This is a genomic window from Adhaeribacter swui (assembly GCF_014217805.1).
Taxonomy (GTDB): domain Bacteria; phylum Bacteroidota; class Bacteroidia; order Cytophagales; family Hymenobacteraceae; genus Adhaeribacter; species Adhaeribacter swui.
The window spans coordinates 2,883,570-2,941,240 of sequence record NZ_CP055156.1 but is presented as its reverse complement, the minus strand read 5'-3'; the positions used below and the strand labels follow the sequence as shown (position 1 = coordinate 2,941,240).

Below are 57,671 nucleotides of genomic sequence, written 5' to 3'. Positions count from 1 at the left end.
ATAGTTGCGGCCCTTATCGCGGTTCTGTTGCTCTCCTATCAACCTCCCGGCGACAGCACGGTTAAGGGTTATTTATGGATGGTTTTAACGGCTATACCCTTGCTGGCCTGGGGAGTTCAGGGTTACGTTTTGCGCTTTGCCAACGAAACCATGAAAGCCGAGAGCATTTTCTTTTATATGGCCCTGGGCTCGGTTTTACTTATTCCGTTTGCCTTATACATGACTGATTTCTCGCAGCATATTAATCTGGGAATAAAGGGACCTTACCTGGCAGCGGTAGTTCAGATATTAAATGCTTTTGGTGCTCTTTGCCTGGTGTATGCCTTTAGGTTTGGCAAGGCAATAATTGTAGCCCCCATGACTACTGCCCTTTCCCCAGTACTGACAGTGATCCTCTCATTAACTATTTATGCCTTTATACCCCATCCGGTAATTATTACCGGCATGGTACTGGCCATAATCTCGGCACTTTTAATGGCTGCGGAAGAGACTAAAGTGGAAGAGACTAAAGAGTCAAAAGCAATAAAATTGAAAGAAGTATAAAGCCGATTCTACCTCTCAGCTACTAAAACGCTAAATAAAATTGGTAAAATTTTAAATTTCTCTACTTTACAATGACCTTAAAGCAAAAAATGCAAGTACTTACCGACCAAAAAAAAGGCTTACTTGCTACTAATTTTTACAACCTGGAAACGCTTCATGGCGTATTGCGGGCGGCTGCGTCCTTGCAACAACCATTAATTTTACAACTAACCAGAAGTTCCATCGAATACATGGGCCTGCAAACAGCCGTTAATATGGGTAGGAGCGCCTTGGAAGCATTTGGCGTTGAAGGATGGCTGCATCTGGACCACGGCGACTCCCTGGAACTTGTTCGCAAATGCCTGGACGCCGGCTTTGATTCCGTTATGTTTGATGGCAGTGAATTGCCTATTAAAGACAACATAAAATTAACGGCAGAAGCCGTGAAAATTGCAGGCGAATACGGTGCTACCGTTGAAGGAGAGCTTGGTTATGTTGCTAAATTAGGCCAGTCTCATGTTCAACAAATGTTCACCAGCCCGGAGGAAGCCAGCTTATTTGTGGAAGAGACCGGTGTAGATGCCCTGGCAGTTGCTATTGGGTCTGCCCACGGATTTTACAAAGAAGTGCCGAAACTTCAATTACCACTGTTATCAGAGATTCACGCAAAAACTGATGCTATTCTGGTTTTGCACGGCAGTTCCGGTATCCCCGAAGATCAAGTACAGGCCGCCATTTCCAGAGGCATCTGCAAGGTTAATTTGGCTACCGAAATAAAAAATATGTTTATGAAAAGCCTGCAGGCCCTCCTGAGAGATACGGATGAAATAGATTTAAGAAAAGTATTTCCAAAGGCAACAGAGAAAGTAACCGAGTTAGTTATGGAAAAACTAATTTCGGTTCAGAACCTGAAAGAATATGTTTAAATCTTGAATGTTATTTCTCTATAGAACATATGAGGTAAACAAGAATAAAAATACCATTATCCTTTATTGCCAACAATCCGGAAGAATTTAATCAATCGATAAAATTCTTCCGGATTGTTTCTTTTTGGTGGGATTAGATCAGGAAGCTGTTTAAAATTTAAAATTTTAAAAAAAGGACGCCCTTGCCGATGCCTTCATCTCAAAACTTATTTACAGGTACTTATAATTAAAAAATTTAAAAATGCGAAACAGCTAACTTAAAACTAACCAGTAACCTACACCTTAAAAAGTATAGTCAAAAGAAGATTTCGCGATTTCTTTTACCTTACTCATATTCTCAAATGCCATCGTCCCCCCCGAACTGGTTGTATTTATAGCTCCCATTAGGGCACCAAACTCCATACATTCCTTTAAAGTCCTTCCCTGCAGAAACGCATGAATAAAGCCCGCATTAAAACTATCCCCCGCCCCAATACTATCTACGACTGAGTTATTAAAAAATGCCGGCTGATGAATTAAATTATTATCTGTCCAAAGAATAGCCCCTTCTCTGCCATTTTTTACCACCAGTATATTAGAAAAATCTTTAAGTACATCAATTGCCGCCGGAATTGTTGTGGTATTTGTTATAGCGTTAAGTTCGGCCTGGTTTGGCATAAAAATATCAACGTAGCCTAAAAGTTTTTCCCAGTCAATATCCCATTTTTCCGCCGGATCCCATTGCGGATCAAGTGAAGTAGTAAGCCCCAATTGCTTTGCTTTTTTAAAAAGTAACACGATATCTTTTTTCAGGCTTTCTTGCAGAAAAACAGAACTTAAATGAAGGTGCCTGGCCTGTTCTAATACATTATCCGGAATATCCCCGAGGTTAAATGCTGCCATCGCCCCCTGATACGTTACCATTGCCCGGTCTTCATCATAATTAAGAACTATGGTAACACCAGTATCTGGTTTACCGGTGCGAACAATATTATTTACATCTACCCTTCTCGCCTTTAAAGCGGCAACGATAAAATCACCGTAATTGTCATTTCCAACTTTACCTGTAAAGGTTACCTTCGTTCCAAAAGCACTCAAATTACTGGCGAAAATGGCGGAACTACTACCTAAGGTGGTAACAAATTGATTCGCAATAATTTCTTTTCCGACCTCCGGAAATTTGGAGAGTCCATTGGCAATTAGATCCACATTCAGCTCACCAACAACTACGACATCATATTTTTTTTTAAGAATCATACAGGAAGCTATAGTATTAAAATTGCCATTTTACTGAATCCGTAAAGCACATTGTTAGAGCTAAATAAATTAAATTTTTAAAAAATTGCGTTGCGACTTTTAAGTAGCGACAATAAAACTAATTAACGTGAGTTCGACGTAAGCTTTTAGCGGAACAAATAGCAGTATATTTTACTTTACTTACTATCAAATACAGTCATTCTGGAAGAATCTAACCAGTAAGTAACCGGTTAGATTCTTCGAATTCTACAGAATGACGGAGATGAAGAAGAATGGCTTAGCTCGAAATTACGTTAATTAAGCCTTCAATTATATGGAAAAACCAACTTTTTAAATTCTGCTACGAATAGCCCCAAACCGAACCTTATTAATCTGCCAATATCCGAATCCTTCTTACTCCGTCAGATTCATCGTTAAAATATAGAACGCCTGCGGAGGAAGTTTGGAAAGTGCCTTTGTTTTTGTTGTTTATAATAAGCTTTACTTTTTTATTGGGCGCTAATTCAGCTAGTACATGGTTTACCGGTGTTTTTGCCTTTACCTTATATTTCAGAGGAAAATTTACTGTTTGCTGCTCATGGCCTTTGGCATCGAGACTGCTGCTAAACATGACCAAATAAGGATTTTGTTCTGACCGGAACAACGCTCCTTCCAGTTTGCCATCCGGTGTCCGCAGGTATTCAGTAGCGATCATCTCTTTTTTACTAGAATCCGAGATTTGAAAAGCATGCAAAAACGCTGTACTGGTTCCGGGTTTTACCGGGCTTACTTCCATGCGCCAATTACCCGACTCCCGATTTTGGAGGAATGGCTTTTCGGGTGGAAAATTCTTCTTTGCAAAACGGTTATAATATTCATAGCCCGGCCCGCCAATTATAGAAATGGCTCTTTTGGTGGGCATCAAGGTTTTAACAAATAAACTACCGGAATAAGGCACAGACTGGCCTTCCAGTGCTAACGTTCCGGAGCGTTGCGAATGAACTATGGAGGCATTTTGGTAATCTTTTACGCCTGTTTCCGGTATTTTCCCGTCGATGGTAGGTCGTTCTTCAAAGTGCAATAACCAATAATTATCCAGCGGCCGGGGTGTGATCACGCGGTCTTTCACCACCAGAAAGTCGGCTTGGGGCAGATAAAGCAATTGCCGGTCCATCCACGTTACCTTTTCGCCATACGCGTTTGTCAGGTTGCTTTTCACATAATTATAACGGTTCAATTCCGTATCGGCATCAAAGGCCAGTACACTCGCCGTATGCAGCCCGAGCGCATCAGCCTTCTCATTAAATTCTTTCCAGCTTGTAAGGGCTTGCGCGCCCCGGATTATTCGCTGTCCACCATCGAGATAAATTTCCGTTTTGTTTACTTCCTTGCCGGGAATCTCCTTAGGATCATAAACCAGAACATTGTTGTGCGCCAAGGTCCGAATAGAGTAATTAGACCAGCTATCACTATACATCTTGGAATAACCGCCGCCATCCACCACTAATGCGCCTTTTTTATAAATGAGAAAATGTCCTTTATCGAAGTGCTGATGGTCGGTATAATGATCACCGCTTAAAAAGGAAATTAAAGTACCATTTTCGCTCCAATCGCTTCTGAACATAATATGCTCATAGGAATTCTCTCCCAGGCGCATCGCAGTTGGTAAAGTAGTATAGGCCGGCTTGTCAGGAATTTCAGCATTGTAATTAACTAACATCATCCAATAATACGGTTCCGCCACCAAATCTGGCCCGTAATAAGCCGACAATTGCTTTGAGAAGGAATGTATTTGCCCTTGCAGCGTCTGATCGTTGATTTTCAGGGCCATTAAATCTATAAACGGGCGCAGGAAGGATTTGTGCGGAACAACCCGCGTCGTTACATCGCCAATCCGCTCCAGGGTAAGATCCGGCCGGAAGTTGGCGATAATGAATTTTGACATCGGAACCAGAAAATCATTGTAGTTTTCTTGTATTATTTTAAAATAATCCCGGCTGGTAGCGGTTGTTAATCCGTTCAAGGTCATCAGCAACGGGTAAAATACTACAAACGGAGTATAATGATTGCCCTCTCCCCAGGTTCCCTGTTTAGCTTTTATGGTTTCGAATAGCATGTGTTCATCCAACAGCAGATGGTTTAACAGGCCTAGGTATTCTGCGGCTTGCTTATTATATGCTTCGCTTTCCCCATGAATGGCCATCGCTGCCATAGCCACCCCGTACATGGATACAAAGGTATAGTTATGGTTGATGGAGGGAGTTACTACTCCACCTTTAAGATGTTCCGCCCCTTCGACCAACCGGGCACATATCTTTAATGCCATCTCCTTCGGCAAGGCCATTCTGACCCAGTCAAACGCAATGGCACTATTATAAACCATGGCGGCAGCAGAAGTATGCTCCCCAAAATTATAAGGAGTATTGGCGATGTATTCCCCTACTAATTGCGCCATCTTTTTATCCCCGTTCAGTAAATACTGCATCGCCATTGCGGGCAAACTTTCCCAGCCGCTAATTCCTCCGGTATAATTAATCCAATTTTGATAGGCTGGATCTTTGATTTTTAACCGCAATGCCGATAAAGTGAGTCCGCTCCCAACCTGGTCTTCATCAGCCCGCACGAACAGCCGCGGCCGAAGGTTGGATATTTTTATGGTTTCCTCCGAATCTGCAAAAGAGCTATTAGCAAGGATTGTTTTAGCAGAAGAAGTGAGAGCAACATTTACACTGAAATCCCTGGAATTTAGTTGCCCCAAAATAGCCTCTGGTAATATTTGTGCTTGCGATAACTCAGTCCATAAGAGTAAGAAAGCAAAACAACCGTAGATTTTTTTTAGCATACAAATTATATTCTATTTTATATAACACCAGGCATAAACAAATTCCTGTTCCATGAACTATTTTGTAGCCTTTTAAAGGACATTATTAAGGTGCCGAACTCACCTAGAGATCTTCGGAGAGTGCTTCAGAAAAGGCTTTTTTTTAAATTTAATATCCTATTCTTTCTGGTACCGGTTCGAAAAGATTTACTGTTATTACCTCCACCTGCCGCAAAAGCTGACTTTGTAATTTTAACACGTTTTCTTTTGTTTCTTCAATAATAATAAGCGCACGTAGTCGCTCACCACCGTTCAATCTGCTGGTTTGAAAATCCAGGACAGGAATCCGGCGGCGCGAAAAAATATTGTAAAGCCTCATGGAAATGTGCAGCGAATACGCACTTTCGATAACAAAAATGTACTGGTTATTTTTGTCAGGAATTGTAAGCAGGTCATTTTTCTGACTTTCTGTACTCATATGTCGCACTTTCAATCTGCACTTTGTATCATTCCGCTATCGTTGATGCTCCGGTTTCCAATCCGGCTTAGATATGATTATCTGTTAGTTCATAGATCGGAAACTCTTCCACTACCCGCGAAATAGCACCTGTTTCCGAGGGCGAATCTGGCCGGAGCCCCAATTGAACAGATTTAAAAAAGGCAATTAATTGGGCAGGCAGCACGCTGCACACCGACAGAAATTCTTTAGGTACGCCCAGGTTTTCTTCAGAATAGCAGAAAGTATAATCCAGATGAAGCTCTGGGATTTGCTTTTCCATAATTCCAATCTCCAGCAGTGGCTGGTTTCCTTTTTTCATGGAGGCCACCATGTCAATTTCATATTTTAAAACATAGCTGTCGCTTGAAAAAATATATACTACCAAGGTGGTATTATCTACAACCGCTTTCGGACCATGTCGGAAACCGAGAAAAGAATCATCTTTACATATAATTTTGCCGTCCGTCAGCTCCTGAAGTTTTAAATGCGATTCAGTGGCTGTACCCTGTAAAGGCCCGGAACCCAGAAAAACGGCGCGCTTAAAGTCTTTTTCCGCAATCAGACGAAAATCTGCACTGTAATCATTAATAATTTTGCTACCGTAACTACTTAAAATATCAACCATAGCCCGGTTAGCTTCAATGTTTTGCATTTGTGAAATAAGAATGCCGGCCAATAACATTCCAGTATAACTGCTGGTCATGGCAAGGCTCTTATCATTCGCTTCACTGGGTAAGGTTATCACGAATCGGCGCTCTTCATCAGCCCTGCCATACCCAGCAAGTTCGCCATCGCTATTGCAGGTAATAATCAAATGAAAGCAGGTATCGCAAAGGGTATCTGCCAGCACAACCGCGGCTATACTTTCCGGACTGTTTCCCGATCGGGCAAAGGAAATCATCAGTAAAGGCGTTTCCGGGTCCAGGTAATCTTTCGGATCAGATACTAAGTCAGTGGTGGATATGGCATCTGTTATGATTTTAGTATTTCGCTGGAATACCCCTGACAAGGAACGGCCAATAAATGCACTGGTGCCGGCGCCTGTTAATATAATCCGCTTTGTTTTTGGTAAGACTTTATCCAGAAATTTATTGATTTCTGATCTGTTTTTATGAATCATCTCCCAAACGCTTAACCATATCTCTGGTTGCTGCGCTATCTCTTTTGCCGTGTGGAATGCACCTTTTTCATTTAAAGTCCGAAAATCCAGCCCGAGGTGTTGCATATTTTATTACTTTAACCTTTGTGTGTACTAAACAAAACTAATAAAAATAAAACCAAAAACATTCGTTTCGTTATTTTTATTAAGCAATTTCCTTTCCTTTTATATAAATAAGTATTTTAACCTGAAATTACTTTCAAGCCTTTTATATCCAGAAAACATCTATAATTTATCTACAAACATCAATTTTAAGCCCAAAAAACCAGATTCTACTCAATTATTCCTTCCAAGCTATCAGATTTCACCTGTTTCGCAAAATGTATCAACATATTTCAATTCATTTACTTTTATTTTTAACTTAAACTTAATTTTAAAATTATTTAATCTTAAATTAACATAGAATCTTAAAATTCCTTTGTTTTAGTTACAATCTACATTTATTCTCAATTAATTAACGCAAAAGGCATACACGAATGATTGTTAATTCATTTTTTTGTGATTTTTAGTATGAGCAAAAGAATAAGAGCAACTGTGCTTCCGGAATAGAATCTATTATTAGCAGGTAGGTCCTGCCTGTACTTACGGATAGTGCTTTTTTATAGGCAAACCTTTACCGAGTTATTATATTCATCTAAATCACTAATGAGCTTAATCAATGCTCCCGACAAGACATTGCTAAAAAGTCTTCTCCTTGCCCCTGATCATTATTATTTTAAAAATTAAGGAATACCCAGTTTATAGCGGTCAGATAGGGAAATAATAAAAATTAACAAGGCTTGCCTGGGCCTATACATTGGACGGCGCAGAATGGAAGTAAAATGAGATTACATTATTGATTAAAATAAACCCACCATAACCTAAAACCCGGCTTTTTAAAAAATATGATGTATTTATACCTTTATTAATTTTTAATTCTTGCTTTGAAAGCGCCTGATAAAGAGGCAATACCATCGAGCTTCATTTCAAAAGATGAATGATTTAAATTATCCTTTTGGGAACAGCAGCTTTTTAAAAACAAGAAACTTTAATCATAAAAAGCCCTTTTTTATAGCCAGTAAGAGCGCTACTGCTTTAAATTATTATTTAAATTTTAGGAATTAATAAGGTACAAAAAAGGCGGTAAATCGTTGCGGGGTTTCGTCCACATCAATAATTTACCGCCCAATAGTTTTTCTATAGATAACAATATCCTTTTTAACTTGAATGTAGTGGGTTAGTCTTCCAGGCGTTTTTCAGCCAGTCCTTTCACCGGAACTTTGTTTGCCTCCGCGTACTGTTTTATTCTCTCGTTCAGCTTATTCTGCCAGCCCGGCAAATTTGTCCGTTGAAAAGGGGCAATCATATAATCCAGGCCTTTCCGGCGGTCAGCAAAATGATCTTTTACATCGTCCTGCACATGCACAAATTTACGTCCGTTTACGTCACGGTTTTTTTCATAACGGCTTTTTTCCCATACCTCCGTAACGTTTTCCCACATCCCCTTACCCCAACTGTCGAGAGCGCCGATCTTGTTGCTGACTTCTATCAGGAGCCCAACTGCTTCTTCGTGTTTTCCGGCCGCCGAAGCCGACTGAGCACGCCCAAAGGTGCGCTCGGCATCGCGAAACGCAAGTACGGTTTTAATAAAGTAACGCTCCAGGTAAGCAATTGATAGGTACACCTCCAGACTATAACGGTTGCGGTCAACCTGTGTCATGTACCGGGCAAGCTTGTTGATTAACTCGTCATTTTTTAATTCTAATTCTTCGGCCTGCGCAATAATCTTGCTGTGGTCGGTGGTATATTTAGTATTGGATTTTAAATTTTTATCTAGCGGTATTTCCGGGAGCCGGAGAAAATCATCCATTCGTTCGGTGCCAATTCCTTTGCCGAAACTGTTGCCGTAACTGGAAGGGCGCTCAGTGCTGGTTACCTCATCCCATCCTCTTCTAAAAAATTGAGCGCCTTCATTCAGGAGTGCATAGGCAGAGGCTATATCCGGACTATTAGCCCCGTAGAACACATCTAAAAAATCGGCCATGGTTTGTTCATAAGCCGGTCCGTAAGGGTTCCAGGCATATTGCGTAATAGTAGCCCAACCCAAATGAAAAACTTCTTCGTGCAACCCGCTGTCGTCCCAGGCGGCAGCAAAACTTCCGATGGGGTTAGCGCCCGCCTTAATGCCGTCGCGAACGGTGCTTACATAATTTGGATACCTGGAATAATCGGAGAAAAGCGGTTCGCCCCCTTGGATAGAACTGTAGGCAAGTTGCCGCATTCCTATTTTTCGCTGATTGTCCAAAAATTCCTTGTCTTCGCCCATTATGCCATTAATTATATCCGATGGCAGGCGCGAAATATCCTGCGGCAGCAAGGGATACTCCACCCAGGCAATCATCCGGCGATTACGTTTTGCTAGCCAATCGTGGGCTTTTACGGCAAACTCAGCCCAGGCCAAACTGCGGTTTTCCGGATTATAAGGCCGCTTACATTTGGCACAGATACCGGCATAATAAACTTCATCCGTAGAAGCCAGAAAATAGTCGACACCGGGTGTGGCATCAATCATATCCTGGTACATATCGAAGATCAGGTTAATAGCTTCGTCGTCGCACATGCAGGCCTGGTAATTAGATTCAGGCTCAGCCTTTAAATGCTCAAATTCTTTATGTTTCAGGACGTGTGCCATGTGGGCTGGCGCCTGAATATTGGGAACAATCTGAATGTGTCGCTCCAGCGCGTAACGGGTTAGCTCCTGTAACTCTGCTTTGGTGTAGGCGCCAGGAGCACCAATAATCGGATGCCGTGGGAATTCGTATTTATCTTCAATCTCCAGGGCAACCATGTTTACCTTAAAGAAGGCGTGCCAGTCGATCAGTCGCTTCATGGTTTCCATGCGTTTCTGGTGATGTTTCGTATCCCAATGCACAAACCGCAATTGCACCGCTGGCCAGTCGCGAATCACCGCTTCCGGAGCAATGAGCCGACCGGCCTGATCCCGCCGGAGTAATTGCAATAAGCTTTGAACCCCGTAAAAAAGTCCGGTTGGGCTGTTACCAGTAATTTCGATCTTATTGGCGGTGATCGCCAGCAAATAAGCTTGTTCGTTGAGCGCCGGATCATTCGTGGCTTTTACCGTTCCGGGTTTAACGGCAAGCGTAATCTTTTTTCCTCCTTTTTTCGCGAAATCCAATCCATGAAGCTCCGAGGCACCTTCCAATAATCTCCGCACGGCAATATCTTCTTTGCCTATTTTTGAATCTATTACCCACGACCCATCTACCACAATATTCTTAGCGCCCAATTCTACTTGTTGCGGAGCTGGCAACAGGCTAAAACCCCGGAGACGGAGCGGGGAAATAAAACTTAAAGAGTCATTGCCCTGCACAACCGAGCCTATGTTTTTATTTATTGCAGCAAACGCACGCTGTCCATTATAAGAAAGAATAATAGCACAAAACAACGTGAACCAAATGTTTCTATTTCGGTTTAGGAGCATAGCAAAGCATGTTTTTTATTTATTCTTAAAAGAACCTTTTTTTTTAAAATAAAACAAGCTTTTAAAACTTTTTAATAAAAAAAATAAGCTTTTGAAAACGATTAAAACAGAAGTGAAGCATTTAGTTTTTAATACCATTGCCTAGGTAATGCAACATTTGTTAAAACATCTTTTGATTTTACAATTTTTTAAAAATTAGGAGGGATAAAGGAGCGGTGAAATTGAATCTTAAATTTAGACCTGCGCTAACTACATGTAGATACCAATCTTTTTCCGCCAGGAAGCTCCAAGGAGTACTTTCATTTTTTCAAAAATTTAAAAATTATTCTGTGTTTGTTCAAAAACTCTGCTTTATTTAAAAAAGGTATAAAGCCAAAAACCCGCAGGTATAAGCCTGCGGGTTCCAGTAAAATAAACTCCTTTTCAGTAAGTCTTTAAGCCGCTATAACAATGCGCTGCTTTCTTTATCAATAAATAAAATAGCTTCCGGGTGTTTTCTCAGTATGGTTGACGGGTATAATTCCTGAATATCACTTTGCAGGGTATGGTAAATGGCCTGCGCTTTAGTTGGTCCAGGAACCATACAAAATGCGTATTTGGCGCGCATTAAAGCAGGCACTGTTAACGTTAAAGCATAGATTGGCACTTCATTTAATGCAGTAAAACATCCATCGTTTACTTGCTGCTGCCGGCAAGCTTCGTCTAAATCCACTATTTTTACTAGCTGCGGATCGTTAAAATAGGCCACGTGCGGATCGTTAAAGGCTATATGGGTATTCTCACCAATCCCCATGCACACAATATCCGTTGGATGAGATTCTAATAAGGCAGTATATCGGGCGCACTCTTCTTTTAAATTTTCGGCTAATCCATTCAGGTAATTTACAGAACGGAATGGGACTTTACCGAATAAACGATTTTTTAAAAAATTACCAAAACGCTGGGGCGCATCTTCCGGCAGACCTACATATTCATCCATATGAAAGGCATTGATGCGTTCCCAGGCAATTGCATCATTTTTAGATAGCTCTTCTAAAAATTCGTTTTGAGAGGGGGCCGCGGCAAAAATGATATTCACGAATTGCTGCTGGTCTAATAATTCTATTATTTTGCTGGCAACCAATTTTACCGCCTTTAAACCCAACTCACTACGAGTAGCAGAAATATCTACTTTTAAAGCTTCCGTTATGCTTTCGTTATTCATGAAGAATTTTTAAATTAATTTAGTCATACATCAAACACCGTTTACACCTTTGTTAAAGTAGTAGCAGTTCGCATAACCTCCGCCTTTTAATTTAATAACAAGCTAGAAATTCGCTAAACATCACCATTTATTTTGTCAGCATTTCTCTTTCTAAGAGATCCCGCACAAAAGCATCATCCACCAGATGCGGATAAGCAGCACACACGCGGTCAATTTCCTCCATTTGCCCGGGCGATAATTCCTCTTCCGGATTGAGGCACCAACGTCCTTCTAATAAACCCTGGCGGCGCAGAACTTCGTGAATGCCCGGAATACAGCCATGAAAACCATGAGCCGGATCAAAAATAGCAGCGTTCATATCCGTAACTTCGATATTGCGGGTCAGCAATTCTGAGAAACCAAATGCGTTTCCTACCTGTTTCATACTTTTTACCTCAGCTAGTAATTCAACTGCTTTCTTTGTCCAAACGGCCCAATGGCCTAACAAACCGCCGACAAATTCCTTTTGTCTTACAATTCCGTCAACTTCAAATCTATAAGTTGTTAGTAAATCGGCAATAATATTATCATCGTTCCCGGTATATAAAGCAATTTCATCCCGACGAGGCGAGGCGCACACTGCCCGCACCACATCTAGGGTTTGGTAGCGGTTAAAAGCGGCCACTTTAATAGCTTGTACATTGGGTATCTGCGCAAACTTAAACCAGAAGTCATAAGTAAAGATGCGGCCACCTACGCTGGGCTGCAGGTAAAAGCCAAAAACAGGAATAATGTCAGCTACGGCTTTTACCCGGTCCAATATTTCATCTTCGGTCCAGCTTTGTAAGCCACCCATGCTTAATAAGCCCAAATCATAACCGTACTTCAAAGCTATCTCGGCTTCTTCCGTAGCTTGCGCGGTAGGGCCAACAATACCGGCAACTTTTATAAACGGACGAGTTAACTGCGCTTCTTCTATTTCTTCGGCGGCCAGTTTTAATACGGTTTCATACAAATTAACTTCCGGGTTCCGGATTTCAAATTGAGTTGAATGCACGCCAACTGCTACTCCTCCGGCACCAGCCGCCATATAGTACCGGGTTAAGCCGCGCTGGCGCTGCTCATCTAACTGCCGGGCTGCATTTAAGGCCAAAGGATGCGCGGGAATAACCGTTCCTTCGTGCAGTAAAGCTTTAATTTCGGGTTTTAAGGTGTTTGATTTCATGTATTAAAACTTGCCGTTTCGTTCCTGGAAATGAGTTGGTTTGTTGGATATTTTACCGCCGCCCTGTAACCAGGTAACCGTAATATCCATTATTTGCCGTAAGGTTACTCTGGGGTAACCAAATAAGCGATGCGCCTCCGAAGCGTTGCTTAACAAAGCAGTTTGCTGCACTTCCCCCATAAAGTTTGGCTCTTTGCCCAATAATAAACCAAATTGTTCAGCCAGCCACTTCACGGAAACAGTTTCAGGCCCGGTAACATTTAAAATTTTAGCCGGTACGTCGCAGTGTTTTAAAGCCCGAATAGCTATTTCATTGGCATCTCCCTGCCAGATAACGTTTACATTTCCGGTAGTCAAATCTATTGGTCGGCCTTCGTTCACTGATTTCGCTATTTCCAGCAACACGCCATATTTAAAATCAACGGCATAATTTAGACGATAGATTAAAGTCGGAATCTGATATTTATCGGAGAAGTATTGAAAAATACGCTCCCGGCCTAAACATGATTGACCATACTCTCCCACCGGTGCCGCTGCCTGGTCTTCGGATGGGCCACCAGAAGTTACCGGTACAAACGGATAAACATTACCGGTAGAGAAAGCTACAATCCGGGAGTTTTTATACCGTTCGGCAACACGGCCCGGCAAATACGCATTCATGGCCCAGGTAAAAGCTTCTTTACCCGTAGTACCAAATTTAGTACCTGCCAAATAAATTACATTGGCTGCATCTGGTAGGGCAGCTAAATGGCTTTCGTTTAACAAATCCGCCGCAAAAGTTTCGATGCCCTCTGCTTCTAATTCGGCCTGGGTTTCCGGATCAGAAAAGCGGGAAACACCGATAATTCGCTTTTTTAATCCGGCCTGGTCAACGGCTTGCTTGGCTAAACGAGCCATACTCGGCCCCATTTTTCCACCTACCCCCAGCAATATAATATCGCCTTCTATATCATATAAATCAGAAATTAAAGCCTCTGAAGGTTTTAATAACTCTTGCTCTAATAATTCTAATTCACTCATATCTAAATTTCAATTATTTTAAAAATAACTCATTTACATTACTTGCAGCCAAAACAAATAAAATCAGCAAGCCAAAAGCACCCATTATTTTCACGGGAGTGGAGTTTACATGGGAACCCATAATTTTAACATCATTCCCGATCACATACATGGCTAATCCAATAAAAGGCACTAAAAAAATGGTAACACTTTGGGCAAATACAATTAACTCCAGAGGCAATTTACCGAAAGCAATGGCGATGCAGGCTCCAATAATCATTACTAAAGCAATTAAAAAGCGCACCATTTTGGAAGTTAACTGGCTTCCATAGCCCAAGGCATCGCCTAATAAAGTACCTCCTAAAGAGGCATTTCCTACTAAGGAAGAGAAGGCAGCCCCAAATAATCCGGTTAAAAATAAAGTAGAAGCATAGCTTCCAAATAGAGGTTCCAGCGCCTTTGCCATATCGGAGGCACTGGTAACTTTAATGCCTTGGGGATTTAAAACTGCTGCCGCACAAATCAATACAATAGCACTCATGAGGCCGAGAATAAAAATGCCGGTTATACTGTTGCGGCTGGTTTCTTTAATTTCCGGATTTTGCTTGATGCGCTCCTGCACCAGGTACGATTGGTATAAAGCGCCTACAATGGAAAAAGCAGAAGCCGTAAAGGCTATCACTAAACCCAAGGATCCTTCCGGAATGGATGGTACAAAACCAACAGCTACCGCACTCCAGTCCGGATCAGCTAAAAACAAGGTGGTGATAAAAGAAAAAAGCATCAATCCAATCAGGAAGATCATCAGTTTTTCTAATACTTTGTAGAAGGACTGGAAAAATAGTAAGGCAATGCCAATAACATTAAAAACAATAATCCAAATAACCGGTGAAGTACCATTAGCTTCTGCAATAGCAATACCTACGCCTATGGAGTTTCCGGCTTGAAAAGAGGTGGCTACTAAAAATATCCCGAAACCAATAAAAATGGCCGCTGCTTTTCCCCATTTTAACCGGATAGTAGCCAATAAGGATTGCTTAGCCGCAACGCCAATGCGCGCTCCCATAACCGTAAAAACCGTCATGAAAAATATAGCTACGGCAATTATCCAAAGCAACGAATAGCCATAAACCGCCCCTAATTTAGAAGTAATGGTCATTTTACTTGGCCCAAAAACCAAAGCCGCCGTAATTATACCCGGACCTAAGGATAATAAGACTTTTTTAAGGGAGGTAAAAACTCCGGACTCTCCTGTTTGGGGCGAAACCGTAACTGGTTCCTGCGTAACTCTGTTATCCATTAATTTATCAGATTATAAATTCGTAGCTTTTCAGTAATAACAATGAATCCGGAAATTTTAAAATTTAAAAATTTTCGTTTAGTATTCTAATTTGCTTTTCCCAACCTGGCTTTTTCTACCTCTTCTCTAGAGATGGAACTGGCTCCTTTGCCAAATTCAGCCCGGACGTAGGTAAGTACATCGGCAATCTCGGGATCGCTTAAGAAATGGAAAGCCGGCATCTGCTGGTTGTATTCTTTGCCTTTAACTATTATCGGGCCGGCTAAACCCTGTAATACAATAGAAATTAACCTCTGTTTATCTCCCGTAACTTGCTCCGCTTCCGTTAAAGGCGGAAAGGTGCCGGCAACCCCATTGCCATCTTCTTTGTGGCAGGAAACACAGTATTTGGTATAAACCTGTGCCCCGGCATTGGGCAATATTTCATTGGGTTTAGTTTCAGTAGATGCTATATCTTTAAAATTTGATGCATACGTATCGTTTTCTTTTATTTTGAATAAGCGAATAATCCGGTCATCATTTTCCTGCGGGAAACCTTTAGCCGGGTTCCAGTCCCGGTTGCTGGTAGAAATATAAATATCCCCGTTAGGGGCTACGCATACATCACGTAAGCGCCCAAATTCTTTATCCAGGTAAATTTGTTCTGAAACTATGGTGTTGCCGGCTTTATTCAATTTCAGTACCCGAAAATCGGTTTCTTTTAGCGTAGTAAGCAATAGAGAATTCTGCCACTCCGGAATTGCAGTAGCGTTGTAATAATCAATACCTGCCGGGGCGATAGTGGGCGTCCAGGCCATTAGAGGTTCAATTACGGCATGCTGGTCACAAAAAGTTTTTTCGTGAGGGAGGTTGCATTTACCTGCCACGTTCGGGTAGCCATAGTTACCGCTTTTAGTAATTAGGTTAATTTCATCATCCGTGGCATCGCCATGCTCGGCGGTGTATAAATTTCCGTTAGCCGCATATACCATACCCTGGGGAACCCGGAAGCCTTTCGCCCAAACCGGATTGCCCGGAATAGGGTTATCTCGGGGCACGGTTCCATCTATGTTAATCCGCAATATTTTACCGCTTAACACATTATCTTTCTGTGCATTACCTCCATTTTGCTCATTATTGTTCACATCGGCATCGCCGGTAGCCAGCATTAATTTGCCATCGGGGGCAAAAGCCATGCGCGAACCATTATGCCCCACATCGGCAGGTACTTCCATTAAAATCAACGGGTTGCTTAGTATATCGTTGCTATAGGTGTACCGCACCCACCGGGAGGTTAATTTTGTATCTTGCTTAAAAGTGTAATTCAAGAAAACAAAAGGTTGTTTTTTAAAATTAGGATGCAAAGCCATACACAACAAGCCCAGCGTGCGGTAGCGATATACTTCCGGAATAGTTAATAGTAGCTTTTTTTCGCCGGTAGTTGGGTTTACTTTACTAACGGTGCCACTTTGTTCGGTATACCAAATCCAGTTATCGGGTCCCCAGGTTATTTCCCAAGGCACATTAAGTTTATCTATAATGGTACTTACCCCTACCTTGGTGGAATCCAGAATAAATTGCTGCTCAATGGGTGTTTTTATAGCCGATAAATTGGAATGTATTGAACCCGGGCCAGTAGTTATTGTGGAACAGGAAAGAATAAACAGGAAAATGAAAAATGATGAGAAACGAACTATTCGCCTGTTTTTTAAATAAAGCATAAATATAAATTAGTAAGCATAATGCGCTCGGAACAAGACATTATTAAATCGATTTACTTCAGGAAATATTCGAGAAATAAGTAGGCCTTTTCGTTAGAATCGGCATTAGGTGAGTGCGCCGGCCGGTTAGTCATCGCCACCCGGCTATCTTGACCCAATAATTTATTAACCTTAACCGTATGATTTAGGGGCACCCACCGTTCCACAGGGTCTTCGGACCCACCCGATACCAGGAACGGGCGCGGAGCCATTAAAGCATGTAGTTCGTGTAAATCAAATCCTTCTCTGACCATTTGCGGGTACAAACCTTTGGCCGGATTATCCACCGAAATAACTCCGCTTTTCCGCCAAGGTTTAGGATGGTAACCTAAATACCAGGGTTCCCAGTAATTAACATTTTCCCTCTTTTCATCAAACACAATTCCCGGATCGGACCAGACGGCACAGGCAAATTTGTCGAACAGGCAGGAAGCGAACATGGCCCACTTACCCCCAAACGAATGCCCCATAATACCAATGCGCTTGGCATCTACTTCGGGCAGCGCGGCTACTACATACCAGGCATTGGCCGCCGCATAGCCCAGCATCGAAAGTGGCTGAACAGTTGCATTTTCAATGGAAGGATAATAAATGGAATAAGTTTGAGCTTTGGTAGCATCCGTAGTACCGATAGAAAGCGTTACAAAGCCTCTTCGGGTTAATTGTAAGGCAAAGTCCCGAAAGGGCGCACCACCTACGCCAATAGCGGTTTCCGGTTCGTAAAATACGGTAATAACGGCCGGCTTTTTCCCTTTGCCATCGGGCACTGACAGGTAACCCGTTGTTTTTTCGGTGGGGGTCCAGTTGAAGCGGATGCGGTGCTGGGTATAGCCTTCCTTGCGGATGGTTTCCAGTATTTCTATTTTCTGGTTTTCAATGAAGGCCGGCCACTCCCCCATTAATCCGTGCCATTTTTTTAAAATTTCTTGCCGGCGCGTAGTCCAATCCTGCTTGGTTTTTACGGGGCTACCATCATAAAAATTTAATGGGGAACGGTAGCCCCCAAAATCATTTTTATAAAGATCAGGTGGTGAAAAATAAGGCGCTATTTGCTCCCAAATAGCCTGCCGTTCAGCCTTCTTTAGAGTCTGCCCATTCAGGTCAGGAGCCAGAAATATTATTAGAAGCGGGATAATGTTTTTTAAATAATACTGCACCTTATATAACTTTAACTTTCGTTTCGCCTCTATTTTTAAAAATTTTACTTTCACCACTACCCTGTTTCCCATATTAGAAAACTAAATTTTCGCTAAATACTCCAGCGTCTGATTTTATGCCCGTACATCGCATAAAACACCAGATAGAGATAGCATGGAAATAGCACCCAGTAAGCGGCGCGTTCATTTAAAAGATCGGCGAAATAACCGTAGAAAAGCGGCATAATCGCGTTTCCGCATAAGCCCATAATCATGATGGAAGCTCCCAGCTTCGTAAACTTGCCTAAGCCATCTAATGCCAGGGGCCAGATACCCGCCCATACCAGCGAGTTTGCCAAACCCAGCAAAACCATAAACCAGATAGAAATATCTGCCTGGTGCCCCAGAAAAGAAACCTGGCCTTTTGCGAAAATAACGAGCAGCGTTAAAATGGTACCCAGCAAGGTGCAAACCCGAAAAGCATTTACCTGGCTGATAAACCGCGGTATACAAATAATGCCCAGAATGTACCCGCAAATGGTAGCAAACAAGGTATAAGACGGAAATACCTTTGCTTCCATTAACGGGATGTTCATGGTGCCAGCATACCCGATGATGGTATCTATGGCGATAACCTGAGTGCCTACGTGCAAAAAGATACTGATTGCCCCTAATATTAAGTGCGGGAACTGAAAAATACTAGTCTTTCCGGAGTTGGCGGTAGCTACCTCGGCCGTTTCTTCTTCGGTATTAATTTCAGGCAACGGCGAAAAACGCACCATTAAACCCAGAGCCAGTAACACACAGCCTAATACACTATACGGAAGAATTACCCGGCTAATTAACTCATCTAAAGCAGCATCTTTCTGACTTTCGCTCATGGTGCCCAACTGCGCAAAAAGGTCTGTATCGGTAGCTTTTAAAATAACAGCAGCAAAAATAATAGGCGCTAAAATGCCAGCCGCCTTATTACAAATACCCATAATACTGATACGCTGGGCAGCGCGTTCTTTCGGGCCAAGAATGGTAATGTACGGGTTTGCCGCCGTTTGCAGAATAGCTAAACCGGCTCCCAAGGTAAATAAACCCAATAAAAATATTTCGTACGTTCGGGTAGAGGCGGCTGGTATAAAAATAAAGGCTCCGGTAGCCATAGTCCAGAAGCCGGCCATCATGCCTTTTTTAAAACCCAATCGTTTGAGCAAAAAAGACGCCGGCACCGACATAACAAAATAGGAAATATAAAAGGCGAACGTTACTAAATAAGACTGGAAGTTTGTCAGCTCGCAGGCAATCTTAAAGTAAGGAATCAGGATGGCATTTACCCAGGAGACAAATCCAAAAATAAAGAACAGCAACCCGATAATCAAAATCGAAATAGTGGTATTGCGCTTTGATAAAGAACTTACCCCAACTGAACTGCTTTCATCTTTTATTGTAACCGTATTGTTCATACCTATATCTTTTGATTACTTGCGTATTATTGATTTTCCTTACAAATACGATTGGGCAATCAATAATTGAATTATCAATTACTTGTTACCAGAAGTTTAAAGCATCGGGCTTAAAAGCTTATTTACCTTTAAACCTTAATGCACTAGTGATTTTTTATTTTTTTAAATTTAAACTTTGGGTTCCCAGCCTTTCTGATATTCGCGGCTCCAGTATTTCAGGGCATCGTTATCATTTAGGATATGGCCATTGGTTGGGTCTATGTTTAAAGTTCTGCCTGTTCGTTGCGAGATGTTACCTAATTGCACCAGCAAGGTACTTTGGTGGCCACTTACAATATCAGAATTTAATTTCCCTCCTACCCGGATAGCATCAAAAAAATTCTGGATATGCAAGGCATCTAAAGCCTGCGAAGGATTGGTTAAATTACGCGGGTCAATTGCCGCATTATCGCTCTTCACATCTTTTACCACCTCATTTTTTAAATTATAAATGGTATAGGCATTGCCACCGCCAATAAATAAAGAACCGTTTTCGCCATAAAATATAACCCCTACCGAAGAACCTTCAATAGGCTTGCCATTGCAGCTGCGGCCTTCCCAGGAGATAGCCGTATTATTCTTAAACTCTAAATTGATTACCTGCGTATCCGGCGTTTCCCAATCATCCCGGAAGTGGTACCTTCCTCCGGATGAGGTAACCCGGGTGGGATATTCAACGCCTAAGCCCCAGCGGGCTAAATCCACCATGTGCGTGCCATTATTCAAAGCTTCGCCGGTTCCCCAATTCCAGAACCAATGCCAGTTGTAATGCACCACGTTATCTTTATAAGTCCGGCGAGGTGCCGGACCCTGCCATAAATCATAGTTTAACCATTCGGGTACCGCAGTAGGTTTACCAATGCCAATAGATTCGCGGTTATTGGTGTACCAGGTTTTGGCAAAATAAGGGCGGCCAATAGCGCCAGCTTTTATTTCATTGATGCCGGCAATTACATTGGGCCAGGAACGGCGTTGGTTCCCCATCTGCAATATTTTATTATATTTTTTAGCTGCTGCCATTACCAGTTCGCCTTCGTTCGGGTTATGGCTGGCTGGCTTTTCTAAGTAAACGTGTTTACCGGCTTTACAGGCCAGAATAGCTGCCGGGGCATGCCAATGATCAGGAGCCGTTACAATTAAAGCATCCAAATCTTTATCTTCTAAAGCTTTGCGAAAATCACCCTGCTCTTTTGGTCTTTTTTTGGTGAGTTTCTCTATGACGGCACTAAACTTTTGCGAAGCCCGCGAATCTACGTCGCAGCAATACAACATCTCACAGTTGGGCTGACTGGCAAAATTAGTACCTACCGCCATTCCGCGGGAATTTACGCCCATAATGGCTACCATAATCCGGTCGTTGGCTCCTAATATCCGGCCATAGCTTTTCGGACTAAAGCCAGGTAATATACCCCCGATTGATAATGCCGCCGTACCCAGGGCCGCTTTCTTGATAAATTCTCTTCTGGTATTTTCCATTTAATGAGCTAGATTTTATCTAAATTAATTTTTTTAAAATTTAAACTTTTGCCTTCTCCATCACACTTGCCAGAGTAATAGATTTGCCGCCCTGGCGTTTACTTTCATCAGAAGCCTCCATAAAAGCGTATATTTCCAGGGTATCCTCCGGATCAACTGGGGTTTGACCTGTTTCAAAAAATTTAATTATTTGCTCTAACAAAGGATTATAGCCGCCAAATTGGCCTAAAGTAATATTTCCTTTTTCCGCATAAGCAGTTCCGCCATAGTCCGCCTTGCCATTGCGGGTTCCCCGAAAGGTACCTATGCGGCCATCTTCCCATACCCCCACGACCAGTTCCGTATTTTCGGTTTGCGTGCGGGTTACACTTTGGCATCCTTTGCCCATAATGGTAAACAGCGTTTCAACCCCATGAATACCATACCAGAATAAATCCGGGTGAGATGGCTCCAGGGAAGCCGGTCCGTAGGTATCGGCGCCTAAAATTTTTCCTTCCTTGCCTTGCGCCGCCTCTTGGGCACTGGGCATATAACGGAGCGAGGAACTGGAGAATAGGGGTACTTTTCTTTTCTTTGCTTCCTCGTAGATAGTCATTACATCGCGTAAAGATGCAGCAACCGGCTTATCAATAAACATGGGTTTACCGGCTTTTAAAACTTCCATGGCTTGTTCCAGACGCGGGTGACCATCGTTGGTCTCGAGCAATACCACATCTACTTCTTTCAATAAATCTTTAATAGAACCGGAAATTTTAACTCCGTGCTTTTTGACTTCTTCAATATATCCGGGTATCCGCTTCGTACTGGATTCTATTTTTTCACTGCCCTTCGGATAAGCCGCTACTATTTTGTAGCCACCGTATTTATCCTGAGCATTGGGGTTATTAAGTTCTTTGGTAAAGGCTACACTATGCGACGTATCCAGGCCAATAATACCTACTCGTTTCCCTTTTTCTTTACCCAAAACAAGTCCTGAATTTAAATTTAATCCTATACCTACACTTGCCACTGCTGCCGTTTTGATGAATTCTCTTCTGTTAAAGTTTTGATGCATGCTTGTTTGATTGATGGATAAAATTTTTAAAAATTCCGGACTTTACTTAATCGCTTACATCCCTATTGATTATAAAATCACATTTATGGATAGCCTATTACTATTATTTTGGCTCCTCCTGAGTTCGTAAATAGGCCACTAAATTCAACACTTCTGAATCCGTTAAATTATCTAATAACCCAGGGGGCATCATAGATACGGCAGTAACTTCCCGCGATTGTATAGCCGATTTATTCAACACAACGGCCTCCTGCCCTACTACCCGCAGCGTTACCTGCCGCTCATTTTCGGCAATTACATTCCCGGAATAAGTACGCCCATCGCGGGTAGTTACCACCACCAGTTTGTAGTCGTCCTGAATATCACCGCTGGGGTTAAGCACATTAAACAGCAAGTAATCTAGATTAGCGCGGTTCGAGCCAGTAAGGTCTGGGCCGATGTTGCCGCCTTTGCCGTACATCTTGTGGCAGCTGCCGCAGGTACGCTGAAAAACAGCGTTACCTTTTACTATGTCGGCTTTGCTTACTGCCTGCGGAGTTAATAATTTCTGATACTTGGCAAAGGCTTTTTCGTCGGTGCTGCTCTGCTCAATTGGCCCCCATATTTCTACGAAACCACTACCTACTACCCGTAATAGTTGCCGGGCTACGTAAGGCGGCACATCTCGTTTGGGGATGCTAGTATCTTTAATGCCTTGCGCCAGCAACCAACCGTATCTGGGTCGAGCGGCCATAGTTTGCACTACTTGCAATTTTTCGGCGGTGTTAAACGAATTGTAACGCGAGAGCAGCATTTTGCCAAGTGGTTCGTCATCAAAATCAGCAATGGCCCGGATGGCATCGCCGCGTAAACCCGCATCATCTAATAATACCGGCAGTTCTGCTAAAAGTTCTGGTTGTTTGCGGCTGGTAATAGCTTGCAGCGCCTGGCGGCGCTGGTCTAAGGGTGCATTTTTATTCTTCAGAGTTGCCAAAGCTTTTTTCACCGATTCGGTATCGCCGAACTGCTGGGACAGGTCCTGCGCCAATCGCACGATATTCTCATCCGGAGATTTTTGCAATTTGGCATAAACAGCCGCCCAGTTAGCGGGTGCGGCTAGATCATAACGGCCTTCCAACCCTTCGCGCATACCCTGAAGCATACTTACCGGAGGCTCAGGCATTTTACCTAAGGCCGTAATTAACGTTTCTACGGCATTAGCATCTACGGTACGCCGCGAAATATACTGGGCTACCATGGGTATTTTACTTTGGCCGGCCAATTCCAATGCCCGATTTGGATTTTCTTTTACCAAAGGCTCCACGGCAAACCAAATCATTTTGGGTAAATTATGGTCTTCCGCATCTTCTCCATGCTTCATCAATTCGCCGGCAATCTTCCAGCGGTCACCGGGCTCCATCCGTTGCAACGCCGAGGCCAGGTACAAGCGCACCACTGCCGATTTATCAGATTTGGCCATTTTGGTAAACTTGGCCATGGCTTCTGAACCCGAATTTTTATCCTCGTTTAATAATTGAATTGCCCAGGCACGTACGTATTGGTCTTTATCCGATAAGGATTTAATTAGATTTTTAGTTGATAAACCACCCGTTACATGTAAGCCCCACATAGCCCGAAGGCGATAATCCGGATTGTTGTTTTTTTCGAATAATTGCCGTAGTTGATTGTGTGTAGTGGCGGCTAATCTACCTTTAGCGGCCCGATTTTGTAAAATAACGCGGGCCCGCCGGGCATGCCAATCGCTTTTGCTTGTCTGCAGATTTACCAGTTGTTCATCGGTCATCTTGGATAAATCAGCATACCGGCCTTCCCAATTCTCGGCCAAAGAGTTCTCAGGCATTATCCGGAAGATGCGACCGGTTTCACTGTTCAGCACATCGTTGCCGCAAATATCACCATCGTGCCAGTCCAACACGTACATACCCCCTTCCGGTCCGATTTCCATGCTAAAACCAACCCATTGCGCATTGTTGGCCATCATAAAATCATCACCGTGATGCGACGTAAATCCAGAGCCTTTCGGTACCAATACATCGGATAATACACCGTGGTCGTGGATATTAGCCATAAAAATACGCCCCCACTGGTCAGGCGGAAAGGCATCTGACTGGTAAATCCGGGCTCCCCCGTGCGCCGATCGGTGGCGGTGGTCGGCGATGGTTTTGATATCGTCGTACACATACGGATTAAAATGCTGACCACCCTGCCGGTGATAAATACCACCCGGAATGACGTGCCACAAATGGGGAATTACGCAGGCGCTGATTAATAATTGCCCTTTGGGATCATGATCGATGCCCCAAGGATTACTGAAACCGTGGGCTACTACTTCAAACTTATCCTTAGTGGGATGATACCGCCAAACTCCGCCATTTATATCCACGCCTTCGCCTTTCATCACATCCGGAAAAGGATCGTTGTGCCGGTATATTTTACCTTTTCCGTTAGGTTTACTAACTTTAGAAGGAGTGGCAAAACCTTGCAAGCCATATAACCAACCATCGGGCCCCCAGTGTAAACTGTTCAGGGTTTCGTGGCGGTCGCGGATGCCCCAGCCGGTCAGCCGGACTTCAATATCGTCCATATCGGCTTTGTCGTCCTGGTCTTTATCGGGCACAAAAAGCAGGTTGGGCGGTGCCCCCATAAATAATCCATCGAAACCCACCGCAATCGCCGAAGGAAACGCAATACCTTCCAGAAATACCTTCTTGCTATCTGCTACCCCATCTTTATCTGTATCTTCCAGAATTAGAATGCGGCTGTTACCTTTGGCAGAGAAACCTTTGCCTCGGTTTTCGTAATCCCGGTTTTCGGCAATCCACATCCGGCCACGGTCGTCCCAGCAAAAAGCCATGGGCTGGGTCATGAGGGGTTCGGAAGCCCAGGCATTTACTTTATAACCCTTCATCAGAGTCATATTTTTTACGGCTTCTTCGGAGGTTAAAAACTTTGCTTCTTTGCCTTCTTGCTGGGCCAACTTCCACAAGTCAGAAGATGAATTTTTGCCGCTGAATTGGGCCCAGGTAGTGTTCATTTCCGTGTCGTTTAGCGCCCCGGTGTACACCACCACCTGGTGCCGGATGGTTTCGGTTTCGCCCTTGGCAATTTTCCAGTCGCCGTGGCGGGCACGGGCCGGACCAATACCCAATTGTGGGTCAACACGCCAGGGGGTAGGAAAACCTTTGTTATCTGCATGGTCAAAAATCGCAATGTGCGCCAAATCAGAGCGACCTTCCACTTGCATACCCACATCAGTCCAAATGGCTTTTTGTCCTTCAGCTTTTTCGTTTCGTTGCCGGGAGGCATTTATTACTTCTCCTTTTATGCCTTCTTTCCAGGGCATACGCAAGAATAACCCACCATAATCATATTTACCAATGGTTACATCCTGCTTGGCTTCGCCGTTCCACTCCAACGTAAGATAATATTTACCCTGCTGCTCCCGCATGGCCCAGTTTTGGGTTTCCGTTAGTACCGGGCTGCCTTGCTCATCTACTAAATCGTAAACGGTTTGCCACTTTACTTCCGGCCCGTTGGCTTCCACCACCTTCGCCGAAACTTTACGCCAATACGTACCTTCCGGATGATGGAAATAATCGCGGCCATTAACCCGGGTAAAACCCCAGTATAAACCAGTTTGGTGTTTGTGGTGGCCAGGACTATATTCCGTTAAAACACCTTTACCATCCGGGGCCACAATGGGGTGCATGTACGGCCGGAAATCGGGCTTCGCATTTTGGGTGAGAATGGGTTCTTTGCCATCGGCCCGGAATACGGAGATGGTGCCAGCCTGTTCATCTTGTTTCAGAGTTAAAACCGTAGGGGCAGTTGCTGTTGCATCACTTATTGGTTCTTTCGTTTTCTGCGAAACGCAACTATCCAGCAAGATGAAAAGAAAAACGAAAGAAAGAATAAACCTTATTTTTTCAATCATATAATTGCAAATTATCTTTTGCTTAGTTATTTTATTTCAATAAATATAATAAAATAACAGCAGGCAATTCTAAAAACATTATAAATTAAAAGCTTTGCAAGCACCATTAATACAACCTGTAAATAATATTCTCCCAATTATTTGGTAACTCTCCTAAATCCAGAACGCAAGATTATTTTTATTCTCTTGGTACAACGTTGGCACATAGAGTTGGAGGCAGAAAAGGAATAAGTCTTGATTGATTGTGCTTTACCCATGATACTAACATTTTGCGTTTGTAGCACGGTTGAAAAGGACAGCATTATAAGTACAAAATACCCATTTCTCGCCATCAATGGTGACTTAGAATTCTTATTTCATCCTCCCCGAAATGAGCGCAGCCAATTCCATGCGGGCTTTATACCATTGTTCCTGATCGTAACTCCAAACATCCAGGTTACCGATGGCTTTGTTCCCGAATGGTTCTTTAATGAGCTTATTAACAATGGCGTCGGCACGTTTCGAGTTACCATCAAGCTTTGTCAGCAAACGCAAATATTCATAATCCTGCACGCCGTCGCGCATTGTTTTCAGACGTATGGACGGACAAGGTTCCGGCACATTAGGCACCATGTCCGGTTTGTAAATGACCGAACCGTTCCCATTGAATTGCCGGTAAGTGAACTCCGCGTCGGCTTCCGAAGCTTCCTTGTAAAAATCTTTCCAGGATTCGGGATCGTACCAGCCCCTTTCCCAGCCGGCACCAATGCCCCAGCTGATCCAGGAGTATGTTTTGTATTTCCAGCAACTCCAGCTGATCGCACGGTCGTTAATCAGCGGTAAATCGATGAATGTCGAGCTTCCTACCCAGCTGTTCAGTTTATGTTCATACAACATTGGGCCGTAGAGCCAGTCTTTGATGCCCATTTGCTGGTATTGCTGCATCTCATCAATGTTGTAATTGATCGTATGCGAGGCCCAATCAGTAATGGATTTCCCGATCACGTCCATTGCTTCTTTAGTGTAAGCTCCGTCCACTCGGAACTTAGCCTCCGGATATTCTTTTTTAAACAAATTACCATAAAACACCATTCTGGACCACGCCTCCGGAAAGTACGATTCATCCAAACCGTTCAGGTAAACCGTCAGAAGTGTTTTCTTAGGATCGACCATTGGGAGCAAATGCTGGCGCACCTGCTGGATGCTGCTGGTGTATATAGCCTGGTTGGTCGCATTACGTTCTACTTCCGGCTTGCCGATATCCGGCCAGCCAGCTGTGCCATGCTTGCCGTACACGTCAAATGGCAGCGCAAAGGTTTCGAGTGGCTCGCCGTAGCCAGGACCGTCCACGTAGCCATGTTCTTTGGTGAAGGCCTGGCCAGTCAGGTATTTTTTTATTCGCTTGTCAAACTTGTCCCAATGGATTTGAACCTTGTTGTCTTTTACCTCAATTTCAGGATCGTAAGTTGGATCCATTAAAGAAATGCGGTTGCGTTTGAAGAGCTGGTATACTGCCAGTTCTTGCTTTTCATCCATTTCACTCAGAAATCCTTCGTGTTGCAGGCTGGCTTTGAAGAGGTTCTCATTAGGCAGTTCGAAATCCCAGATTGTCAGGCTAATCGGCATTTGTTTGGCTTGTCCACCAATCGTAACAGTAATCGTGCTCTGATAAGTACCTGGCTTGGCTCTTTGCGCGTCCAGTGGAATAAACTGGTCCACCCAAATCATCTGCGAACGTTGGTTGCTGATCCGGTTATTAAAATCGGGCAAGGTAAACGGGTACACCCAGCGGCCGTGCACCTTTGCCGAGTCGGTCTGAATGTATTTAAAGGGGATCAATGCGTCGGGGTACCAGCCTTTGCCAAGGGTGGACTTCGGGTAACCGGTACTGGTACTTTGTACATTTACAGACCATTCCAGAAAAAGCTCCGGCTTAACGGCTAACTCGGTACTGCCATTCTTAAATGGTGCCATGTCAAGCTGGATGCCGGTCAGTTCCGCGTCTGATTCATTGGTCAGTACTAATTGAAATGAGACATATTCTCCTCGCGCCCCGTGCAGAGAAACCTGTTTTCCGTCATAAATCCAGTTTTTATCCAGAAGATTTCCCTTGCCAGCCTGATTGGCCGGGACGCCTTTAAACCGATGTTCGATAATTTCATTCGTAACCGGATCCAGCCGGACCGAAGCAGGTAGTGCCCGCAGTTGCCACGGGTCAGCGCCTTTACCTTTATTTCTTATATTGCATGAAGTTAATGCTAAAAAGCAGAAGAGTACTTTTACAAATCGTACCATAGTTAAGTTTAGTTCAGGAATATCGATCAGCGCTTATTGGCCAACCGGAAAAATCATCAACTGACTGAGTGCTTCATCTTCACCCATGACCATGTATTTTCCATCATTAGAGGCAGCAAGGGTACTCAATTGAAAACCCCGCCATAGAATGCCCTGCTCGATTCCGGGCGCTACCATCTCAAATTCGGGATTGCCCAGGTCCACAAAACCAGCTCCCTTATCATCATAATAAAACAAATGGGAATAACCCGGCGCACCGCCTGCCAAACCATACAATCGTCCATCGCGTCCAAAAGCTAATGCCTGCAACCGGGCCATCATCATGGGTTTACCCAAATTTTTGATTTTTTTAGTGGCAGGATCCAGCACAAATAGCTGGCCATCAGCTGCATTGCCGCCGTAAAGTTTTCCGTCGGGTGCTTTGGCCCACGCTTCCACTTGACCCAATACCTCACGTCCCCATACAGCAGGCAGGGGAGTTTCCAGAAAATGGAAGGTCTTTTTGGCCGGATCAAAGGCAAACACGCGGTTACCAGCGGTACTGCCATAAACCAATCCAGCATTATCCTGAATGAGCGCTTTGCACAGATAAACCTCCGGCCCGACCGCATATTCGTGCAGGTTATTTAGTTCTTTTTCCTTGGGAGCCACTTCATCAAATACCTGCACCTTTTTAGTCGCAATGGTATAGGTAAAAAACCGACCGCTCGGATAGCTGATCCCGTACAGTTCGGTGCCTTCCCGGTTGCTGAGCAGTGTAAAAATTCCTTCTCCGGCGACCGGGATACCTAAATCTTTTACTTCAATTGCATCTCCATTACCGATACTAACCTGCAACAAATGCCCCGCCAGCTGGTTTCTCTGACCCATTGTGCCCGCATACAGCTTGTTGCCAGTGCCTTTACAAAATCCGGTTGCAATGCTTTTTTGCCCAGGTATACTTTCCTGCAAATCCTTTGTGGTGATGAGTTTTCGACCAGAAATAGAGGCGACAAAAAGGTAAGGGGATAAACCTTCCTTTGCAGTAGTACCACCCAAGATTCGATCACCCTGCACAGTTAGGGACGTGATCGCATTGCGGTACATGGGGAGGCGTTTTTCGGCACTGTTAGGCAGCGAGACTTCAATCGCGAATGCTTCTTTGGGGGTGAAAAAAGTGTACTGAGCCAGGAGTGGGCTTGTACATGTCAGGAATAAGAGTGGTAGAAGTATTTTTTTAAAAAAATTTCTCATTTCCGGATTTCTTTTTCGGGATTGAACTGGATCAGAAACGGCGTAGTTGAATCGCCTTTGGCAGATGGATTACGCCGGGCCGCGAAGTACAAGTTTCCATCTTTATCCCTGATGTCGCAGCCGGTAGCTTCTGTCATAGCGGTAATAGGATATTCACGCAGAATAGTCTTTTTACCGGTAGCCGGGTCGCATTCGACCAGAACGGTTTTGTCTTTCAGCACGTAATTACCGTGACCGCCAATAATGTAGTAAAGCTTGCCATTCTTGCCAATGTTCAGGTTGGGTACATAAGGCCCCCAGGCTTCTGCTTTACCCGTTTCAATGACACCTCCCAGGTCTGTAACCTTCCCGATTCCGTCTTTTTCAGGGTGAAATGCGATGAGTTTTGCGCCATAAGTAATCAGGTAAATAATACCATTAGCTTCATCTTTGGCGTAGGCGGTAACTCCCGTGATGATTTTTGAGCCGGGCGTTCCGGGAAATGCCGGCAGGCTCTCGCGCGCAAACACTAATGAATCACTGTCTCTTTCATATTTCACCAATCGCTGCCGCCAGTCTACATAATAGCAATTCCCCCACCAGTCGGTGAACAATATACGCGGAACGTGCGAGCTAGCCAGTCGGCCGAAATCGCGAAGGTGATTTTTGGCTGGGTCATAAACCAGAAAATGCGCCTGTGGATAGGTAATCCCATAGAGCATTCCTGTTTTGGGGTCAATATCAATGTCCTTAATGCTTTCGTAGGGCATGCCCATTCCCAAATTTTGCAGACCTGTTTTAGAATTCCATTTCATAAAAAAGCCACCGCCATAACCCTGCGGATGTTCCATCAAGTATTCCTCCCGCGACTCGCCGCCATCAGTTGAGAAGTAAATGGAACCATCCGGCGCCGCTACGATCTTTGAATGAATTTTTCCCTGCCACTGAAATTGGCGCAAATGAGCCATATCCGAGATAAACCCGTTCAGTTTCATCAAATTTTGAACTGGCTCATAAGTATACAGCCCTATGTTGTCGCGGTGATTAGTTACCCCTATATGTACCGTGTTGGAAGCCACATTGTAGCCAATCGAGCCCCAGGTAGAGTGCGCTTCGGGGAAATCTGGATATTCTATAAACTTAATATTCTTATCAGTAACTGTGGATTTTTGAGCCTGCGTAGTTTCGGTACCCGCGACCAAAAGCAGTTCAATAATCCAGCATGCCGCAACATACAATCTATTCGAAAAACGAAAGTTCATAAGGAGCTATTTAGTAGAAAGTATTAAAAGTTAAGATGAGAATTATGTTACGCTAATGTAAAGAAACTTATCTTAAAAAGAATATGAAACTTATAAATTTTCGTTTAATTTCCATTTACTTTCAAAATACTTATAAACTTACCTAAAATAAAATATAAAACTCAATTACTTTCACTTAATTACTATTCACCTTCAAATTGATATTCTTAGACTTTGCTAGATTCTTCAAAGCCTATAAGCAGAGCTACTATGATGATAAGTACAATACCTGCAATGATAGAAAAAGCGGGCTGCCGCCTCATGTGAGTAATTAAAAAATTTAAAAAATGGGTCAGGCAACAGCAAAATACAGGCTTATTGCTTCCGCAAGTGCTTTTTTGAAAATCCTGACAACCGTATTCCATTTGAAAAACCGGAGAATTCTGATCTTGCCATAGGAAAAGAATTCTTTCGCATTAGATTCACACGCTGCCCTGCATTCTGCAAAAGAAGATGACTTTGTACAGAACGAAGGCGATCTTTATATGCACACCAAAAAGCTTCAACGTATTTCCTGCACCTCCATCATTCCCAAAAAGAAGAAAGCCAGAATCTGTTTGTTCCGCTTTGTCTTTCCAGCTCACAAACTGCTTACGGATCGATCTGCACAAAACCTATTTTCATAATTCTGCATGCAGGCCACTAATGCCAACGTGGCTGCGCAAAATGTAAATTATAATTTAAAAGCTCAGCTAGTGAAAGACACAAAGAAATAGAGCTTTAAGATGCACCATATTTCTTGATTCTACCATAAAAAAAACCCCCAGGAAGCGTTAAACTTTTGGGGGTATTTTTTATACAGGCTTTCGGATCTACACAATTAATATCAATACCCCTCATTCTGCGCAATGGCAGGCGAGCTGGTAATAACTACCAGAGCGGGAATCGGGTACAAAAGCTGGTAAGGCTTAATGGGTGTCGAAATTCCAACAGTAATTTTCCCAGGACCAGAGACTTTTTCATTCATAACTGTTAGTGCCCGATCCGTACGCAGAAGATCAAACCAGCGATGACCTTCGAAAGGCGACTCCAGTCGTTCTTCATTATAAACCGCTTCTTTGAAAGTTTCATAAGTCAGATTGCTTAGATTAGCGAGGCCAGCGCGGTTCCGAACCAGGTTGATCATGGCGTAAGCTTCGGCAACCGGGCCTTTATTTACTTCATTGAGTGCTTCTGCATACATTAACAAGATATCGGCATAACGGATCACATACCAATCGGCGCCAGAATCGGCGTAGCCGCCGCCTGTTTCGCGCTCTACATAACCGCGAATGTATTTGGCAGCAACAAAAGTAGTCCCATTCATGTAGCCGTCAGCAATATTATTGCGGCGTACATCACCATCCGAATAAGCGGCGGCAATATCCTCGGTTGGCTGGTTAAACCCGTAGGCGCCACCCGATGGAATGGTAATTCCTTCTGAGCCCGTTGGTGCAAAGTGATTGGGAAAGTTTGAACCGAGTCCATTTGCTGCTCCTTTAAATTGTGCCTGCCAGATCGCCTCGGAATTTCCCTGCTGCCCGGCTTTGTACAGGTCGGCATACACCGGCAACAGACTGTAAGTGCCCGAATCGACTACTTTTTTGAATGCCACAACCGCTTCAGCGTATTTTTTCTGAGTAAGGTAAACTTGTCCCAGCAGACTTTGAGCAGCACCCTTTGTCGCCCGGCCTACATTGGCGTCATCATAAGAAACTGGTACTAACTCCTCTGCTTTTATTAAGTCCGCTTCGATCTGTGCGTACACTTCCTGCACGGTAGCCCGACCCACTTTGTAGCTGGCATCGAGATCCATTACCGGTTCGGTAACGAGCGGAACGCCGCCAAATAACCTAACGAGGTTGAAATAACCCAAAGCTCTCAGCGTAAGTGCTTCGCCGGTGTATTGCTTTTTCAGTTCATCCGAAAAGCTTGCACCGTCAATGCGGGCCAGGATACTGTTGCATCTTGCGATCAAGGTGTAGCTGCTTTGCCAAAAGGCAGTTAAATGTTCATTGTCAGTCGTTTCCCGAAATTCGTCGATATTCCTTTTAGCATCATTCCCATCGCCGCCAGCGGTGAGCTCAGTGGTGTTATCGGAACGCAAATCTACCAGCAGAGAATAGTATCCATTGCCCGAATACACTTGCGCGAAAGCCGAATAGGCACCCACCAGCGCCTGTTTAAAATCAGATTCGGTTTTGAAAAAATTTGTTTCGCCGATCTGAGAAATGGGTTCTGATTCCAGGAAATCTTCACAGGACGTTCCTGAAAATGTTAGGATAACCAGGGCAACAGCTATTTTTATATTTTTTGAGATCATATGAATCAATGTTAAAAAATTGATTTGTTATCAGTTGGATCAGAAACCAAGGTTAAGACCAAATACAATGGTTCTTGCCATGGGGTAAGTGCCATAATCGATGCCGGGCGTGAGCGCAGAAGAAATCCAAGGATCGCCTTCGGTCGTATTCACCTCTGGATTGTACCCGGTGTATTTGGTGAAGGTGTGCAGGTTTTGAATGTTTACGTAAGCCCTTGCATTTCGCAAAATGGATCCGGTCAGAATTTTGCCAAGTTTATACCCAATGGTAACGTTTCTGATGCGCAGGAATGAGGCATCGTCTACCAGCCAGGAGGAGATTGTCCGGTTATTAGCCGAGCTTCCCGGGCCAAACGTCTTGCCATCACCGGGTTCCTCAGGCGAACGCCAGTAGTTCTTGAAAGCTTCCCCATTGTTCCGGTAATTACTGCGTTTGGTAAGGTTCATCACCTCTACATCCTGAGCGCCTTGCAGCGAAAAGCTAAAGTCAAAGTTTCCGTAGTTGAAGCTGTTTGTAATGCCATAGGTAAACTTGGGAAGGTTATTGCCGATAATGGTCTTGTCGGAGTCATTGATGACGCCATCATTATTAAGATCCCTGAATTTGGCATCACCTGCATTCGTGTTCGGTAAATGAGCAGAAGCATTCACTTCGTCAATGGTATTATAAACTCCATCGAAAACATAACCATAGTAACTTCCCAGCGGGCTGCCGATTTGGGTAATGTGTGTCAAAGAGTTCTCCTGGGCACGGTTGGCAACGATAATCGGTGTGCCGCCATTTCCAAGTGATTCTACCTTATTAGTGTTAAAAGAAATGTTGGCGTTGGTGGTCCAGGTAAATTTATCTGTATTGAAATTTCTGGTTTCCAAGGCAAGCTCTACCCCTTTATTACGGAGACTTCCCAGATTGCGCAGAGCAGTTTCAAAACCAGTTGAAAGAGGCACAGGAACATTAAGAAGCAGGTCAGAGGTTAGCTTGTTGTAATAATCAGCGGAAAGGTAAATCCTGTTTTGAAAAAGTCCCAGATCTAACCCCAGGTCTATTTCCTTGGCCTTTTCCCATCCAAGGTTTACATTGCCCAGAGAACCTTGCGCCAATCCACTGGCAATTGCACCGTCACCGGAGCCTAAAATATAGTTGCTACCGTAAATTAAGCCGACGGATGCATAATCGGGTATCTGGTTATTACCGATCAAACCATAGCTGGCACGCAACTTCAACTCACTAACAGCAGTTACATCCGCCATAAATTCTTCCTGGCTGATTCTCCACCCGACCGAAGCGGAAGGAAAATTCCCCCATTTGTTTTCCGATCCGAAACGAGAGGAACCATCGCGACGGAAAGTGGCGGTTAAAAAGTACTTCTCGTCGAAATTGTAAGTCGCCCGGCTTAATAAGGAGAGTAGGGTCCATTGCGATCGCAAAGAATTTCCACCTGTTACGATCCCCGCATTTAGCGTAGGTACCAGGTCATTCGGGAATGAATTTGCATTGACTGCCGTAGAGTTGAAAGTCGATTTCTGCTCTGTTAACCCCACCAGCACATTTACATTATGCCGATCGGCAAACGAATTGTCGTAGGTCAATGTGTTTTCATTAATCCAACTAATATTTGTAGCCGCGTAAGAACGACCGTACGAAGGATTTACACTGATAAAAGAAGGTGAAAATTTGTTGTTATTGAATGTATTCACATCCGCATTGATACTTGTTTTGAATTGAAGGTTTTTCAGGATATCAATGGTTGTAAACAAGCTACCAACCGTGCTGAACTGGTTCATTGTGTTCTGAATACCTTCACCAAAAGCCAGCGCATTATTGTAGTTGATATTCTGCGTGGTGCCATCGTCATAATGCAGCGTGTAAGTGGTTGCGTACGTACCATCTGGATTCCGCGCGGGGTATAATCCCGGAGTCGACATCACAGTGGTAGCTACTGCGCCGTAATCAGAAATCCCGCCTGTTGTGGCGATGCGGTTATTCGTGTAGGATGGAGCAATACGGAAGCCGACTCTAATCTTTTCCGACGCTTTCGCATCCACATTCAGACGAAACGCATATTTTTTAAAACCGGAATTAATGACAATGCCTTCCTGATTCTGATAGTTACCAGACAAGTAATAGCGGGCATTGTCCGTGCCGCCGGAAGCTGAAAGCTGGTAGTTTTGCATGGGTGCCCGGCGATAAAGCAGGTCTTGCCAATCGGTGAAAGGCAGTGACGCGGCATTCTTAAATTCATCCGCGATCTTGTATTGTGGTCCGCTTCTGGCCGAATTAGGATCAGTGGCTTTCCCGCCGGCACGCACCCAATCCGTGTTTCTCATATCAATCTGGCGTTGCGCGTATTCCTGGTTGCTCATGATTCCAACCTTTTTCGCGATTTCCTGAAAACCGTAACTTACATTCAGGCTGTACTGCGACCTACCGGCCACGCCTTGCTTGGTGGTAATCAGAACCACGCCATTAGATCCACGCGATCCATAAATGGAGGTAGCAGCAGCGTCTTTTAATACATCAATGGACTGAATATCATCTGGATTAATAGCTGCCAGCGGATTAACCGGAGATTGATCCCCAATATCTCCACCCTGGGCTGACGCATTACTAACTGAATTATCGAGTGGCACCCCATCGACCACATACAAAGGCTGGTTGCCCGCTGTAATGGATCCCGTACCCCTGATTTTCAGGGAAATACCACCGCCTGGCGCAGTTGAGGTCTGTTGTACCTGTACACCCGCCATCTGCCCAGCCAGCGCTTCTCCGAACGAAACCACCGCTCGATCCTGCAATTGTCGCGCATTGACCGAGGCTACCGACCCAGTCAGTTCACGCTTCGACTGGCTTCCATACCCAACCACAACAACTTCATTTAATGCTCTGCCACCAGTTGCAAGTTGCGGCGAAATAGTTATCCGGTTTCCGACAGGCTCCTCTAAATCACTGTAGCCTATATAAGTAAACAGCAAGGTGCTATTTACAGGTACCTGAATCTTGTAATTTCCATTTGCATCCGAAACAACACCATCGTTGCTGCCTTTAACCCGTATGGATACACCAATCAGCGGTTCACCGGTTCCTTTTTCTGTAACCTTACCATTCACCGTAATCAGATTCGCCCGGTTTGGCGTCTGAGCCTGAGTGGTAGCACATAACAATAAAAGGAATAATACTTTAAAGAGTATTCCCAGAGACACTCCGCGCTCATTACGGGAACAATAGCAACCTTCATTAAAACTTAGTTTTCCCATAAGTCATGGAAGTAAAGGGTCTAGAAATGATTAAATAGAAAGGTAACGGAACAAATATATGCTATTTGTTAAAAATAAAAACTTTTTGTAAGAAAAAAAATCATTAAAATCATTAAAAAGAAAGGTAATGACAGGTTTTAAAATCTTGTTAACGTCGAGTCAGTAAACAAAACTTTTTATAGCTACCAGTAAGGTTATAATGCGTGTTAAATACTTAAAACATGCCAAGATAAAGGAATTAAGAAAGAAATGTTCCGGTAGGGAATGATCTTTATCGTGATACTCTACCGGCTTTGTATTAAACATAATGAAATTGCTTAATGCTTTAGTCGTTAGCTTTACACTGGCACGAATCCCCCTGTTGCTGATTAAAACAGAAGATAATACAAGGCAGTATTCTCAGCACACATATATTCCACTAATGCGCAGTAAGTGATAAATAAACGGGGCCGTGTTAGGAAATACAGAATAAAAATATGCCTGGAAAAATAGAATTGGGATTGAGAGTAGAATCTCTTGCTGTGGGAGAATAAAAAAAACTAGACTACAAAAAAGAAAAGCCTGAAATAAAAAGTACCAAGTGGGTTTCCGGCAAACAAGCCTGTTTTTGTTGAACACCAAATAAAAAGGCCTTGCAAGTTATTCACTTACAAGGCTTTTTATTTAGGTAGCGGGAACAGGACTCGAACCTGTGACCTTTGGGTTATGAGCCCAACGAGCTACCAACTGCTCCATCCCGCACTGTTTATAATACAAAAGTAGGGGCTTTATATTAAAAAACCAAATAAATCTTACTTTTAGGCAACATATCGCAATAAGTTACTCAGCTTCAAGGTATTTAATTTTTATTTTTTTTTAAAATCGACTCGTTAATCCAAAGTGAATCCGGGAATAGTTAAGGCTGATGGGTTGGTTAAGCGCTTTAGACTGCCCCACCGAGTAAATAAATTGAAATAAACCGGCGCCGGTACTAAAACTTATCCCGGTTCCTAAACCAAAAGGATATTCCTGCACGCGGTCTTGTCCTAAAAAGCGGCGGTAATAACCTTGGTCGTAAAAAAGCAAAACATACGAATCCGGACCGGTAAATAGCCGGTATTCTAAGGTACTTACGGCATAGCGCGAAGCATAAAAGCTGTATTCCGGAAAGCCGCGCAGTGTATTCAGGCCACCCAACCGAAACAAATCGTTATAAAATAATTGCGGGTTTACTAAAGCTTCTCCTTTTAAACGGGTTAATACTACACTCCGGCGCTGTAATTTAAAATAATACTCGCCGAGTAAACTCATAGATAGTTGCGTTGTTTTTAAACGGATGGAATCGTAATAACTGGCTTCCCGGCTAATATTTCGCTTGATGGATTTGTTACCTACTGCCGTTTGTGCGGTTACCTGATAACCTTGCCGCGGAAAATACAAATCATCGAGGGTTTGGCGCAGGTACTGCAAGCCATAAGCCGTATACGTAAAGTCCGCGATAGGTACCGAATCGCGGCGCTCCTGCAAGCTAACCGATGATAGCAGCAATCTAGAATTTTGAAATTCGGTAAAAAAGGTAATCTTACCCGCTTTAGGCGTGTTAAAACCGAATTGCAACCGTGGTTTTAGGGTAATAAAAGCCGAATCTTGTTTATACAAATTAAAAGAAAAGCCTAACTCCAACGGCGACCCTAAAAAGTTAGGATGAATATAATTGGCATCGAGTAGTTGAGAACCACGCTGCACTTTACGCCAATGCAAACCCAAGGCTTTACCGCTACCCTTTATATTTTTAATATCTAAATTTAATTCGCCGGTAACCAGCAGTTTTTGGGTGTTACCTCCCGGGTCGGGCAGAAAACCCACAATACCATCAAATTGGTTTGCTTTTTTATCATTTAAAAACAAATACAACCGCGCCCGATTTTTCCCGAACTGCAGCAATGGGGGTTGCACAATTTCCAGGTAAGGCAATTGGCGCAGAAGGCGGGGCAAATTTTTAATTTTTTGTTGATCGTATACCTGCCCCGGGAAAATTTGCAGATACTGGCTTAAGAACCGCCGGGTAGTTTTGGTATCGCCGGCAATATGCAGCGAATCAAACTGGATTAACGGGCCTTTGTCCACGATAGCGGCGGCCTCGATTTGGTTATCGGTTATTTCCAAAGAATCTAAACGCACACGTGCAAACGGATAACCGTTATTTTCGGCCTGGGTTAGTACGGCTTCCTGCAATTTCACCCATTCGCCGGGTAAAAAAGGTTTGTTGGTATATAATTTTTCTTTGTACCCCGCCTGTGCCAGCAAACTGTTACCAATGTTGCCGTTGCGCAACCGAGCCCAGTGGTATTTATCTCCGATAAAAAAACGGCTATATAACTCGTTATTCTTCAAGTAACAGGTATCTACGGAAGTCATTAAATAACCATCTTGCTGTAGTTGCAGCATAAGGCTGCGTAAGCCTTGCCGAGCAGCTACCGAATCGGGAAAACGGGCTGGATAAACGTATTTTCGCAGAACTTCTCGATCTTTATCCGAAGTTTGAATGGTAAGATTTACTTCCCGCTGAGCCCAACCTGCAAAGCTGACCAGCAAAAAGAAAATACAGGAAATGCCGGCTTTGTACATTTGCTCGCTAAAAAGCAGGGATTAATTTAAAAATTTTCGGGCTTTGTAGTAACATCCTAAATTTGCACGATTGTTCCGCCATTAGCAAACTATTTGGTCGGTTGGTATTGTTTAGAGCAAAGTAAACCGTAGCGCCTGGCGTTTACATAAAATTTTAAAAAATTAAATTTGGCTGGCCTTTATATTCACATTCCGTTTTGCAAGCAAGCCTGCCATTACTGCGACTTCCATTTTAGTACTTCTATGCGCCGGAAGCAAGACGTGGTACAAGCTATTTGCCAAGAACTTGCTTTGCAACACTCCTATTTATCCGGCGAAGCAATCCAAACGATTTATTTTGGCGGTGGTACCCCTTCCCTACTTACCGAAGCCGAGCTAGCTGCTATTTTCGATACAATTCACCGGTACTTTACGGTTGTACCCGAGGCCGAAATAACATTAGAAGCCAATCCTGATGATTTAAACCTCATTAAATTACAGGAACTGCAAAACTCGCCGGTAAATCGATTAAGTATTGGCCTGCAATCGTTTCATGAACCGCATCTGCGTTTAATGAACCGGGCCCACTCCGCTACGGAGTCGTTTAATGCCGTTAAAACAGCTCAGGATGCTGGTTTTACCAATATTACCGTTGATTTAATTTACGGCATCCCGGCCTCCGACCATGCTATCTGGGAGAAAGATTTAGAACAGGTTTTTGCCTTGCAAATACCCCACGTATCGAGTTACGCCCTTACCATAGAACCCAGAACTGCTTTAGGAAATTGGACAAAAAAAGGCACGTTCCAGCCCAGCGAAGATGAGTTTGTAGCATCTCAGTTCGAGTTACTACTGGCGCACATGGCACAAAACGGGTACGAACAATACGAAATTTCTAATTTTTGTAAACCTGGCTGGGAATCGCGGCATAACAGCAATTACTGGCGAGGCGTTTCGTACCTGGGGGTTGGGCCAAGTGCGCATTCTTTTAATGGTACTTCCCGGCAGTATAATATAGCTAATAACGCAAAATACTTAGCGGCTTTAGAGCACCACCAAATTCCCGCCACCGTGGAAATACTATCTGCTGCCGATCAGGCCAATGAATATTTAATGACCACCCTGCGCACCAGTTGGGGCTGCGATTTAAAAATTTTAAAAAAACGATTCGGTTTTAATTTACCGCAGTTACATGGCACCTACCTGCACCAGCTTATCCGGCGGGGTTTGGCTACTATGGAAAATGAAAAGCTCATCTTAACTAATTCCGGCAAACTGCTAGCCGACCAAATCACCCTGGATTTATTTATCACGGAGTAGTTTTCTGGCTTCCCTTTTCTTTCCAGAAAATATTTTTTTTATAAATATATTAATTTAATATACTTCACGTTTCTAACCTGTAAAGGCCTTCTACCCCAATCAAATCTTAGAAAATTTAAAATTTCCATCTATGAAAACAATAGTATTGTTGCTATTTTCTTTTGTTGTTGTTAGTAATTGCTATGCTCAAATTCCGGCAGGTACTACATTTATTGGCGGGAGTGCTTCCTTCTCTAACCGTACTGATAAAAACACCCGAAACCCGGATATAGATAATAAGTCCGTCTCAACCAGTTATAGTTTATACCCTAAAGCGGGTTATTTTATAACCGACAACATTGCCTTGGGCTTGGGCATTAATTATTACAGTAACCGAACTAAATACAAAGAGAGTAGCATAGATGAATCATTCAGGGGTAAACAACACTCCTTGGGCATTAACCCTTTTGCGCGTTATTATAAAATGTTGGGTGAAAAAATCGGGTTTTTCGGGCAGTTTACTTTATCTTATGAGAATGGGAAAAGTAAAAACAACGATTTTATTTACCAGAAACAAACTTCCTTTGGGGCTAGTCTAGCTCCAGGTTTTGTATTTTTCGCTACCCCTAAAATCGGCATTGAAACTACCATTGGCAATTTTGGTTACTTTCGCTACATAAATAAATACTATTCCCAAGATCAGAATCCTACAGAAGATAAGACGAACCAATTGGCGGCGAATGTGGAAGCCAATAACGTGTTTCTGGGCATAAATTTTTATTTCGGCCGTTAATTAAAACCAACTTATGAAAGTAATTAGCAGCTTATTTTTATTCTTGACTTTGGGTTGGTTTAATTGTTTTGGTCAGTTAAACAAAGGCACCTTGCTCCTTGGTGGCAATATCCGGTACACAAACAAGGCAGTATCTGATGATGACCTACGCTCCGTTAACAACCATGAAGGTAACCAGAAAGAATTTGTGGTGGGGCCGCGGGCAGGAATATTTTTAAAAAATAACCTGGCCGTGGGATTATTATTAAACTACGAACACCAAAAACAGCGGAATTGGGATGAATACAACAACTTGTTTTATGGTTCCCAAACCCAGATTTTGAAGTTAGGTCCGTTTATTAGATATTACCACTTTATTGTACCAGAACTAGCCGTTTTTGGGCAGGGCGCTATTACCTACAACTACAACTTTAATAGCCACGATACTTTTGTATTTACAGCTAATGTTAGCCCAGGCTTAACGTACTTTATAACCCCCAAATTAGGTTTAGAGATGAACTTAGGTGGCATTAGCTACACCCGGGGTGTTTACAAACCAAATAAAGAAGATCGGGCTACCTCTAACTTAATTGATTTACAACTTATCAGTGGTTTACAGATTGGGGGCAGTTTTTACCTTAGTCGCTAATTAATTAGCTAATTGGGCTTGCACCCGGCCATAACGGTCTTTTGGAAACTCCTCTAAGTACTGCTTTTTTATATTTAATTTATTTTTCTTGGCATAATCAAACAACCCAGCGTAAAGCTTATTGGGAGCGAGAAAAAAATGAGCTTTAACTGAAGCCTGCACCACTGGCCGACTCCCGGGCCATTGACGCAGCTCATAACCGGCGGGCAACTGCACCGTTGAATCGGGTACTACAATACCAATAAAAGCCTGGATGCTATCGTTTGTTTCTTCGGGGTTATTATAGTAAATGTTGCCTAAGTAGCCGGGTACTTTTTTATCTTCCAGCAGTTTAGCGGCCTCCTGAAAGTAAGTACCTAAAGCTTTATCCTGCATGTTACCGTGGAAGTATTTACCGGCTACATACACCGGCTTAGAAGTAGTACGGATAACCTGCACCGGATTAAAACCACCCAAATACCCGTAAAACCCAAAGCCAATTACTAAAAGCAAAAGGATGGCCAGCAAAAACTTTTTGTTTCCCACAATCAAAAATTTTAAAAATCAGGCAAAGATAAAGAACTACCCTTAACAAACACAGCCCTGATTAGCTTACCCGGCCCAACCGGTGATTGTTCCCGGATTAAATAACCTCTTTGTATTGCATTTTATACAGTTGGGTATAATAGCCTTCGTGCTGCATGAGTTCGTCGTGGGTGCCGGCTTCTTTTACTTCTCCTTTATCCATTACAATAATTTTATCTGCTTTTTGAATGGTAGATAGCCGGTGCGCAATAACAATAGAAGTGCGGCCCTGCATTAATTGCTGAATGGCGTATTGAATCAATTCTTCGGTTTCGGAATCGACGGAGGAGGTAGCTTCGTCCAGAATTATAATCCGCGGATCGTATACCATGGCCCGCACAAACGAAATAAGCTGACGCTGCCCTACCGACAAAGTAGCCCCCCGCTCCATTACCTTATAATCCAAGCCACCCGGTAAGCGTTGAATAAATTTATCGGCACCTACCAGTTCAGCGGCTTGCCAGATTTGTTCGGTGGTGATATCCTTATTGCCCAAAGTAATGTTATCGGCAATAGAACCCGAAAACAAGAACACATCTTGCAACACCACCCCAATATGCCGTCGCAAAACGCTTAAATCGTATTCTTTTAAGTCGTGGTCGTCTACGCGAATAGTACCTTTATTAATTTCGTAAAACCGGCTTAGCAAGTTGATGATAGACGTTTTACCAGCCCCGGTTGCCCCCACAAAAGCTACGGTTTGTCCGGCCTTTACCGTAAAAGAAATATCGCGCAGCACCCATTCTTCGTTGTTATAAGCAAACCACACCTTCTCGAACTGCACATCGCCTTTAATGGTAGCGGGGGCGTAATGCCCGGTATCCGAAATTAACTCGTTGCTATCTAATAATTTTAAAATCCGGTCGGTACTTACTACGCCTAACTGTAACGTGTTAAATCGGTCGGCAATTTGCCGGATGGGCCGGAAAAACATGGAAATATACATGATAAAGGCAATAAGCACCCCCAAAGTAACATCCTGGTTTAAAACACCTTTTGCGCCGTACCAAACCAGCAAGCCGGTACCGGCCGCTCCAATTACTTCGGCTACCGGAAAGTAAATAGAATAATAAAGTACGTTTCTGATTTGAGCGCGCGTATGCTCCTGGTTAATTTTTTCAAATTTTTGCATTTCGCGGGCTTCGCTGTTAAAGATTTGCACAATGCTCATGCCGGTGATATGCTCCTGCACAAAAGCGTTGAGGTTAGCAACGGCGGTACGCACTTCCTGAAACGAAGATTTTACTTTTTCTTTAAAAATATAGGTACTCACAAAAAGCAGCGGGAACATAGACAAGCTAACCAGGGTCAGTTTCCAGTCGATGTAAAGCATGTAGCCCAGAATAAAGGCTAATTGCAGCACATCTCCAATCATAGCGGCCAGGCCTTCGCTAAACACATCCGATAATTGCTCTACATCCGATACATTGCGGGTTACCAAAGTACCAATGGGCGTACGATCGTAAAATTTTAAGCGCAGTTTTAAAACATGCCGGTACAGCACCACCCGAATATCGCGCACAATGTGTTGCCCGAGCCAGCCGGCAAAATACGTATGCAGGTACGAAACTACGGAGTGACCAACCAGCAGAACAGCCAACCACATAAACATCTGGTTTAAACCCGGAAAGTTCCCGACCATGATGTATTCATCAACCGTATATTGAATTAAAAAAGGCCGTACCGCGGCCAGCAAAGCCGATGCTACGGTTAAAAATATAAGAAAGTAAAATATTTTCTGGTAAGGCTTTACAAAGGCGTATAACCGCCGTAAAATATAGTAATCAAAGGCCTTCCCTATTTTTGTATTCTTTGTTGGTTCCAAAATGCAGGGTAATGTTTAAAGCACGCAATCACCCGGCGGCTTTCTTAGGGCCACGCGCGTCTATTGCTGCAACTATTATTTATATCTGTAACAACGCTACAGAACCAGGAATGTTTGTGCTGTAGGATTAAGAAAGTAAAATTAACAACTATTCTGGTAAGAAATAGTTTGTTGGGTATTCTACTTTAGTTAAAAATAACCCAGCGGCCGGAGCGGCCGCGCTAGCCAAGCGCCGGTCTTGGCTTGCTACAATATCTTTAAAATTTGCTACGGTTAATTTGCCGCTGCCCACATCTAACAAAGTACCTACTACCAAACGCACCATGCCGCGCAAAAACCGGTTGGCCCGGATCGTAAAACACAGGCTATCTTGCTGCAATTGCCAATCGGCCCGGAAGATCTGGCACCGGTAATGCTTTGTTTCGCCTTTTACTTTAGAAAAAGTGGTAAAATCTTCGAAGTTCAGCAAGGCCGCGGCCGCTTCGTTCATGGCTTCTATATTGGGCCTTCGGCCTAGATAATGGCTATACGCGTGCAGAAAAGGATTATTTACCAGGCTAATGCGGTATTCGTACGTTCGGGCTATGGCGTCGTAACGGGCGTGAGCATCGGGCAGCACTTCGTACATATTTTTTACGGCAATATCGTGCGGTAAAATCCGGTTAAACCGGTAACAAGCTTCTTCTATGTTTAACTTACGGCTAACATCCAGGTGCACAAATTGCTGCTCGGCGTGTACGCCTGTATCGGTTCGCCCACTGCCCACGGTTTCAATAGTTTCGCGCAAAACGGTACTAAGGCAATCGTTAAGAACCTGTTGCACAGTAACGGCATTGGGCTGTATTTGCCAGCCGTGGTAATTGGTTCCGTCGTAAGCAACTTCAAGGAAATAGCGCATATGAACAAATATATTATAGATTCATTCATAATTACCTTTCTGCCGCATTATTTCTTCTGCGGCTGTTTTATTTTTGTTTTATTAGCTTCGGCAAAATTTTAAAATTTTATCTTTTTAAAGCGCTTGCAAAAAATATATTCTCTGCCGGTTATAAACTTTTAAGGTGTTTTCACTCGTTATCATGCTACTTAACGTAAACCCCATTTCCTGGCTACACCTGGCCATTTTCAAACAGCAGTAAATTTATGCTTGTAAAATAAAATGAGATTGGCTCTGGCTGTTACAAGTATCCGTTAACAATAAAAAAGCGCTTATGGTTTTTGCGAAAGAAGTATCTATTTTTGCAGGTAAAATTTAAAATTTAATTCAGGTATGATTCAAAGAATTCAATCCGTTTTTCTGTTTCTAATAGCCATTGCCATGATTTGTGTATTGTTCTTGCCTATTTGGTCTAAAACCGATACGGATGGACAGCAATATGTTTTAAATGCTTTTTCTTTAGCCGCCATAAGCACTCCAGATGCTACGGGCGCCACTCCGGCACCTGTTTCTAAATCTACTATTGTAATTGCTATACTGGCTATATTGGCAGCGTTGGTGGCCTTGTACGAAATATTTCAATACAAAAACCGCTTAACACAAATGAAACTGGGCTTTTTAAATACCCTTTTATTGGCCGGTTTAATGGGCAGTTGCTTTTATTATGTGTCGTACGTGGGCGAAGACATGGTAAAAGGCGCTGGCCGCGGCGAATACGAGGCGGGTTTTTATTTTCCTTTGATTGCTTTAGCTTTAAATGCTTTAGCTAACCGCTTTATCCGGAAAGATGAGCAACTGGTTCGTTCGGTAGACCGGTTGCGGTAAGCCTGCTTAAACCAATTATTTATAAAAACGGCTGCTTTACTAAAAGCAGCCGTTTTTTTTGTTAACAACAAAAATTAAAATTTTTAAAAATTACTTTTGTTTTTGAAGCAAAGCCCATTGTACCGCAATTAAGGTTTTACCATCGTTTAGGGGCAAAGTACTTAAATCCGGCGGCGCTACTTCTACAATTTCAATGTTTTCGTGTTCTTCGGCTAAGCCTCCCCCCTCCGATTTTTTATGGCTTACTTCGGCATAAAACAAGCTTATTTTTTCGGCAAAAGCCCCCGGCGAAGAGTAGTAAGTGGCAATTGGGATAATGGTATCTACGGCATAGCCAATTTCTTCTTCTATCTCCCGGCAAGCTGCTGCTTCTAAACTTTCGTTGGGGTTATCGTGCATGCCGGCCACTATTTCCAGCATTTTATCGTTAGCGGCCATCCGGTATTGTTTAACAAAAATATACTGATTCCGGGCGGTATCAAAAACCAAAGCGGCTACGGCCTCGCCCGTATCAAACAGCTCCCGCTCCAGCACATTATCATCATCCTGTAACTTTACTTTATACAATTTAAAATGGCCGTCGTACGCAATTTCTTTATTAATTATTTTCATAGTAATGCGGGTTAAATAAGAATGCCTGCCTTTACGCAAACAGATTTTATTCAGCTAATTTTTTTTAAATTTTTACATTCCAGAGAAAAAGCTAAACCAGCATTTAAAACCTTGCCGTATGGTATTTTTAGCTATTAAACTTAAGTTGCGAGGTACTAAGTTAGTTGATTCAAGGTATAAGCAAAGATGAAGAGGATGATCTTGAGCAGAAAACCTTTCGCGGTTACAGCATGAATCTTTTTGGGAAAGAAATTAGTGATACCCGAGAAGGTGGTTTCAATTTGTTTCCGGTAGTAGGTTTTCAAAAAAGCGGTATAGGGTTGATCTTTTCTTTTGCTATTGGCTTTTCGACAGACATGAAACTGAATGTGTTCACATTCGGCTAATAGGTCTTCTATTTCATAGCAGTTGTAAGCGCTGTCGGCATATAACTGACTATTTTCCGGCAGATCTACCGGCATAGCCTTAAAAGCCGTGATATCAGCAAAGGAGCCCGCATGAATATAAAACTGCACGGGCAGTCCGGCTTCGGTGGTGATTACTTGCACCTTAAAGCCATAGAAATACTGTCTTTTGCTCGTGTTCTTGCCCCGATAAACTTCCTGCTGTAAAAGGTGACAGCGCCCAATCCGTACGTTATGACAAACCGCAGCAGGAAAAGAATCGATCATATACCGACAAGTAGTATTCAGTTGCTTTAAGGTTTGGCCTAAAGCGGTAAACAATGCCAGGAGTTGTTCTTGTAAGCCATGCAAGCGCCGGCTAAAACCTGATTTATCGATCATCTGCACTCCCTGGTGTTCTTGCATGTACCTACAAGATTGCCATAGAAATAGCGCGCCGCCAATAAAGCGGTGGTGAGTAGTTCGGCATCGGAAAGTTTACAATGCGCATCTTCTTTTCTACCAGTAATACGAAAAAAGTCGTCTATAAAGCAGTATATTGCTATCGTCTGTTCTTGCATGGCTTGTACTTTTTAAAGTGTGGTAACTCTAAAACGTATTTTAACCTTTGCTCGAACAGACTTTTTTATAGCTCGCAACTTGAGTTATTAAATAAAAAAAGCTCTGATAAATTACCAGAGCCTTTTCAGTTAAACTACTAAACTTTAATCTTATTTTTATTATTAACCAGACATAGCGTATCTGGTATTTATCTCTATTAAAAAACTACCGCTTGTTTTCTATTACAACAAAAATCCGGCGAGGTAGTTTAGAAAACTTTATAAATTTATTGACAAGTATTATGCCAGATTAACCAATTTGCGAAAAGTAAAAAAACTAAAAACCCGCTCAAGCTTAATTGCTAAACGGGTTAAATAAAGTTGGTTTACCATTAACTTTGGCAGTATAAACCAGCAGAAAAGGGTTAATAAATTTAAGACTGTAACTGGTAGCCTACAATGCAGGTTATTTCTACTAATTGGGTTTCTTTTACGCACGCATGAGGCGCCTGGCCTTTATTAATAAACCCAACAATTACCTGTTGGTTTTCGCTGACGGTAAAATTATTTATTTTATACTGTTGTTTACCCGAACCTGATTTTGGCAGCAGCGTTACCCGCAGCGGTTTTAAAAAATGTCCGTTTTCGAGTTCCAGCACTAATCCGCATTCCGCTTGGGTTCTAATGGTGGCCTGGGTATCGCAGGATTGGTAAGGCATTATTTCTACCTCTTCGCCGGTACATCCCGGTAACACCAGAATACAACATACCAACAAAACAAGTAACTGATATCGTAGTAGTAAAATCCAATTCTTCATAGCAGTGTAACAAGCATGCATCCGGTTAATCCGGAATTCATAAACAAGATACCTTAACTTGTAATTTAGTTGCTTTGCTGCTAAAATTTATTTTAGCTGAGGTATAATAACCCGCTGATTTTGGATTTTAAAAAAGAAGTTTTCAACCGTCAATAAATAGGCAACTTAGTCGGTTAAAAGGCGCAGAGTAGCTATTAAGTTATTCTGGTTGAATAATAAGAGCTTTTCTCCGTCTATCTGGTACCGGTTGATGCGTTGCAAACTTGCCACAAAATTGTTTTCTAATTCATAGTCCGGGCAAATCAGTTTAGTAGAGCTTACGCGCGAAAAACTAATGGTACTGCCTTGGTTGCTATAAGCCCCAAACAAACGATTGCAACCCGCAAAACCAGCAACTTTTTGGTCGGTACCATTAAATTCAAGGTAAATAGGCCGTTCTGAGTTCTGTTTTACTACTTCTTCTCCGTTTAAATCAATTAACACCCACTTGCCACTTTCTAAAGAAATATTAGAAATGTAAGACCGTTTGCTATTAACCGAGCATGCCCAAAAGGTAAGCACGATTGCGGCAAATACAACCCGAACAAAGAGGGAGTTCATACGCTTGTTTTTAGTGAAACAGTGGCCTTTACGCTTTTTTAGTTTTATAAGAACGCATTAGCAAAAACTATTTATACGTATAAAAAATAGTAGAGCGTTTAAATTATCGGATGGCTCTGAAATTTTTTTTAAAAAATCTATACCTGCAACGTGCCTGTTACGCAAACGCAAGCGGTAAACAGCAACAATAAACAAAAATGCGCTTAAAAGCGACGCCTGGTAAACCGCAATTAGGTTTTTACGTAGTAGTTCAGAAATTAAACGTATAAATACCTACACCAAACTAGCGTGTGCTTTAATTAAACAGGAGATAGATGCGGGAGGCTATGTGGCAATTAACAGAATTCGGATATTTATACAATAGTTTATACGCTTACCGGCGTAAAGTAGAAGCAGATATAAAATCAAAAATTAAAGCAGATTCATTGGCCAGTTTATCTACTGCTGACTCCGCTACGCAACAGCATGACCAAACCTTGCAAGAACTCACGCAAAAGTTACAAAAAATAAGCATTATTACCTCCCGGGTAATTTCGCTTAATAAAGGTTACCGGCGCCAGGTGCAAGAAAGGCCGCCGCTGGGTTAACTCCCAAGCAATTTTAAAAAAGTAGTTTCTACTAAAGTTTTTTAGTTAACTCCGATATCCGGGCTTTTAACTCATCTACTTTTGAGGTGTTTTTCTTCGTCCGCTCAATTTCATCTAACACTTCCAGCAATTTCTGCATTTCAGTTAAATGCTTCATCCGGTTTTTATGCATCAAGTCGGCATCCAGGCTCGATAAGGCAATATTCTCTTCTTTAAAAATATTACCCTCGCCGTAAATAACCCAGTGCGAGTTTAAGTTGGGCAGGTTGTTCAGAACAGATAATAACTCATCCATAGAATAGTTTTTACCTGAAACGATATTAGATATTAATGTTGCCGAGGTATTGGTACGTTCGCCCATTGCAAAAATATCTAATCCTTTGATTCTCATGTAAAATCCTAACCGGGTCCCGATTTGTTCCAGATTAACTGCCATATTGTTGGTGCCTATTTTTTTAAGTTCTTGCTTCTTTCTATTTCTACAAAATTCGGATTTAACAAGTTCCTGGTGCTAATTAAGTACTAAGAAATAAAATATCAGCAACACTTACAATTATTTAAACGGCGCTTTATAACCAAGCCTTGGTTTACAAACTTTTAGGCATGAAAAAACCAGCAACCTTTTTGATGCTGGCGTTTTAGCGAATTAAAATTATAATTTAATTGGTAGAGTAAGTATAATTTCCAAAATCGGGTATAATCATGTAAGGATAACTGCGCGGTTCCGGCGTACGAATCAGTTTGTTATGCACCACCATGCCGTTAAAACGCTCTTTATACCGGTAATTATAAGTTAATTCAATGGGTAAAATTATAATTGTATTTTTCATGCGTTTAATCCCCTATTAAAAAGTTTACAAACAAATACTTACTTTTTAATTTAAACTGTAAACGGCAACAAGCTGAAATAGAACTAAAATTTTTAAATAATTTAACTACTTGCTCCTAAAATCATCATTAAAGTGATTAATTGTACGTTTTTAAAAGTAATTTTACCTTCACAAAAGCTAGTTAAACTTGTATTTTAACAACAATTTAAGTTGTTTTTAATTATCATTAAATCTATATTTTCAGTTTACAGTTATTTTTACCGCCGCACTTTTTAACTTATAACAGAATAAAGCGCCAGCCCTTTACCATAAGCAAAGACTGGCGCCACAAATCATAAATTTTAAAAAATATTATTTTCCGATTAACTTAATTCCTAAACTAACAATTACTTGCTGGTTTTTTAAGTCGAAAGAACTGTCTTGGTTGGTATAATCGCGGTTTATATTTTCGTAGCGTACATCTAAAGTTAGGTTACTAATATCTAAGCCGGCTCCTACCTGAAATCCCCAATCTGTTTTATTCAGGTAATCTTTAATGCGCTGGTCGCCTATTTTGCTACCCACCAACACCGAAGCCACTGGGCCTGCTTGTACCCGCGCCACTTTTAAAAAGCTAAATCCAGCCATAACAGGAACATCCAGGCGGGTAAAACGGGCTTTTACTTCGTCGATGGTGTTATTTTGCAAATCGGTTTGTTTTAGCCGCCCGCCCGAGGTAGCAAAGTAAGCTTCTGGTTGCAAAAAGAAATTATTGAATTTTGCCCGGGTAAAAACCCCCAAATGGTAGCCGGTAATGTTGTCGGCATCTTTTAACTGGTTAATGGTATTTTTAGCATTTTTCACATCAACCCCCGAAGAGCTTAAGCCGCCTTTTATACCTAGCGAAAATTGTGCTTGAGCTGAATACCCTACACTTACTAGCAAAACCAAAAATAAGATTAATTTTTTCATAGCATGTAACAATTTAATATTTATAAAATTTAATATTTAAAGAATTTTTTAAATTTTTCTTAGATTAATTAAGGCAAATTGCAGGCCATTTTCTTCAGCTATTACATCGGCATTGAGGCTTTTTGTTGCTAATCGTAATTTATTTTTCGCTTTAAAAATTCGAATTTTTAGCCCTGCTAATGTTTTGCTTAAAACAGGAATATTCTAATACCTCACTATATTCATAACCAAGAGTTTAGTAGCTTTCATACTTGCTCTGCCTTAAACCAGATTTTATATTTTGTTTAACTTTTTATCAGATGCGGCGCTTGTTAGAATTACACACCAAGAGAGATTTTTTTTATTATCGTATTAAAAAACTTAATGGCTGCCAAGTGGTATACTCCTAAAACGAGTACCTGCTTGTGGTTAATAGCGTAAGTGGATGAAGCTTTTTCTTTTTAAAACTGTTTAAACGGTATTGGGCTTTACCTCTTTTTAAAAAGAACAAGCATTAAATTTTAAAATTATGGAAGATTTAAAAGATACCTATAACCCGATAGCCGAAGCTTTTCGCGAAGAATTACGGCACTACATTACTCAAAAAAAGTACGTGAGTATTCAATATTTTTCAGACATTCGGGAATACTTATCGGTTAAAGCCGTTGTAAAGGATCTGTTTACCCAGGCTAGCGCCGAATATATCTTATTAAATACCGGCGAGGGCATTCGCCTGGACCGGATTATTCGCGTGGAAGGTAAACCGGCGCCCGGCTTCGAAGATTATTTTGCTTGCGCCTGTTAGTAATCAACTTACATACAGCAATTTAATTGTATAAAAAGGCCAAAACACACCACAGCATCAGATTTTTTAAATTTTTATGAGTTACATCGCCCTAGACACCATTCCGGATAAAGAAATATTCCCGGGTTTTACTGCCAAAATTATTCATACGCCTAACCAGAATTTAACTTTAGTGTACGTGCGCGTTCAGGCGGGCACTTTGTTGCCGGAACATGCCCATCCCCAGGAACAAGTTACCAATATCCTGTCGGGGCAGTTAGAAATTACCATTGCCGGAGAAACGCAAATTTTAGAACCAGGCATGGTTGGCACCATTGCGCCCAATGCCGTGCATAGCGCCAAAGCTTTAACCGATTGTTATATTCTGGATGTATTCCATCCCATGCGCACGTATGCGTAGCAAAAGTCAAAAATTTAAAAAATCAGCGTTAAAGTCTTGCCAGCCAAATACCAAGGAGTTACCTGAACTTACCTACAGGTATTATGCAAAAATATATTTTAAACAACCCAGTTAGTTGGCTTTTGCTGTTAGCCAGTTTAGCCTGTACTCATTTTAAACCTATGCTATACCCCGAACTTGCCTCGCCAGATATACCGGCCAAGTATTCGTATTTAGCTCTTGGCGATTCTTATACCATCGGCGAAAGTGTGGCGGTGGCCGATCGCTGGACTTACCTTTTAGCCCAAAACTTGCGGCAAGCCGGCATCGACGTAGCTAACCCCACAACCATTGCCCGCACCGGCTGGACTACCGCCGAACTGCAGGAAGCCATCCGGGAAAGTAAGGTAAACGCTACTTTTGATCTGGTAACTTTATTAATTGGCGTAAATAACCAATACCGCGGCCAAAGCTTAGAAACCTACCAAACCGAATTCCGGGAACTCCTGCAAACGGCTATAAAATTTGCGGCTGATAAACCCAGGCATGTATTGGTTCTTTCGATACCGGATTGGGGTGTTACCCCTTTTGCCGAAGACCGGGACCAGAAAAAAATTGCCCAGGAAATTGATGCTTTTAACACCGTAGCCCAAAAAGAATGCGAGCAGCTAAACGTTACTTTTGTGGATATTACCCCAACCTCGCGTAAAGCTTTGCAAAATGGCTCTTATGTAGCCCCGGATATGCTGCATTTCTCCGGCAAAATGTACACCGAGTGGGCCACCTTAGCTTTACCGCTTGCAAAAACTATCTGGGAGTAAAGCAAAGGCGGTACGTACTTCGTTTTACTTGTATACTGTTTGCCAACCTTAAGGCGCTATAGGTATTTATTAAAATGAAAAAATTTAAAAAATTTAAAATAATACCGAAACCTGCATGCGGCCGGAGTGAAAAGTGCGCAAGTTATTGGGCTTACGGCCATCGTAATTCAAAGATAAGTTTAAACCATTGCTAAGTCGCTGTTGCAGGTTTAGGTTCCAGGTATAATTATTACCCGGCCGAAGGGCGTTAAGCATTTCGTAACCAACCGGCGTATTTACCTCGCCTTTAAAATACACGTGCGTGTAATGCAACTGCCCCGAAAAAGTACGCTTATTTACCTGGCTTAACCGGCTTTCAAAACCTAAATCGTTAAAGACCGCTCGTTCTGTATTTACAGGGTTGTAAAAGTTTTTTTTGGCGGCGTATTGGTAGGTACTCGTAAACCTGATTTTATTATTCGGCTGAAATGCTAGTTCCGGCAAAGCTTCGTACGTTCTAATTTTAAAATTTCGGGTACTTAAGTAGTTAGAAGTGTTACTCCGGATGGTACGGTTTAGCTGGAGTTTGGAGGTAAAATACTCGTTTAAATTATACCGGCCACTTACGGTGCGCACTAGTAAATCGCGGGTATCGGTGCCGTTGGTTAATAATACTTTTTGCTGATTTTGCTGAATGGTAAACTCTAAACCAAATTTAGGATTGCTCCGGTTATAGTATACCGTATTCCGGAACGAGTTAATCCTAGAAAGCAGCAAACTATCTTCTATATTCTGACTAAACGGATTAAAGCGATGCGCTAAATCTGTATCGGTAGTTTTTTTATCGATGGCAATGGAGGTAATTGCGGTTAAGCGCGAAGCCATTTTTTTAAAAATGGAATTAGCATCCTGCCAGCTACGTGGCAAGCTGGAATTTAACCGGTAGCTCAGCCGGTTGGTATAAGCAATAATGTACTGGTCGGTGGGTAAAAAAACTTTAATGTGGGTACGATACTGCGCATCGGGGGTTTGCGCTTCGTAGTAATCGTTTAAGTTTCGGGGGTTACCGCCGGGCATTAAGTAATGCGTTCCTTGCCCCGGTACCGTTTGAATAAACTCATACTCGCGTTTTACTTCCCGGCCGGTGGCTACTGTATAGCTCAACTCCGAGCGCAGATGCCGTTTTAGTAAATCGCCATTCCAGTTAATCGTTGATAGAATGGTTGCTTTGTTTAGACTATCCACGCTGTTTGCTTGCCGGTACGTGAGCTGCGCTTGAATATCTTGGGTGCTTCCTACTTTAGTTTGCAGGTAGCCATTATAGGTTTGCGCATTTTCAGGTTCACCTAGTTCTCCTTGTCTTGGCCGGCGATCAGCGCGGTAACCGTAACTTAAACCGTAACGGGTGGCGGCACTATCTTTACTACGCACAAAAAAGATGTGCTCGTCAAAATAGATGGCCGAGTTGTAAAGCGAATCTGGATTAATAACCGAATCTTCGCGGTTTTTATCGAAGCGGTAGGTATAGCCGGGCACAATTTTTCGGGTAGGATACGTAATTTCGGCTAAGCCGCGCACCCACCCCGATTTTACTTTATTCAGCCGGGTACTGTACAAGGTAAAAAGATTACCCTTCAAAGAAAAGCCTTTAAATGTTTGCGCTACATCTAAGTAATGTTGCACGCCATCTACTTCCTGCGAACGGTAACGCCGGCTAATCCGGTAATTAAAGGTATGGGCATTGTCTTTCACGAGTCCTACCGAAAAATTTAAAATATTATCACTCTGGCGGGTATTGGCCACAACCCCATTGCTCCAATCCCGGTCAAACTCTATATCGCGGTATCGGTCGATAGCCACAAAGTTGCGATCTGTAAATTCGTAATTAAAGGCGCTTTGCAGTTTGTACTTACCCAAAATAGGCAGACTTTTCTCCCGGACCGTATAACCTACTTTTATCGCTTTGCCATTATCATCCTGAGAATCTTTACTGGAAAACCGGTTTACATCGTATTTAGAGACGGCGGTTTCCAGGTACACATTCGTTTCTTTGTTTAGCTGGTAATCGGCGCCTACCGTAGCCATTTGCTTCTGAACGGGGGTTGGTAAAATCCGAACTGGCTGGTACCGCCCCTGCGGGTGTCCGTCTATAGGCGCCACCCATTTAAAAGATCGGCCATTAACTGTGGTATTTACGGGCAGGTAATCGCCATTCCCCTGCCCTACATCCGTAAAGCGCAACGAATAATAAGCCGATAAAGTCGAGTCTTCGGTATACACATAAATCTGGCGGGTACTATTATCCACAATAACCGTGGAATCGGTATACAATACCTGCTGCCGATCATACGGCACGGTTTCTACGCCGGGGGTAAATGCCAGTTGTAAACTATCGCCAATTTCACTTAATAATTGCTTATCGCTGGGCTTTAAATCTAAGTTTAATAAGTTATTCGGGTTATCCGATTCGTTATACAGGTTAGCGTGCACGTTCAGTTTATTAATCTGCTGATAATGGCTCGCCTGATAAATAGTGCGGTTGTAATTGCGATCCGAATATTCAAAATCAATCCGGATCCGGGAACTTTGAATGATTACATTGCGGGTGGTAAAAGTAATTTCGGCTTGGTTGTAATCAATAACGTAATCGTAATCAAAACCCCGGGTTAATAGTTTACCATCCAGATAAACCTTCTCGGAATTAGCCAGCACAATAATGTACTTTTCGGTAGTTGGTCCGGTTAAGCGGTACGGTCCCTGCACATTTTCGATGGGTTTTACTTGGATAGAAGAAAACTTGCCTTTTGCTACAGAAGCCACCGCCGAAGTACTCGCCTTTTGGTTGGGTTTTAAATTGTAATTTACCTCGAAAGCAGCGCCTTGTACATTTTTATAATACCGCAGAAAATAATCGGGTTTGTTGCGCAACACAATATCGCCGGCCGTAACATTCCAGAGCTGGTGCTGTAAAGTAATGAAAATACGGTCGAACTCTTGCAGTTGCTGCGTATTTCCTTGCGGCTGAAACGGCACATTCTGGTCCGAAATAGAAGCGGTAATCCCGATCTCTTCTGATAGTTTACCTTCGAGTTGTAAATTTAAAGCTGAGTTAACAAATACGTTTTGCGTATTGCCAAAAGAAACGCCCCGGGTAATGGTACCATTTTTATTTAAGCCCGGTGTCCGGAACAATTCTTCTTTTTTACTTCCGATTTCTTCGGCGTATAATTTACCGCCAGGCAAAAAAACGGTATCATTTGCGGTAATTTTACGCCGATAGCGCGCCATGGCTAAATTAAACGGTAGCACCCGGTAACAAACCAATACCGAATCACGACCTAAATTTGTTTGGGTTTTCACATTACCCAAGCTATCCCGCGAAATAACTGGTACGGGCGGCCGTAGAATTTGAAATTGATTTAAATTCGGATTATACAGAAAGTTAAGGGTATCAGCAGCCCCCCGCAGGGTAATGGAACCAGGCAAAATGGTGAGGGAATCTAGCTGGATGGGAGTATCAGACAGATAAACCCACTTACAACGTTGGTTGGAATACTGCGCTTGGGCCGACCACAAAACAAAGCCCCAGAGAATTCCGATCAACCACCATTTATTCATGTTGCCACGGCTGGTAATTCAATAAAAAAGGTAGTTCCCTCGTCTTCCATTGTTTCAAACCAAATCCGTCCACCGGCACTTTCTATTCCGCGTTTTGCTACGGCTAAGCCAATACCGGAACCCGAAAATTTGGTACTAAAATTAGGAATAAACACCTTATGGTAAATTTCGGCCGGAATGCCGCTCCCATTATCTTTTACCGAAATAAGAACTTTATCCGGGGAGTTTTTTTGCAGGGAAACTAAAACGCAAGGTTTGCGGCCCGCCGGAATAGCTTGCAAGGCATTTATAAGTAAGTTGTTAAAAGTACGAACCATTAAACTTTCATCGGCCACCACCTGAAAATTACCCGCCGGAATATAAATTTGAATGCGATTGCTGGCATCCTGGTGCAGCTCGGCGCATTGTTGCAAGATTTGGGCAATATCAATTTCCTGTTGCTTTAATTCCGGCATAGCCGTAAAGCTGGAAAACGAAGTGGCAATATCGCTGAGGGTGTTTATTTGGGTAATTAGCGTTCCCGAAATTTTACTGATTAATGCTTCTGTATTTTCGCGTTTCTCCGCAATGGCTTTTTGTAAAAATTGCAGCGAAAGCTTCATGGGCGTCAGCGGATTTTTAATTTCGTGCGCTACTTGCCGTGCCATTTCGCGCCAGGCGGCTTCTTTTTCGCGGGTGGCTAATTCTTTTTTACTTTCTTCCAGCTTTAGCAACATGTTGTTATACTCATTTACTAACAAGCCAATTTCATCAGCCGAGTAATATTCTAATTTTTCGTTTTGTCCG

General features: G+C 42.7%; 42 protein-coding genes, 1 tRNA gene and 1 pseudogene (2 of these 44 cut by a window edge). 10 read left to right on the top strand and 34 right to left on the bottom strand.

Annotated features, from left to right (window positions below; all coding sequences use genetic code 11):
* Both HUW51_RS12590 and HUW51_RS12585 read left to right on the top strand, forming a co-directional pair.
* Window positions 1-543: the 3' portion of a DMT family transporter gene (locus HUW51_RS12590; protein ID WP_185274367.1), read on the top strand. The gene continues 381 nt to the left of window position 1, outside the view; the window shows 543 of its 924 coding nt (coding positions 382-924); the start codon falls outside the window, past its left edge; its stop codon occupies window positions 541-543.
* A 71-nt stretch (window positions 544-614) separates the two neighbouring features.
* Window positions 615-1,448 carry a class II fructose-bisphosphate aldolase gene (locus HUW51_RS12585; RefSeq protein ID WP_185274366.1) on the top strand — a complete coding sequence of 278 codons (834 nt, stop codon included), beginning with the start codon at window positions 615-617 and terminating at the stop codon, window positions 1,446-1,448.
* Window positions 1,449-1,730: 282 nt separating this feature from the next.
* On the opposite strand, the gene HUW51_RS12580 is transcribed toward HUW51_RS12585, so the two are convergent.
* The 22 genes from HUW51_RS12580 to HUW51_RS12475 form a co-directional block, all read right to left on the bottom strand.
* Window positions 1,731-2,684 carry a carbohydrate kinase family protein gene (locus tag HUW51_RS12580; protein ID WP_185274365.1) on the bottom strand — a complete coding sequence of 318 codons (954 nt, stop codon included), beginning with the start codon at window positions 2,682-2,684 and terminating at the stop codon, window positions 1,731-1,733.
* 367 nt (window positions 2,685-3,051) lie between these two features.
* Window positions 3,052-5,505 (bottom strand): heparinase II/III domain-containing protein, encoded by a 2,454-nt coding sequence (locus HUW51_RS12575; RefSeq protein WP_185274364.1) that lies wholly within the window; start codon window positions 5,503-5,505, stop codon window positions 3,052-3,054.
* Window positions 5,506-5,653: 148 nt separating this feature from the next.
* The gene (locus HUW51_RS12570) at window positions 5,654-5,962 is read right to left on the bottom strand and encodes a hypothetical protein (RefSeq protein ID WP_185274363.1); all 309 of its coding nucleotides are present in this window, start codon (window positions 5,960-5,962) and stop codon (window positions 5,654-5,656) included.
* A gap of 67 nt (window positions 5,963-6,029) precedes the next feature.
* Window positions 6,030-7,208 (bottom strand): SIS domain-containing protein, encoded by a 1,179-nt coding sequence (locus tag HUW51_RS12565; protein WP_185274362.1) that lies wholly within the window; start codon window positions 7,206-7,208, stop codon window positions 6,030-6,032.
* Window positions 7,209-8,358: 1,150 nt separating this feature from the next.
* Entirely contained in the window at window positions 8,359-10,623 is a 2,265-nt protein-coding gene (locus HUW51_RS12560; RefSeq protein ID WP_185274361.1) for a beta-N-acetylhexosaminidase, read from the bottom strand.
* A gap of 442 nt (window positions 10,624-11,065) precedes the next feature.
* Window positions 11,066-11,827, bottom strand: a complete 762-nt coding sequence (locus tag HUW51_RS12555) for a glucosamine-6-phosphate deaminase (protein ID WP_185274360.1) — start codon at window positions 11,825-11,827, stop codon at window positions 11,066-11,068.
* A gap of 127 nt (window positions 11,828-11,954) precedes the next feature.
* Window positions 11,955-13,031, bottom strand: a complete 1,077-nt coding sequence (locus tag HUW51_RS12550) for a dihydrodipicolinate synthase family protein (protein WP_185274359.1) — start codon at window positions 13,029-13,031, stop codon at window positions 11,955-11,957.
* Between the two features lie 3 nt (window positions 13,032-13,034).
* A complete protein-coding gene (locus HUW51_RS12545; RefSeq protein ID WP_185274358.1) occupies window positions 13,035-14,051 on the bottom strand; it encodes an NAD-dependent epimerase/dehydratase family protein in 1,017 nt (338 codons plus the stop codon).
* Window positions 14,052-14,064: 13 nt separating this feature from the next.
* Entirely contained in the window at window positions 14,065-15,330 is a 1,266-nt protein-coding gene (locus tag HUW51_RS12540; RefSeq protein WP_185274357.1) for an Nramp family divalent metal transporter, read from the bottom strand.
* Between the two features lie 86 nt (window positions 15,331-15,416).
* A complete protein-coding gene (locus HUW51_RS12535; RefSeq protein ID WP_185274356.1) occupies window positions 15,417-17,030 on the bottom strand; it encodes a PQQ-dependent sugar dehydrogenase in 1,614 nt (537 codons plus the stop codon).
* Between the two features lie 53 nt (window positions 17,031-17,083).
* Window positions 17,084-18,298, bottom strand: a complete 1,215-nt coding sequence (locus HUW51_RS12530) for an acyl-CoA thioester hydrolase/BAAT C-terminal domain-containing protein (protein WP_185274355.1) — start codon at window positions 18,296-18,298, stop codon at window positions 17,084-17,086.
* A gap of 20 nt (window positions 18,299-18,318) precedes the next feature.
* Entirely contained in the window at window positions 18,319-19,659 is a 1,341-nt protein-coding gene (locus tag HUW51_RS12525; RefSeq protein WP_185274354.1) for a sugar MFS transporter, read from the bottom strand.
* Between the two features lie 168 nt (window positions 19,660-19,827).
* The gene (locus tag HUW51_RS12520; protein ID WP_185274353.1) at window positions 19,828-21,174 is read right to left on the bottom strand and encodes a Gfo/Idh/MocA family oxidoreductase; all 1,347 of its coding nucleotides are present in this window, start codon (window positions 21,172-21,174) and stop codon (window positions 19,828-19,830) included.
* Between the two features lie 40 nt (window positions 21,175-21,214).
* Complete coding sequence (locus HUW51_RS12515) at window positions 21,215-22,228, bottom strand: Gfo/Idh/MocA family protein (protein ID WP_185274352.1); 1,014 nt, start codon at window positions 22,226-22,228, stop codon at window positions 21,215-21,217.
* 103 nt (window positions 22,229-22,331) lie between these two features.
* A complete protein-coding gene (locus tag HUW51_RS12510; protein WP_185274351.1) occupies window positions 22,332-26,162 on the bottom strand; it encodes a PVC-type heme-binding CxxCH protein in 3,831 nt (1,276 codons plus the stop codon).
* 351 nt (window positions 26,163-26,513) lie between these two features.
* On the bottom strand, window positions 26,514-28,436 hold the full coding sequence (locus HUW51_RS12505; RefSeq protein ID WP_185274350.1) for a glycoside hydrolase domain-containing protein: 1,923 nt from the start codon (window positions 28,434-28,436) through the stop codon (window positions 26,514-26,516).
* A gap of 33 nt (window positions 28,437-28,469) precedes the next feature.
* Window positions 28,470-29,669 carry an NHL repeat-containing protein gene (locus tag HUW51_RS12500; protein ID WP_185274349.1) on the bottom strand — a complete coding sequence of 400 codons (1,200 nt, stop codon included), beginning with the start codon at window positions 29,667-29,669 and terminating at the stop codon, window positions 28,470-28,472.
* On the bottom strand, window positions 29,666-30,910 hold the full coding sequence (locus HUW51_RS12495; RefSeq protein ID WP_185274348.1) for a hypothetical protein: 1,245 nt from the start codon (window positions 30,908-30,910) through the stop codon (window positions 29,666-29,668). Before HUW51_RS12495 ends, HUW51_RS12500 begins: the two co-directional genes overlap by 4 nt.
* Window positions 30,911-31,775: 865 nt before the next feature.
* Complete coding sequence (locus HUW51_RS12490) at window positions 31,776-33,251, bottom strand: RagB/SusD family nutrient uptake outer membrane protein (RefSeq protein ID WP_185274347.1); 1,476 nt, start codon at window positions 33,249-33,251, stop codon at window positions 31,776-31,778.
* A gap of 39 nt (window positions 33,252-33,290) precedes the next feature.
* Window positions 33,291-36,506 (bottom strand): SusC/RagA family TonB-linked outer membrane protein, encoded by a 3,216-nt coding sequence (locus HUW51_RS12485; protein ID WP_185274346.1) that lies wholly within the window; start codon window positions 36,504-36,506, stop codon window positions 33,291-33,293.
* A 668-nt stretch (window positions 36,507-37,174) separates the two neighbouring features.
* Window positions 37,175-37,247, bottom strand: a tRNA-Met gene (locus HUW51_RS12480).
* A gap of 114 nt (window positions 37,248-37,361) precedes the next feature.
* Window positions 37,362-39,113, bottom strand: a complete 1,752-nt coding sequence (locus HUW51_RS12475; protein ID WP_185274345.1) for a BamA/TamA family outer membrane protein — start codon at window positions 39,111-39,113, stop codon at window positions 37,362-37,364.
* Window positions 39,114-39,281: 168 nt separating this feature from the next.
* On the opposite strand from HUW51_RS12475, the gene hemW reads away from it, so the two are divergent.
* From hemW to HUW51_RS12460, 3 genes are all read left to right on the top strand, one after another.
* On the top strand, window positions 39,282-40,412 hold the full coding sequence (gene hemW, locus HUW51_RS12470) for a radical SAM family heme chaperone HemW (RefSeq protein ID WP_185274344.1): 1,131 nt from the start codon (window positions 39,282-39,284) through the stop codon (window positions 40,410-40,412).
* Between the two features lie 130 nt (window positions 40,413-40,542).
* Window positions 40,543-41,184: an outer membrane beta-barrel protein gene (locus HUW51_RS12465; RefSeq protein WP_185274343.1), complete on the top strand. Its 642-nt coding sequence runs from the start codon at window positions 40,543-40,545 to the stop codon at window positions 41,182-41,184.
* 13 nt (window positions 41,185-41,197) lie between these two features.
* Entirely contained in the window at window positions 41,198-41,812 is a 615-nt protein-coding gene (locus HUW51_RS12460) for a hypothetical protein (protein ID WP_185274342.1), read from the top strand.
* Here HUW51_RS12460 and HUW51_RS12455 read toward each other — a convergent pair whose 3' ends face one another.
* The 3 genes from HUW51_RS12455 to truA all read right to left on the bottom strand — a co-directional run bounded on the left by HUW51_RS12455 (window position 41,813) and on the right by truA (window position 45,099).
* Window positions 41,813-42,337, bottom strand: a complete 525-nt coding sequence (locus HUW51_RS12455) for a GyrI-like domain-containing protein (protein ID WP_185274341.1) — start codon at window positions 42,335-42,337, stop codon at window positions 41,813-41,815.
* Between the two features lie 97 nt (window positions 42,338-42,434).
* Window positions 42,435-44,201: an ABC transporter ATP-binding protein gene (locus tag HUW51_RS12450; protein WP_394353950.1), complete on the bottom strand. Its 1,767-nt coding sequence runs from the start codon at window positions 44,199-44,201 to the stop codon at window positions 42,435-42,437.
* A 148-nt stretch (window positions 44,202-44,349) separates the two neighbouring features.
* Window positions 44,350-45,099, bottom strand: a complete 750-nt coding sequence (gene truA / locus HUW51_RS12445) for a tRNA pseudouridine(38-40) synthase TruA (protein ID WP_185274340.1) — start codon at window positions 45,097-45,099, stop codon at window positions 44,350-44,352.
* Between the two features lie 372 nt (window positions 45,100-45,471).
* Here truA and HUW51_RS12440 point away from each other — a divergent pair, with 372 nt between their 5' ends.
* Entirely contained in the window at window positions 45,472-45,963 is a 492-nt protein-coding gene (locus tag HUW51_RS12440; protein ID WP_185274339.1) for a DUF4293 domain-containing protein, read from the top strand.
* 90 nt (window positions 45,964-46,053) lie between these two features.
* Here the strand turns inward: HUW51_RS12440 and HUW51_RS12435 are convergent, their stop codons facing one another.
* From HUW51_RS12435 to HUW51_RS12420, 4 genes and pseudogenes are all read right to left on the bottom strand, one after another.
* Window positions 46,054-46,575, bottom strand: a complete 522-nt coding sequence (locus tag HUW51_RS12435; RefSeq protein ID WP_185274338.1) for an NUDIX domain-containing protein — start codon at window positions 46,573-46,575, stop codon at window positions 46,054-46,056.
* 155 nt (window positions 46,576-46,730) lie between these two features.
* Window positions 46,731-47,539: pseudogene (locus tag HUW51_RS12430) on the bottom strand (IS982 family transposase).
* A 413-nt stretch (window positions 47,540-47,952) separates the two neighbouring features.
* Window positions 47,953-48,336, bottom strand: coding sequence for a hypothetical protein (locus HUW51_RS12425; protein WP_185274337.1), 384 nt, complete (start codon window positions 48,334-48,336; stop codon window positions 47,953-47,955).
* 165 nt (window positions 48,337-48,501) lie between these two features.
* On the bottom strand, window positions 48,502-48,936 hold the full coding sequence (locus tag HUW51_RS12420; RefSeq protein WP_185274336.1) for an META domain-containing protein: 435 nt from the start codon (window positions 48,934-48,936) through the stop codon (window positions 48,502-48,504).
* Window positions 48,937-49,250: 314 nt separating this feature from the next.
* Between HUW51_RS12420 and HUW51_RS12415 the strand changes: the two genes are divergently transcribed.
* Window positions 49,251-49,523, top strand: a complete 273-nt coding sequence (locus tag HUW51_RS12415; RefSeq protein WP_185274335.1) for a hypothetical protein — start codon at window positions 49,251-49,253, stop codon at window positions 49,521-49,523.
* 31 nt (window positions 49,524-49,554) lie between these two features.
* Here the strand turns inward: HUW51_RS12415 and HUW51_RS12410 are convergent, their stop codons facing one another.
* From HUW51_RS12410 to HUW51_RS12400, 3 genes are all read right to left on the bottom strand, one after another.
* On the bottom strand, window positions 49,555-49,959 hold the full coding sequence (locus tag HUW51_RS12410) for a hypothetical protein (protein ID WP_185274334.1): 405 nt from the start codon (window positions 49,957-49,959) through the stop codon (window positions 49,555-49,557).
* Window positions 49,960-50,182: 223 nt separating this feature from the next.
* Window positions 50,183-50,353: a hypothetical protein gene (locus HUW51_RS12405; RefSeq protein ID WP_185274333.1), complete on the bottom strand. Its 171-nt coding sequence runs from the start codon at window positions 50,351-50,353 to the stop codon at window positions 50,183-50,185.
* 351 nt (window positions 50,354-50,704) lie between these two features.
* Window positions 50,705-51,304 carry a porin family protein gene (locus HUW51_RS12400; protein WP_185274332.1) on the bottom strand — a complete coding sequence of 200 codons (600 nt, stop codon included), beginning with the start codon at window positions 51,302-51,304 and terminating at the stop codon, window positions 50,705-50,707.
* A 508-nt stretch (window positions 51,305-51,812) separates the two neighbouring features.
* Between HUW51_RS12400 and HUW51_RS12395 the strand changes: the two genes are divergently transcribed.
* The 3 genes from HUW51_RS12395 (at window position 51,813) to HUW51_RS12385 (ending at window position 53,288) form a co-directional block, all read left to right on the top strand.
* Window positions 51,813-52,088, top strand: coding sequence for a hypothetical protein (locus tag HUW51_RS12395; protein WP_185274331.1), 276 nt, complete (start codon window positions 51,813-51,815; stop codon window positions 52,086-52,088).
* A 76-nt stretch (window positions 52,089-52,164) separates the two neighbouring features.
* The gene (locus tag HUW51_RS12390; protein WP_185274330.1) at window positions 52,165-52,488 is read left to right on the top strand and encodes a cupin domain-containing protein; all 324 of its coding nucleotides are present in this window, start codon (window positions 52,165-52,167) and stop codon (window positions 52,486-52,488) included.
* Between the two features lie 83 nt (window positions 52,489-52,571).
* Window positions 52,572-53,288: an SGNH/GDSL hydrolase family protein gene (locus tag HUW51_RS12385; protein ID WP_185274329.1), complete on the top strand. Its 717-nt coding sequence runs from the start codon at window positions 52,572-52,574 to the stop codon at window positions 53,286-53,288.
* Window positions 53,289-53,381: 93 nt separating this feature from the next.
* On the opposite strand, the gene HUW51_RS12380 is transcribed toward HUW51_RS12385, so the two are convergent.
* Together HUW51_RS12380 and HUW51_RS12375 are read right to left on the bottom strand one after the other, a co-directional pair.
* The gene (locus HUW51_RS12380) at window positions 53,382-56,885 is read right to left on the bottom strand and encodes a hypothetical protein (protein WP_185274328.1); all 3,504 of its coding nucleotides are present in this window, start codon (window positions 56,883-56,885) and stop codon (window positions 53,382-53,384) included.
* Window positions 56,882-57,671, bottom strand: partial view of a sensor histidine kinase gene (locus HUW51_RS12375; RefSeq protein ID WP_185274327.1) — the 3' end only. It continues 2,930 nt past the right edge of the window; only the last 790 of its 3,720 coding nucleotides appear in the window; its start codon lies off the right edge, out of view — the gene reads right to left on this strand; its stop codon occupies window positions 56,882-56,884. The genes HUW51_RS12380 and HUW51_RS12375 overlap by 4 nt, the downstream gene beginning before the upstream one ends.

Coding starts and splice junctions, on each gene's coding strand:
- HUW51_RS12520 (WP_185274353.1), bottom strand. CDS start 21,174: ATGGAAAATACCAGAAGAGAATTTATCAAGAAAGCGGCCCTGGGTACG.
- HUW51_RS12425 (WP_185274337.1), bottom strand. CDS start 48,336: ATGAAGAATTGGATTTTACTACTACGATATCAGTTACTTGTTTTGTTG.
- truA (WP_185274340.1), bottom strand. CDS start 45,099: ATGCGCTATTTCCTTGAAGTTGCTTACGACGGAACCAATTACCACGGC.
- HUW51_RS12380 (WP_185274328.1), bottom strand. CDS start 56,885: ATGAATAAATGGTGGTTGATCGGAATTCTCTGGGGCTTTGTTTTGTGG.
- HUW51_RS12540 (WP_185274357.1), bottom strand. CDS start 15,330: ATGGATAACAGAGTTACGCAGGAACCAGTTACGGTTTCGCCCCAAACA.
- HUW51_RS12575 (WP_185274364.1), bottom strand. CDS start 5,505: ATGCTAAAAAAAATCTACGGTTGTTTTGCTTTCTTACTCTTATGGACT.
- HUW51_RS12545 (WP_185274358.1), bottom strand. CDS start 14,051: ATGAGTGAATTAGAATTATTAGAGCAAGAGTTATTAAAACCTTCAGAG.
- HUW51_RS12435 (WP_185274338.1), bottom strand. CDS start 46,575: ATGAAAATAATTAATAAAGAAATTGCGTACGACGGCCATTTTAAATTG.
- HUW51_RS12420 (WP_185274336.1), bottom strand. CDS start 48,936: ATGAACTCCCTCTTTGTTCGGGTTGTATTTGCCGCAATCGTGCTTACC.
- HUW51_RS12565 (WP_185274362.1), bottom strand. CDS start 7,208: ATGCAACACCTCGGGCTGGATTTTCGGACTTTAAATGAAAAAGGTGCA.
- HUW51_RS12550 (WP_185274359.1), bottom strand. CDS start 13,031: ATGAAATCAAACACCTTAAAACCCGAAATTAAAGCTTTACTGCACGAA.
- HUW51_RS12580 (WP_185274365.1), bottom strand. CDS start 2,684: ATGATTCTTAAAAAAAAATATGATGTCGTAGTTGTTGGTGAGCTGAAT.
- HUW51_RS12560 (WP_185274361.1), bottom strand. CDS start 10,623: ATGCTCCTAAACCGAAATAGAAACATTTGGTTCACGTTGTTTTGTGCT.
- HUW51_RS12485 (WP_185274346.1), bottom strand. CDS start 36,506: ATGGGAAAACTAAGTTTTAATGAAGGTTGCTATTGTTCCCGTAATGAG.
- HUW51_RS12515 (WP_185274352.1), bottom strand. CDS start 22,228: ATGCATCAAAACTTTAACAGAAGAGAATTCATCAAAACGGCAGCAGTG.
- HUW51_RS12410 (WP_185274334.1), bottom strand. CDS start 49,959: ATGGCAGTTAATCTGGAACAAATCGGGACCCGGTTAGGATTTTACATG.
- HUW51_RS12400 (WP_185274332.1), bottom strand. CDS start 51,304: ATGAAAAAATTAATCTTATTTTTGGTTTTGCTAGTAAGTGTAGGGTAT.
- HUW51_RS12390 (WP_185274330.1), top strand. CDS start 52,165: ATGAGTTACATCGCCCTAGACACCATTCCGGATAAAGAAATATTCCCG.
- HUW51_RS12505 (WP_185274350.1), bottom strand. CDS start 28,436: ATGGTACGATTTGTAAAAGTACTCTTCTGCTTTTTAGCATTAACTTCA.
- HUW51_RS12475 (WP_185274345.1), bottom strand. CDS start 39,113: ATGTACAAAGCCGGCATTTCCTGTATTTTCTTTTTGCTGGTCAGCTTT.
- HUW51_RS12525 (WP_185274354.1), bottom strand. CDS start 19,659: ATGAACAATACGGTTACAATAAAAGATGAAAGCAGTTCAGTTGGGGTA.
- HUW51_RS12555 (WP_185274360.1), bottom strand. CDS start 11,827: ATGAATAACGAAAGCATAACGGAAGCTTTAAAAGTAGATATTTCTGCT.
- HUW51_RS12405 (WP_185274333.1), bottom strand. CDS start 50,353: ATGAAAAATACAATTATAATTTTACCCATTGAATTAACTTATAATTAC.
- HUW51_RS12385 (WP_185274329.1), top strand. CDS start 52,572: ATGCAAAAATATATTTTAAACAACCCAGTTAGTTGGCTTTTGCTGTTA.
- HUW51_RS12465 (WP_185274343.1), top strand. CDS start 40,543: ATGAAAACAATAGTATTGTTGCTATTTTCTTTTGTTGTTGTTAGTAAT.
- HUW51_RS12535 (WP_185274356.1), bottom strand. CDS start 17,030: ATGCTTTATTTAAAAAACAGGCGAATAGTTCGTTTCTCATCATTTTTC.
- HUW51_RS12500 (WP_185274349.1), bottom strand. CDS start 29,669: ATGAGAAATTTTTTTAAAAAAATACTTCTACCACTCTTATTCCTGACA.
- HUW51_RS12530 (WP_185274355.1), bottom strand. CDS start 18,298: ATGGGAAACAGGGTAGTGGTGAAAGTAAAATTTTTAAAAATAGAGGCG.
- HUW51_RS12585 (WP_185274366.1), top strand. CDS start 615: ATGACCTTAAAGCAAAAAATGCAAGTACTTACCGACCAAAAAAAAGGC.
- HUW51_RS12490 (WP_185274347.1), bottom strand. CDS start 33,251: ATGATCTCAAAAAATATAAAAATAGCTGTTGCCCTGGTTATCCTAACA.
- HUW51_RS12510 (WP_185274351.1), bottom strand. CDS start 26,162: ATGATTGAAAAAATAAGGTTTATTCTTTCTTTCGTTTTTCTTTTCATC.
- HUW51_RS12415 (WP_185274335.1), top strand. CDS start 49,251: ATGCGGGAGGCTATGTGGCAATTAACAGAATTCGGATATTTATACAAT.
- HUW51_RS12460 (WP_185274342.1), top strand. CDS start 41,198: ATGAAAGTAATTAGCAGCTTATTTTTATTCTTGACTTTGGGTTGGTTT.
- HUW51_RS12395 (WP_185274331.1), top strand. CDS start 51,813: ATGGAAGATTTAAAAGATACCTATAACCCGATAGCCGAAGCTTTTCGC.
- HUW51_RS12570 (WP_185274363.1), bottom strand. CDS start 5,962: ATGAGTACAGAAAGTCAGAAAAATGACCTGCTTACAATTCCTGACAAA.
- HUW51_RS12495 (WP_185274348.1), bottom strand. CDS start 30,910: ATGAACTTTCGTTTTTCGAATAGATTGTATGTTGCGGCATGCTGGATT.
- HUW51_RS12440 (WP_185274339.1), top strand. CDS start 45,472: ATGATTCAAAGAATTCAATCCGTTTTTCTGTTTCTAATAGCCATTGCC.